Source organism: Gulosibacter chungangensis (assembly GCF_008831155.1).
Taxonomy (GTDB): Bacteria; Actinomycetota; Actinomycetes; order Actinomycetales; family Microbacteriaceae; genus Gulosibacter; species Gulosibacter chungangensis.
In genome coordinates, this window is sequence record NZ_WBKB01000003.1 from 112524 (window position 1) to 168542 (window position 56019).

Below are 56019 nucleotides of genomic sequence, written 5' to 3' on the forward strand. Positions count from 1 at the left end.
AGCCACGCTGTACTACGTCGCGAACAACGAGGAAATTAGCGTGGCGACCATGCTGAGCCGAGCCGAACTCATCGAGAAGCTCGCAGCAGCCGAACGGAAGGTCGTGGCGAGCACAGCACCCTAGCCGCGGGGAGCAATATCGCGGTCGGCGGGATTGCTTCCTCGCCCGCTGGCCGCGAACCCAGCGTCCTGTTCCTCGTCGAAGTACTCGGGATCATCTTCCGGTGCATCGACCTCGAGATCTTCAGGCAGCTCGAAATCGTCGCCGGGTTGCAGGGGACCGGTGGGGTTCGCATCCTCAGTTGGACGCATCAGGCGCTGCTCGGGATGGCGATTCTTCGAACCCGCCTCGGCAAGCAGCTCCTGCACCTCGACGAGGTCAAGGACCGGCAGCGTCTCGTGGCGCAACTCGGTCTGCTCCAGTGCGCGAACTCGGTTCACGAGACTGTCGAGCAGCTGCTCCGCATCCGCAATGATTGCTTCATTACCGGTGTCAACACCGTGAATCAACCAACGCGCCAATTCGAGTTCCGCATAGAGCGTGGAGCGCTGCCGCAGTTGCCGGTCCACCGAGGCACCCCGCGACTCAACATACTCGTCGAACACCGCGCGGGTTACCGCACCATCCACCGAATGCAACCAAGACATGTCTCGAGCCGGGTCGCCAATGCGCAAATCACCCCAACCAAGCACTCCCACCACACCCGCGCCATTGGTAAGGAAAGAGCTGCGCTCCAGTGACCCGTGGATCACGCTCGGAACAAAATTCCAAAGGCTGCTGTCATCCACCGCACCGCCCCAGCGGTCGTCGAGCGGTGCGGGCAGGCGACCGGTGTCGCGAGCCTTAGCCATGAGTTGCTCAACGGCCTCACGAGAATCAATAGCACTTTGGATCGGCAGCCCAGCGGATTCGACGAACTGCTTCGGTAGCGCATGGATCGCGGCGATTGCCCGCCCGATATCGGCCACGAGCATCGAATCATGCTCGAGCGGCAGGCGATCGCAGGTAGTGCCAGGAATGAAGTCGTACACCGCAAGCTGCACCTCGGCGGTGTTCAATCGACCAAGTTCGGTCGGGATGCTGAACGAGAGTCGGCTGCGCAGGCCCGGCGTCAAACACGACAGCGCCCGCGAGATGGCGAGCTGCTCACCGGCAGCGGCGGCTGAAGTTGGGCGTCGGGCAATCAACATGCGGTCATCGTTGCTTCGCAAGACGGCGGAGTCATAGTCACCATTTGCGCCAAATGTCCACTCATTTGCGCCGACGATCACAAGATTATCGATTGCGGCCGTCGCGTAACCCGCCAGATCTAGATACTGCGCACCCATAGGCGCCAGACTACGAGGCAATAGAGAATTCAGCTGACTGCCACACCGCAGACGCTAGCGAACCTATGATGGCTTGGATATGAATGACTTCGTGCAGCGACTCCCGTTCGCCCAGACCCGTATTGATCGCGATGACCTTGGCCGCGAATCGGCAGGCGACTTGCTTGAGAATCCTGCCACGCGCATCCTGCTGCAGCGAGAAGACACGGCGCTTGTCGCACCCCGCGGTGCCGGCCTCGCACTCGATCTGCGCGTGAACGAAAATCTGCCACGGGTTTCCGATCCGATCTACCTCGGCAAACTCATGGCGGAACGGGAGAACCCCGGCGGGCGAATCGACCCGGCCGGGACCCCGATCGTGGCCGTGGCCGTGGATGAATTTGAAGCGAGTGAACTTGAGCCCGCGGCAGATCGCTGGCCGCGACTGAACGAGCGCGGGCTCGAATTTGATGTCACCGACGCGAGTTTGTTCGTGGAAGCCATCGGCATCCGAAACTTCCACCGCAGCCACCAACATTCGCCGCTGACCGGTGAGCGACTCACCCTTGAGCACGGCGGCTGGGTGTCGCGTCCGGAACAGGGCGGGCAGCCGATCTTCCCGCGAGTGGACCCGGCCATCATCATCGGTGTCGTTGACCAGCACGATCGCATCCTGCTCGGCGCGAATGTGAACTGGCAGCCACGGCGATACTCCACCTTCGCCGGATTCGTTGAACCGGGTGAATCCTTCGAACAGGCAGCCACCCGCGAAGTATTCGAAGAGGCCGGTGCCCGGATTGTGAACCACCGATATCTGGGTTCGCAGCCCTGGCCGTTCCCGGCCAGCGTCATGGTCGGTTTTCTCGGCGAACTGGCACCGGATCAGGATCCCGAGACGGTGAAACCGGATAACAACGAAATCGTCGAAGTGCGCTGGTTTACGCGGGCAGAGGTCAAGGCCCACATCGACCTGCTGCCTCCGAAGCTCTCGATCTCGCGTGCGATTATCGAGGAGTGGTATGGCGGACCCCTCGACGAGCAGTAGCGAGGCAGTAAATGCCGGAGGTAGCGAAGGCGTGAGCCTGCTCGCTGACCTGAACCCACAGCAGCGGGAAGCCGCGCTATCAGTCGTTGGCCCCGTATGCATCCTTGCGGGGCCGGGAACGGGTAAGACACACACGATCACCCGGCGTATCGCCTACGGCGTGCGAACCGGTGTCTACACCCCGGAGCGAGTGCTCGCACTGACCTTTACGAACCGGGCGGCAGGCGAGTTGCGGGGAAGACTTGCGAAGCTTGGCGCACACGCCGTGCAAGCGCGTACCTTTCACGCAGCCGCGCTGCGGCAGCTGGGATACTTTTGGCCGCACGTGGTGGGTGGCGAAATGCCGCAGATTTCCGGTTCCAAGTCGAAAGTGGTGGCCGAAGCCGCCGAGCGCCTCAAGCTGCGAGTCGGGCCCACGGAAGTGCGGGATATCGCTGAGGATGTGGAGTGGCGGAAAATCTCCGAACTCACCTACGAGCAATATGCGGCGGCACTCAACGCTGGGGAACGCACGCCTCCGGCACGCCTCAGCCCCGAGCAAGCTGTGGACGTGATTCGCGCCTATGAGCAGGTGAAGGATGATCGTCGAGTGATCGATTTCGAAGACATTCTGCTGGCAACGGCCGGGATGCTCGAATCGGAACCCTGGGTCACCCAGCAGGTGCGGGAACAGTACCGATTCTTTGTCGTGGACGAGTTTCAGGATATTTCGCCGCTGCAGCACAAGTTGCTGTCCCTGTGGCTCGGGCAACGCCGGGATCTTTGCGTGGTCGGCGATCCGGCACAGACGATCTATTCCTTTACCGGCGCCACCAATCGCTACCTCACCGATTTCAGCCACGAGTATCCAGATGCTCGTACCGTCAAAATCGAGGGGTCGTATCGCTCGACCACCTCGATCATCGCGGTCGCAAACTCGCTCGCGAAGCAGATTCCACACGCGCTCCAACTCGAGCGGGCGGCGGAGAACGATGTGAAAACCTCGCTCCCGGAACTCTTTGAATATCCGGATGAGTTCTCTGAGGCGCAGGGAATCGCGCAGCGTGCCGCTGACGCCATCTCGGCGGGGGAGCAACCGGCCGAAATCGCCGTGCTCATCCGCACAAACGCCCAGGCGGCGGCGCTAGAACAGGCCTTCCAGAATGCTCAGGTGCCCTATCGCGTGGCGGGTGGCCAGCCCTTCTTCAAGCGGCCCGAGGTCCGTGCCGCAGTGGCGGGTCTGCGAGCCGCGGTGGTCGCCGAACAGGACTCGGGGCCGCTGTTCAAGACGGTCAGTGATGTGCTGCGCGGTCGAGGCTGGACTGTGTCTCCGCCGCGGGAGGCGGGCCCCGCACGGGATGCCTGGGGAGCGTTGGATGCGATCATGCGGCTTGCGGATGCTGCCGCACCTGGGACGACCCTCGAGCAGTTCACCAACGACCTGGTCAATCGCGCCAAGCACCAGCACGAACCGGAAGTTGCCGCGGTCACAATCTCGACCATGCACGGCGCGAAGGGCCTGGAATGGGATCGCGTCTTCGTCACTGGCCTTGCCGAAGGCAGGATGCCGATTGCCCAGGCCGTCACCGCTGAAAACATTCACGAAGAGCGGCGCTTACTTTATGTCGCGCTCACGCGAGCGCGTCGGCACTTGCAGCTTTCATATCCTCGCGCGATCGGGGCACCGTCTCGGTACTTAGCAGAGCTCGGCAACCGCATTCAGCGTGGAAACTTCGCGGCAACACGCTGATTTCACCACTGCGCGCATCAATCCGACATTGCGCCCAACCCGCGGGTGGCGCCTGAGCGTCCGCTTGCATGTCATCACCAAGATACGAGCCGCCAAGAAGTCCCGTTTGCAGCGCCGCGAGCCACTCAACTTCGGGGCTGATCGCGGCAGGCTGCGCGGACAGCAGTTGCGTAGCAACAATGAGCCAATCTCGCTGCTGTTCGATCCGGAAGAGATCATCGCAACGAAGGCACGGGGTGGCTCCAGGGATGACCAACGGGCCAACCTGCAGGGCTCCCACGTCACGGATCACGGTCAAGTGCGGCACATCCGCAGCAATCATGGGCAGATAGCGTCGGGTAGGAACCACGAATTCCGCGACCTCGATAACGAGATCGGGCGCCGCATCCGCATCGAAATGATCAACACCCGCGATCGAAACCGCGTGATGGCGACGAGAAAATTCTCGCGCCAGTAGCTGGCCGAACGGCACCGCACTTGTCGGCGTGCGAACGAGCACGTGACGCTTGGGAATCTGCTCTCCAGCGACGGGAATCGAGATCTCCAAGAAGCCAGCAATAACGTCCTCGACTCGGGCGCGATCGAGCCCGTGCGACTGCGCGAGCAACCGGAGGAACGCGACGTCCGCCCCGAGCTTCAGGGCCTCGAGCATGGCGTGGATTGCCGGGTGGTCAGGAAAACGGCGACCCGTAAAACTGCCACCCACGCGTACCTCGGCGGCATTTGACCAGGTGATTGGGGTGTCAGGAGCAAGTTGATATCGCACAACCCCATCATGAAATAACTCCGGCACACAGTGCCGGAGTTATCCACAGTGCGCGAGACTGCTTAGCGATCGGGCGAGTAGCCACCCTCGGGGGCGTCGCCAAAGGAATCTGGATCGCCGAGGAGACGAGCGAGCTCATCATCGAGATCATCTGTGGGGGAGTCACTCGTGTCACCGCGCAGGCGCTCAACTAGTGCAAAGGGGTCGTTGATGTCTTCCGCGCCGGGGAGCGCATCGCGGTGATCCCACAGTGCGTCACGAGCTTCTGGGCCGAGTTTTTCAGTGACCAGGCGCCACATGCTCGTGGCTTCACGCAGGCGACGGGGCCGAATTTCGAGGCCCACGAGCGATCCGAACGCACGCTCGGCCGGGCTCCCGGTCGCGCGACGACGGCGCACCATCTCGGCGATCGCATCCGCATTGGGAAGCCGCGAGGTGGCGTCCTGGGTGACCACGTCGACCCAGCCATCGATCAGCGCGAGCATGGTCTCGAGGCGCTCGAGCGCGACCTCCTGCTCGGGGCTGCGTGGCGGGATGAGCTGCCCGGACTGCAAGACCTGCTTGAGCTCTTCCGGGTTGGAGACATCCAGACCGCGGACAGTGTCCTCGATCCGTTCGGTGTCGATACGAATCCCGCGGGCGAACTCGGTAATCGAATTCACCAGGTGCAGTCGCAGCCAACGGGCGTGGATGAACAGGTGGGCGTGTGCGAGCTCCCGGACGGCAAAGTAGAGCAGCAGCTCCGAGGGCTTGATTTCCAGGCCATCCGACCACGCGGCAAGATTTTGCGGCAGGAGAGCAGCCTGACCGTTCGGCAGTACGGGCATCCCAATATCGCCACCGGACAGGACCTCTTTCGCGAGTTGCCCCAGGACCTGGCCCAACTGCATCCCGAACATTGCCTGCCCCATGGACTTCACCATCGGCTTGGACTGATCGATCATGGCGCGGTATTCCTCGGGCGCCTGCTCGTTGAGCATTTCGACGAGGGCACGGGAGATGCTTTCGGCAACGGGCCCGGCGATTTCCGACCAGGTGTCGAGGGTGAGATTCAACCACTCATACCGAGTGATGGAACGAGGCGCATCCAGCAGCCCGGTGGAGCCGACACTCGTGACCTCACTCAGCCACAGCTGGGCGAGAGAAAACGACTGCTCGTATTCCTTCGCGGTGTCTTTTTCGACCTCGCGATTGTCGGTGATGGACTGCCGGGCGGCGTCTCGCACTACCTGCCAGTTCACCCCCTCGGTGGGGTTCATCATTGCCCGCTGCAGCTGCCCGAGCATCTGCGAAAGCGCCTGAGGGTCGGCAGGAAGCCCCGCCACACCGGCGAGTTGATCCGGATTGATCATGCCCCCACCGAGTAGCTGTTCAAGCATGCGGCGAAGTTCATCCTCCGGCTGGTTACCCTCGTTATTCCGGGGCGTATCCTGGTCGCTCATTAGCGCCACTCCTCTCAGGGGTCGGTTCTAGAGTAACTTCGGAGTCCCGTGCATCGGCCGCGAGTCGAAGCCATTTCACTGACAGCGGACTGCCCACACAGTCCCGCTGGGACTGCGTCGAATCCTGAACAGAAGTCAGCCGGTACTCGCACACCGGCACTGACCCCGACACCGACCCGCCTGCGCCGAAAGTCACCACAGTTTTTATGAGCCGATTCTTCTCATCTGACGCGTTACCCGAATCAAAGCGAACCCGCTGGGGTATGTACCTCCTCGCAGTCGGCCTGGTGTTATTGGTCGTGCTGGCCTTCGCTCCCGCGCCGTACGTGATTCGTACGCCCGGGCCGACCTTTGACGCGCTCGGCACCACCGAGGTGACGACGGAAGACGGTGAATCCGAAGAGGTCGATGTCATCTCGATCGACGGGGCGCAGCGAATTAGCCCGGAAGCGGGAAGCCTGTCGGTCATGACCGTGAACGTGACGGGTAACCCGGATTACCAACCGAGCTGGTTCGCGGTGGCGACTGCGTGGTTCCAACCGGACAAGGATGTGCTCCCCATCGAAGCGTATTTTCCAGACGGGGTCACCGCCGAAGAACGCACCGAGGCGAATGCCGCCATGATGACGCAGTCACAGGGGACGGCAATCGCAGCAGCCCTCACAGAGCAGGGATACGAGGTCACGCCAGAACTTCGAGTGATGGATGTGTTTGCGCAGGGCCCGGCGGAGGGCATTTTGCAGGTTGACGACGTGATCATCGAAGCCGATGGCCGCCCGGTGACCGACTTTGCTTCGCTGCAAGCGGAGCCATTTACACAGGAGCCCACCGAGGTGGTCGTGTTGCGGGATGGGGAAGAGGTGACCGTCACCATTACCCCGACCGTCTCGGAAGAGAGCGAGAACCCGATCCTCGGGATCTTGGTGCAGGAGGGTTTCAACTATCCGATTGATGTAGATATTGAGCTCGGCGAAGTGGGCGGGCCGAGTGCCGGGCTGATCTTTACCCTGGCGACCATCGACCTGCTTGAAGCGGGCGACCTCACGGCGGGGGAGCACATCGCCGGGACTGGAACGATGGCTGCCGACGGTACCGTCGGAGCAATCGGTGGGGTTCGACAGAAGGTCCACGCAGCCGTCAGCATTGACGCCGATTACTTCCTGGCACCGGAGGCGAACTGCCAGGAGGCGCTCTCGGCGAGTGTCGCGGATGACATCCCGATCTACGCGATTTCGGACTTAGACGAGGCAATCGAGACCGTGACGGCCGCCGGCCAGGGGGAGACTGGCGAGATTCGCACCTGTGCGGATGCGCTGGCTGCGAACGTGCCACAGGTGTAATAATCCGCTCACCTGGGCACGGGTAGAATTGCGCCAACGCCGCCAGCGTGCGACGAATCAAGCGCTGCGCGGCATCTTCAATCTCGAGTACGACGGGTAATCAGTGAGTTCTACCGCAGCACCACAGCCAAGTTCATCCAGACCGCCATCCGATTCAACTCCCCGCAATGGGCGCAAATTCGGGCCGCTCGCAGCGACCATAGCGATTGTTGTCGCACTGATCTTGGTGTTCTTCTGGTTCACCGGGTTCTATGCCGACGTGCTGTGGTACGACCAACTCGGCTACTCGGCGGTGCTCTACACGCGTTGGATCGCTACGGCGATCATGTTCCTGATCGGTTTTGTGGGGATGGCACTGCCGATCTATTTGATCCTGCACCTCGCATACCGGAACCGGCCGGTGTACGCGAAGCTCTCGCAACAACTCAACGAGTACCAGCGTGCGCTCGAGCCGGTTCGCAAAGTCGTATTCATCATCATTCCTGCCTTCCTCGGATTGCTCGCGGGCCTGAGCACCGCGGGTACCTGGGAAACGGTGATCCAGTTCTTTAATTCGACACCGTTCGGCACCACTGATCCACTTTTCGGCAATGACATTTCCTTCTACGTCTTCCAGCTGCCGTTCTGGCGGGGGATCGTTGCATTCGCATCTGCGGTACTGCTGCTCGGGCTCGTAATTACGGTGGCGGTGAGCTACCTCTACGGTGGCATCCGCGTTACCGGTCGCGAAGTCGTGATCTCGAAGGCTGCTCGCATCCAGACTGCGATCATGGCGGGCCTGTTTGTGCTGAGTCAGGGAGTGAGTTTCTGGTTTGACCGCTATAACTCACTGACCGAATCGAACGGGCGCTGGACCGGTTCGCTCTATGCCGATGTGCACGCTTCGATTCCAGGGCTCGCCATCTTTGCCGGTGCCGCGATGATCGTTGCGCTGCTGTTCTTCTTCGCTGCCATCGCCGGTCGCTGGACGCTGCCGGTTGTTGGTGTCGCGGGTCTGCTCGTCGTCGGCCTCGTTGCCGGTGCGGTGTACCCGTGGGTCGTGCAGCAATTGCAGGTTGGACCGAACGAGCAGTCGCTTGAGACCGAGTACATCCAGAACAATATTGACGCTACGCGTGACGCCTATGGCGTCGCCGACATCAACGTGCAGTCCTACGCCGGTGTCACGACCGCGGAAGCCGGGCAGCTGCGTGAGGACGCCGAAACGACCGCGAATATTCGCATCCTTGACCCCTCGATCGTCGGACCGACCTTCGCCCAGTTTGAACAGGAACGTGCGTACTACCAGTTCCCCACCGAGCTGGACGTCGACCGCTATATAATCGATGACGCCACGCAGGATGCCGTGACCACGGTGCGTGAAATCAACGTGAACGGTTTGGGCGCGGATGCGCAGTCGTGGGTGAACCGCACCATCGTGTACACGCACGGCTACGGCCTGGTGGCGGCTTACGGTAACCAGCGAGGTCCCGACGGCCAGCCACTGTTCTTCGCGTCCGGGATGCCGCAGCAGGCTGAGGCGCTCGACGAAATTGAACCTCGCGTGTACTTCGGTGAGAACTCGCCCGAGTATTCCATCGTGGGTGCGCCGGAAGGTTCCGACCCGGTCGAGTTCGACCACATTTCGGGTGCCGATGGGGTTTCGCAGACCTACAACACCTTCAGCGGCGACGGCGGACCTTCGCTTGGCAACCTCTTTAACCGACTCGTGTACGCGATCAAGTTCCAGTCGGAGCAGATTCTCCTCTCGGATGCCATCAACTCCGAGTCACAGATCCTCTATGACCGCGATCCGATCGAGCGAGTTCAGGCGGCGGCCCCGTATCTGACCCTTGACTCCGACACCTATGCCTCGGTGGTAGATGGTCAGCTTGTGTGGATCGTTGACGGTTACACAACCACGAACGCGTACCCGTATTCGACGCAGGTCTCGATTGAGGAAGAAGCAGCCGACTCGAATACGCCGGCACCGACGCTGCCGACGCAGCCGATCAACTACATCCGAAACTCGGTCAAGGCCACCGTCAATGCCTATGACGGCAGCGTGACGCTCTACGCCTGGGACACGGACGACCCGATTCTGCAGACCTGGCAGAAGATCTTCCCCACCTCACTGCAGTCGGTGGACGAGATGTCGGGTGACCTGCTCAGCCACGTTCGCTACCCGGAAGACATGTTCAAGGTGCAGCGGTCGATCCTCGCGACCTACCACGTGACCGATGCAGCTGAGTACTACAACCAGACCAACGCGTGGGAACTCCCACTAGACCCGACGGCATCCGCGGACGCTCAGCTCCGTCAGCCGCCCTACTACCTGACCATGCAGATGCCCGGCCAGGATCCCGCCTTCTCGCTCTACTCGACCTTCATTCCGATGGTCTCGGGTGATGGCACTCGAAACGTGCTCACGGGATATCTGTCCGCAAATGCGAATGCCGGAAACGTGCCGGGCGAGGTGGCCGAGGACTATGGCACCCTAACCCTGCTGGAAATCGAGAACGACTCGGTCAACGGTCCGGGTCAGGTGCAAAACATCTTCAACTCGAACGAGACGGTTGCGAACCAGCTGAGCCTGCTCGAGCGAGGTGGGCAGACGCAGGTGCTGCGAGGCAACCTGCTGACCCTGCCAGTGGGTGAGGGATTCCTCTACGTGCAGCCCGTGTACGTACAGTCCACCGGTGAGACCAGCTATCCGCTGCTGCGACGCGTGTTGGTCGCCTTCGGTGACAATATTGCCTTCGAAGACACGCTGGATGCAGCGCTCGACAAACTCTTCTTGGGTGACTCGGGAGCGGACGCCGGTGACGGCAATCTCGATGAGGTCCTCGACGACCCGAACGTCGAGGTGCCGGATGCGGAAGACGCTCCGGAAGATGTAGACACCGACACCGGTGAGACTCCGGCGCCAACGACAACGCCGGAGCCGACCACCACGCCAGCACCGACCACGGACACGAGCCCCTCGGGTGACGCGTACGCAGACCTGCAGGATGCCCTGGCTGATGCTTCGCAGGCGCTCGAGGATCGAACCGAGGCATACGCCAATAACGACCTCGTTGGTGCAGCGGAAGCCGATGCGCGGATGACTGAGGCGCTTGAACGCGCGGCAGAAGCCGAGTCACGGTTGAACAACTAAGGACGGCGCTGGACCCCGCGGGGCCGGAGACGCATCGACTAGACAAAACAGTCAAAGTCGGGTAATGTTGTCTCTTGTGCCGCGGGGTGGAGCAGTTCGGTAGCTCGCCGGGCTCATAACCCGGAGGTCGTCAGTTCAAATCTGGCCCCCGCAACGAAACAAGGCCCCTGATCTGGGATTACTCAGATTAGGGGCCTTCTGCATTGCGCCTGTCTGTGGCTCGTGGTGCGTGGCTGGTGGCTCGATTCGACTTTCCGGTGAACTTGGAGTAACGTAATCTCTTGTGCCGCGGGGTGGAGCAGTTCGGTAGCTCGCCGGGCTCATAACCCGGAGGTCGTCAGTTCAAATCTGGCCCCCGCAACGAAAAGGCCCCCGATCTGGGAATCATCACAGATCGGGGGCCTTGCACCTTCTCCAGCGACGGCGTTCTTCTCCGACGGAGTTCTTCTGTCAACAGGCCCCGCTTCTATTCCACGTACGCAACTTCTATTTCAAGTACGCATCGATTTGAGCCTGGTCGCTCGACAAATTCCGAGTAATGGTTACAGTGAAAGCACTGAGATGTTGCTGGGAAGGAGCTGGGGTGTACCGATCTCGTCGACGCATGCGAGTCTTGCTCGCCGTTGGAATGCCCTCACTCGCCGTGGCGGGTGTCGCGGCGTGGGCAGGGATGTCCCTCATCGCACCTGGGACGACCATCGCCGGGCAGGATGTCGGGTTCATGTTGCCCTCGGCCGCAGCGGAGCGGGTGAATGAGCACCTCGCCTCGACCGAAATCTCCGTAACGGTGGATGGCGAGAGCGCGCTTGTCAAGGGATCTGCGCTCGGTGCATCCACGGACGCCGAAGCTTTGGCAGCACAGGCCCTTACCGATCGGCCACTGTGGAATATCGGCGCGTGGTCCGGAGAAGAAATTCGACCCGACATTGCCTACCACGATGCCACGACGAATGAGACCCTGCGCGAGGCGTTCCCCAACCAGTCCAGCGACCCCGAGGATGCCACCATTGAATTCAGTGACGGGGAGTTCCTGGTCATTGAAGCTACCGAAGGTCAGGGCGTAAACCCCGACTCGGTGGAGGCGGCGTTCAACGCGGCGCTCTACGAAGCTACCGAACCTGTGGAGGCTTCCGTAGTGACGCATGAAGCTGATATCAGTACCGCATCCGCGATTGAAACGGCGAACCAGCTCAACACCCTCAAGAGCGAAGCCGGTTTCTATAGTGGCGAAGAGCGCACGCTCGCGATCGAGCCGGAGGTGTTCGCCTCCTGGGTTGAATTCACACCAAATCCGGAAGCCGGGAAGATCGAGTTCACGATTGCGGCCGACGCTGCGGCAATTGACCCGCTGGTGCAACAACTGCCGGACCTGGTGTATCAGGAACCGGTTGACGGCACCGCGATTGTGAATTCCAATGGCGATGTTCTTGATGAGCTAGAGCCGACGATCGATGGCACGTCGCTGGATAGCACCGAGGGTATTGCCGATGCGTTTGTTGCGCAGCTGCTCGAGCAGGATGTCACTTTCACGCTCGAACCGACGGTGGTTGAGGCGCAGACCGCAACGATCGAATACACCCTCGAAGTCGATCTCAGCGAGCAAATGCTGTACGTCAAAGAAAACGGTGTGGTGGTCGATTCCTGGCTGGTTTCCACCGGTACCGACGCCACTCCAACCACTCTGGGGCACTACTCGATTGGCTGGCGCACGCCCATCCAAACGATGTACGGGGACGACTACGTACAGCCGGACGTCAAATGGCCGATGTACTTCAACGGTGACGAGGCCTTCCATGGCGTCTATTGGCACAGCAATTGGGGTACGCCCATGAGCCACGGCTGTGTGGGTATGCCCGATGACCGGGCCAAGCAAATCTACGACTGGGCGCCCGAGGGTACTGACGTCATCATTCGCGCCTAAAGCCCTGGCGGTCTAGCCCGCTGCCACACTCGATGGGCGAGCGACACGCATCTCCATGTAATGAGAATGAGAATCAATAGCGTATTGTGATTCGTGCACTTACTCATTCCAGTTGGAGAGGACTGCTCGAAACAGAGCAACCAGTTATGACCACGAAGAACATTCGCACCGCTTTTGCCGCGGTCGCCTTCACCTCACTCTTAGCACTCACCGGATGCGCAGCAACCGGTGCCGCGTCACCAACCAGCTCCGGAACGGCCGCCAGCGAAGAGCACGATCATGAGCACGATCATGACCACGAAGGCGGCGAAGCCACTGAAGCTGCCGGACCAACCCCGCGGGTAGTGGTGACCTACGACGGCGGACTCATGGTGCTGGATTCGGCAACCCTCGAGGTGGTGGCCGATTACGAGCTTGACGGATTCAACCGAGTGAACGCGGCCGGTGACGGTCGACACGTGCTTGTCTCCACCACCGGCGGTTGGGCCCTCCTCGATACCGGCACCTGGACCGAGCCGCACGGCGACCACACCCACTCGTACACCGCCGAGCCGGCGCTCTACGACGTCGTTGTTGATGCGGAAGCTCCCGGGCACGTGGTCGTGCACGACGGTCTGACCACCCTCTTCGATGATGGCACCGGGGAAGTCACCGTCATTCCGACGGCAGATTGGACCGAGATTGCCGAAACCGGGACGGTGGAGCCGGTTCGCACCTACACCACCGAGAATCCACACCACGGCGTGGCCATGGCCTCGCAAGATGACACGCTTTTTGTGACTGAGGGTAACGAGACCGACCGTGATGGCGCATCCCTCCTCAATGGCGCGGATGAAAAGATCGTCACCAATGACCAGTGCCCCGGTGTGCACGGCGAAACCGTGGTGGGGGAGAGCATTCTCGTCGGCTGCGAAGATGGCGTGCTGCTGCTCCACGGTGACCACTTCCACAAGATCGATGCCGAAGGTGAGTTCGCTCGCATTGGCAACGCGCACGCGGTAGAGGGTTCTGCGATCGTGCTCGGCGACTACAAGACCGATCCGGATGCTGGCAACGGCCTGCAGCAGATCTCGCTCATCGACACCGATGCTGAAGCGATCTCGGTGGTCGAGGTTGGTTCCACTTACACCTGGCGCGGGCTGGACCGCGGTCTTGACGGCTCGGCGCTCGTGCTCGGTGAAGACGGTGGGCTGCGCGTGATCGATGCTGAAAGCGGCGAGATTACCTCCACGATCGAGGTGATCAGCAGCTGGACCGCGCCGGTGGAATGGCAGGAGGCCCATCCTGCCATCGCCCAGGAGCGTGGCTACGTCTACGTGACTGAGCCGGCAACAAGCGAAATTCACAAGGTCGACTATGTCTCGGGAGAAGTGGTGGACTCTGCAGTCCTGCCACACGCCACGAACGAGCTCGTGGTCGTCACCGGCTAGCGAGCACTCGTGCGGGCGGTCATCAGGGCGGATGCGGGTAATCTTCCCTTCAAATCGGAGCGGGATGAGCAGCTCCGCAACCGTGCGGCCGACCAGCTTCGGGTCGGAGACGATGAAGTAGCGAAAGTCAACTACGGAGCGGTCATGGGCGAGGTTTTCTTCTACATGGATGCCCAGCGCCCGTTGGGCTCGAAGAACCGCTTCGGGAGCGCCCACGACGAGGATACGGTCGCCTGCTCGCAGGAGTTCCGAGGGCGAAGCCGCTGAAATGTTGCCGCCGCGCTCGAGGTAGGACACGCGCACCTCGCCCGTGTCGCTCCCGGGGATTTCGGCGATTCCGGGAACTTCGTTGACCCGCATTGAATGCTCGACCGCCACTGTGCAGGCCGCAAGCCCGGCAGTGCCCGGGGGTTGGGGTCTTTCTTTGCGGGGAGCGTGCCGCGGGCAACGAAGGTCACAATGATCATCGCGATGACCACACCGACGGGGTGCGCGATGGAATAACCGACGGCGGGCTCCGGGCTACCACCCGCGGCGGTGGTGGCAGCGGCGAGTGCCGGGGTGGAGGTGAGGGCGCTGGCCATGAGCCCGGCAGTGAGTTCTGCGCCAATGTTGAAGATGCGGTTCGCCAAGATAGCCAAGGCGGAAAACACCACAAGCAGGATGAGCGCACCTACCATCAGCGGTGCCTGCCGTCGAAGATCCTCGAAGAACGACGCCCCTGAGGCGAGGCCGACCGTGTAGACGAACAGGGCGAGACCAATGGACTGCACGATCTCTAATCCGGTGCCGAGATTCGGATCGAGAGCGCCGAGTGCGAGGCCGACAAAGAGGGCTCCGGCGGCACCAAACTTAAGCGGCCCGAACGGTATCGCACCGACCAGTGTGCCGAGGGCGGCAGTGAGAAAGAGCGTCAACAGCGGTGACGCAACCAGAAGTTCGACCACTCTTCAAAGGTAGCTTCAATCCTGGCGACACGCCGATCAGTCGCGACTTGATCCGCGTGAATACGCGGATTGCGGCCAAAATCTAGAAAAATGCAAATGCATGGAATAAGTTAAAGCTGAAACCAATTGCATCTCAGGTCGGCGCGAGTAAAAGCGTCGCATGAGGACTTCAACCGAGTAACTTCAGGAGAAAAATTGACCAAGATCGCAATCATCACCTCGAGCATCCGCCCCAACCGCATCAGCATCCAGGCTGCCGAATGGATCAAGGCGCAGGCTGACCAGCGCGGCGATGCCGAGTACGAGATTGTCGACATCGCGAGCTACAACCTCCCGGTGTGGGATGGTGCTCCGGGCGCCGAAGCTCCGAACGAGCAGGGCAAGGCGTTCTCCGCAAAGATTGCTGAGTTTGACGGCTTCGTCTTCGTGGTGAGCGAATACAACCACGGTATTTCGGGTGCGCTCAAGAACGCCCTCGACTACCTCCAGCCAGAACTGCACAACAAGGCTGCCGGATTCGCTTCCTACGGTTCTGCCATGGGTGTTCGCGCGGTAGAGAACCTCCGCGTCGTGCTCTCGGAGGCGCAGGTCGCGCACGTTCGTAACGCCGCGCAGTTCTCGCTCTTCACCGACATTGAGAACTTCTCGACCTTCAAGCCCTCGGAGATGGGCGCTGCTTCGCTCGCACCGATGCTCGACCAGCTCATCGTCTGGACCAAGGCTATGGAAGCTGTCCGCGCTGGCCAGTTCGCGCTTGAGGGCGCAAACGCCTAATGTAGACGCCTCATTCCCTCGAAGTACGCGACTATCGCAACGTCGAGAATGCTAAGCAAAGGCCTGGACCCAAATTTGGATCCAGGCCTTTGCCGTCCCCGAAGGCATCCACTATCTCGCCCGGCGGCGATGCCGGCGCCGGCCCTAGAGGCGCGCGATCTCTTCGATGTCTTCCTCGAATTCCGCGTTGACTTCGGCGGAGACCGTCGTACGCGTCTGCGCGGTGGCGGTCAAAAAGTCGTCCAGGGTCGGGCCGCTGGAGGTATCCTCAGTTGCTACAGCTCGCTCGAGTGCGGTTTGCGAGGCGCTGCGCGCTGCGAACTCAATATCGGCGGGGGAGAAGCCTTCGGTGGCCTGCACGAGCGCGTCGAAGTCGAGCTCCGGCGCCGACTTTTCCGGCACGAACCCTTCCCAGATCGCCCGTCGCGCTGCGGCGTCGGGCAGACCAATCGGAATCACATAGTCGAAGCGCCCGTGCCGCAGGAACGCGGGATCCAGCGCTCGGATAAAGTTTGTCGCGCAGATCAGCAGCCGTCCCGGCTTTTCGCGGAAGGCCGGGATTAGCTTCAACAACTCATTCGTCACGCCTTGCATGGGTGAGGGCGGCTCGCCGCCTCGCTTTACCGCGATCTCTTCCACTTCGTCAATAAACACCACCGCGTGCTCGAGGTGTTCAATCTTCTCGAATGTCTCGCGGAGCTCACCCGCAAGTCCCTTGGGGGATGCGGCGAGGCGGGATGGGAAAACTTCCACAAACGGCCATTCCAGCCTCGAGGCGATGCCCTTGGCAAAGGTGGTCTTGCCGGTTCCCGGAGGGCCAAAGAGCACGATTGCGCGGGGAGGTACGACGCCAAAATCCTGCGCGAGGTCAGGGTCCGAAAGGGGCAGCACAAGTCGCCGCTCCAGGATCTGCTTTTCCTGCTGCATCCCACCGATGTTGTCCCAACGGTCGCGGGCAAGCATCCGTCCGCCCAGGTCACGCAAGAGCGCGAGTTCCTCCTGGCTCACCGGCACCTGGCGTTCGAAATATCGCAGGTGGCGCTTATCGGCATAGCCCGCGCGAGTGAGGGACTGCACGTGCTCCTCGCCATCGGGGACTAAAATCGACACGCGCTGGATGCCGAGGGCAGCGAGCCGCTGTTCGGCCGCCCCGAGCATTGCCCGGCTAATGCCGCGGCGCTGCCACGCCTTCGCCACGGCAAAAAACACGATCCACGCCTGGTCGTGCGCCGCACGGGCGATCGTTGCGCCGACCACTTCGTCACCGACCACTGCGACTATCGCGGTATCCACACGCGAGGACGCGAGTACCTCACTCAGTGAGTAGACGGGCTCGGTACCCGTGGCTCGGTATTCTTCCCAGAGCTTGAGCAGTCCGTCAACATCGGTCGGTTGGAGATCGCGAATGCGCCAGTTCGTCACGTGTGGCCCCATACTTCTTCGTAGTCTGGTGAGTGGTACTCGCTAGATTACGTGGAAATATGGGGCCACGGTTCGGCTTCGCGCGAAGACGCTTGGCTTATTCCTGCTTAGGGCGTGAGTCCAGAACTTCCTGTTCCTGAGCCTCACCAAAGGTGAGGTTCTCTTGGATGCGGATGGCACCGGTGGTCACCGGAAGGTGCCCGTCCGAGAGTGTGTCCGCCACGACTTCCTCGCGCTCGATCTTCGTGGCCAGTGGCACGACCTTAATGAAAGCAACCATCAGCAAGCTTGCGATCACTAGCGGCACCATGAAGAGGAAGATCGGCATGAGGGCTTCGTTATAGCCATGCACGACGACCGAACGGACTTCATCCGGAAGGGAATTGACGAGGTCCGGGGTAAGTGAACTTACGCCGTCGCTTGGGGCCGCCGCAGCGGGCAGGTTTTCGGTGAGGATCGAACTGAGTCGGCTGACAAAGAGTGAACCCACGATGGCGGAGCCGAGGCTGCCGCCGACCTGGCGGAAGAAGTTGTTTGCGGCGGTTGCGGTACCGACCACGCGGTTTGGGAAGGTGTTTTGCACGACTAGCGTGAGTACCTGCTGCGCGAGGCCCAAGCCGACACCAATGATGCCGAGGTTGACGCAGACCAACCAGGTGGGCGTCTCATACGTGACGAAGGACAGCAATCCAATGCCCATGGCAAGAACAATCGTGCCGAGGATCGGCCAAAGCTTGTATTGCCCGGTGCGCGAGATCAGCATCCCCGTGAGCACCGACACGATCAACATGCAGGCCATCATGGGAATCATCAAGAAACCCGCGTCCTGCGGGGTCGCCCCAACTGCCATCTGGAAGTAGGTCGGCATATAGCCGATCGCGCCAAACATTGGCACGGCGATGAGCAAACCCGCGATGGTCGGCAGCGTGAAATTGCGCTTCTTGAACATTGACATCGGAATGATGGGGGACTGCGCACGGGACTCGGCCCAGATAAAGAGGCCCGCAAAGACAAGGCAGCCGATGCCGAGGCCGATGATCTGCGGGGACAGCCACGCGTAGGTCGCGCCGCCCCAGGTTGCCATCAGGATGAGGCAGCTGGTGGCAATTGCGAGCAGTGCCATGCCGAGGTAATCGAGTTTGGGTCGTTCCGCAACGCCACGCTTCGGAAGGCGCAGCAGCACAATGGTCGCGATGAGTGCGATGGCGCCGAGGGGTACGTTCATCCAGAATGCCCAGCGCCATCCCGGGCCCTGGGTGAGCCAGCCACCGATGAGCGGACCGGCCACGGAAGAGAACGCGAACACGCCGCCCATGATGCCCATGTACTTGCCTCGCTCGCGCGCGGGCACCACGTCGGCGATGGCAGCCTGCGACAGAATCATGAGGCCACCACCACCGAGGCCCTGAATCAGCCTGGCCACGATGAGGATTTCCATGGTTTGCGCGAGGCCACCGATAACCGAGCCTACGAGGAATACCGAGATTGCCCCGAGCAGCACCGGCTTTCGTCCGAGCAGGTCGCTGATATTGCCGTAGATCGGCATCATGATGGTGGCGGAGAGTAAGTAGGCCGTGGTCACCCACATCATGTGCTCAACGCCGTGCAATTCGCCGACGATCGTCGGCAGCGCGCTCGACAGCACCATTTGGCTCAGGGATGCGAGCAGCATGATCACCATTAGGGTGACAAACAGCGGGAGAATGCGTCGCGGGGTCAGCGTGGTGGCGGACTCCGCAGGTTTCTTTAGGTCAGCCATATTGAAGTCTGAATTACCTCTCGAAAAGTAGTGATTGCCGAGGCGACGGCCTCCGTGCCCTGTTCTGGAATCGCGTCTGGGTTCTTGGTGAAGGCGAATCGAAGAATGGTGTGGGCATAGAGCGTGAGGGCGCGGGCCGCGTCCTCGGCGGATTGGTTGAATTGCTTTGGTGACTCTTCCGCAATGCGAAGCATTTCCTTGAGCACGACGGGTTCGACCAGCTGCTCAACTCCGACTGAGAGGTGCTTTACTCGCGAACCTAATTCGGGGAGCGTTTTCATCAGCTTTCGCCGGCGAGCGCGCCCCTCTTCGTAGGGGTAGCTCGCGCGGATCACTGCCAAGGTGAGATCAACGGTGCGGTGGGCGAGATCTTCGTCACTGTGCTCGAACGCCTCGAGTGCGGCGTCTGGAATAGACGGCTCTAAGGCACCGAGAATGGCGTCTTCTTTGCTTGGGAAGTAGTTAAAGAAGGTGCGTTTGGAGACGCCGGCCTGCGAGGAGATTTTTTCGATCGTGGTTTGCGTCCACCCGTGTGCCAACGCGAGTTCTGCCGCCGCATTGTGAATCGCCGTCCACGTATCGATGCGATTGCGCTCGCGGAGACTCATATCGGAAGTTTGCATAAGTAAATAATATGCAGGAGTGCAAACTTGCACAAGTGCAATACGTGCATCGCTGCAATTGTCACGAGGTTGCGGAGGTAATCGAGCCTTGGTGGGATGCGCAGGGTGGCAATCTCGCACGTCTCACTCGCTGCGAGGCGCCTAGACTCGAGCGCATGATTGATGATGGCGCGCGCTGCCCCTGCGGAACCGGCTTGGTCTACGGAGAGTGCTGCGGACGCTGGCATCGCGGGGAGGCGGCCCCCACGGCCGAGGCGCTCATGCGCTCGCGCTACTGTGCCTTTGCGCTCGGGCTCGTGGACTACCTATTGGCGTCCTGGCACCCGCAGGCTAGGCCCCAGCAGCTGGAACTCGATGCGAGCATCCAATGGCGAAGGCTCGACATTCTGCGCACCGAGGCCGGTGGACCTTTTGATTGTGAAGGCGTTGTCGAGTTCGAGGCTCGCTATCGGAGCCTCGAGGGGCGCGGTGCCCAGCACGAAGTGAGTCGATTCACCCGCGAAGGCGGCCGCTGGTTCTATCTCGGCGAGGCCTGAGTTTAATATCGCCGGGGCCTAAGTGATGTCGCCCGCCGAGGTGCGGCCTTCCTGCGTTTCCTCACCGAGGTGAGTGTGGATGCGCGCACCCGAAGCGTTGAAAATGCTGATGATGTGCGCGGGGGTGGTTCCGTGGGCCGACATAGCGTGGGGAACCTGCGTGTCGAATTCCGCAGCTTCGCCAGGGTTCAGCAGGAGATCCTGCTCGCCCAGCCGCAGGCGGAGCGTCCCGTCAAGCACGTAGAGCCACTCGTATCCGTCGTGCACTCGCAGTTCCGGAGGCACTGCGGTCGGTGGGTAAGAGACTCGGTAGGTGTCGATTGCTGAGCCTCTTGGCGATAGCGGTGTGATGGTCAGGCCGTCTCGCGTCACGGATGCTCGGCGGACTCGAGGGTCGGGCGTGGCGTGGTCAATGAGATCGTCAATCCGAATGTCTAGCACTCGGGTAATCGGTAGGAGCAGCTCCAGGGTTGCCTGCCGCTTTCCGGCTTCAAGTCGGGACAGCGTGCTTGCCGAAATGCTCGCTCGCTCCGAGAGTTCGGCCAGCGTCAGCTCGCGAGACTGTCGGGCGGCGCGCAGGCGCCGGCCCAAATTCTGAAGCGCGGAGTCGCTCATACTGCACCTTCTTGCTGCATTGGCAATAACACTTGCTATTAAAGCATGCGCTGACTCAGCATTGAATCATGACAACTTTGCAATGGGACGCCATCATTATCGGAGGCGGCTTCGCGGGCCTCAGTGCAGCACAAACGCTCGGCCGCTCCCGACGGCGGACGCTGGTGCTCGACTCCGGGCGGCCCCGGAACCGGTTTTCCGAACACGCGCACAACATTCTGGGTCTGGACGGCACGCCGCCGGCCGACCTGCTGGCGAGCGCTCGACAGCAAGCCGCCGAATACGGGATTGAGTTCGTAGCGGCGGAAGTGAGCGAGGTCACTGTGCTCGACCAAGGCATCCGAATCCTCGCTACCGATGGTCGAGCCTTCGAGGCCCGCACGCTGCTGGTGGCCACGGGGCTCACCGATGTGTTGCCGGAGATCCCGGGCCTCGCAGCGCGGTGGGGCAAGAGTGTGCTGCACTGCCCGTATTGTCACGGTTGGGAAGTCGCCGACCAGCGCCTCGGCGTGCTGGTGCTCTCTGAGATCGGATTTCACCAGGCCCAGCTGATTCGCCAGTGGAGCGAAGACCTTACGGTGTTCCTCGGTGAGGGGATGCACATCCCGGCAGACATTAGGTCTCGGCTCGAGGTACGCGGAGTTCGAATCATCCCGTCGCCCATTACCGAATTGCTCGGCGAGGGGACTCAATTGAACGCCGTGCGCACAGCCGACGGTACGCAAATTCCACTCGACGCACTCTTCCTGCTCGGGAAGATTCAGCCAAACGACGGCTTCCTAGGCGCACTGCAGTTGGCTCGCACGGAGACACCAATGGGATCATTCATCAGCATCGACGAGACGGGAAGAACGAGTGTGGAACGAATCTGGGCGACCGGTAACGCGGTGAACCCGGGCGCGGCAATCCCACAGGCTGCTGGTGATGCGGCCTTCGCGGCGGCGCAAATGAACCTGTGGCTCGTCAACGACGATACTGATCGCGCTCTTGCGGATGCGGATGCATCCTGGCCCGAAATCGCGCCGGCGGAGTACTGGGATGACCGATATTCCCAACAGGCGGCGATGTGGTCGGGTCGCCCCAACGCCGCGCTCGTCAGCGTTGTCGGCGATCTCACGCCCGGCACGGCACTTGATTTGGGATGTGGTGAAGGCGCGGATGTGCTCTGGCTTGCGCAGCAGGGGTGGGATGCGCTGGGGCTCGATATTTCGACCGTCGCGGTTGAGCGTGCCACGGCGGCTGCGGATGCGCTGGTTGAAATTTCTGGCCGAGCACAGTTTCGGCAGGCGGATCTTTCTGAGCTGGTCGCCTTCGAGGGGCTGGCCACCTTCGAGGGGTCGGCACGCTTCGATCTGGTAACCGCGAGCTTCCTCCACTCAACGGTGGAGTTGCCTCGCGCCGAGATACTGCGGCGTGCAAGCGGACTCGTGGACGAGGGAGGACACCTATTGATCATCACGCACGCGGCGCCGCCACCGTGGTTTGCCGGCGGTGAGCAGCGCGAAAACTATCACTCGGGTGAAGGGCATCATCATAGTTTCCTGACCCCACAGGAGGAGATTGAGGCACTGGCTCTCGATTGTGCCGCCTGGCGGGTGGTTCTCGCCGAGACCCGTACTCGCGCGGCAAAGGACCCGGACGGGAACAGCGCTGTCCTTGAAGATGGCGTGGTGTTACTGCAGCGAAAGTCTCAGTAACTCTCATGGAGTGCGCACCGCACGCCAAGTAACGGCTGACAGAGTAATGCGTGCTTGTGGCGCAAACGCGTCAACACGAAACGGAGAGGAGCTCAATGGGTTTCGAAGATCGACTAGGTAATAAGGGCGAAGAGCTCGCTGGCAAAGCCAAGGAAGCACTTGGCAACGCATCCGACAACGACGAACTCCGTAATGAAGGGAAGGCAGACCAGGCGTCTGCCGGACTGAAAGACAAGATTGAGGACGTCAAAGACACGGTGACGGACGCCATCGACAATCTTCGCGGGAAGAACAACTAATTTATCCGGTTTTGACGCGGCCCCTGCAGAGATGCAGGGGCCGCTTACTGTGTGAAGATGGTTGAGTCTGCCCCAGCTCGGGTTCTCCGACGAGTTGTTAAGGAAGCACTCGTCATACTGTGGGCTGCGACAAAAATAAAGGAGCAAGGATGCAGCAGGTCAAAGGTGTAATCTCGCGGGCCAAGGGAGCCCCGGTCGAACTCGTCAACATCAATGTTCCCGACGCCGGTCCCGGTGAAGCGGTGGTCCGCATCCAGGCCTGCGGCGTTTGCCACACCGATTACCACTATGTTCAGGGCGGGATCGGTGACGACTACCCGTACCTGCTCGGTCACGAGGCCGCGGGCATCGTTGAGCAGGTGGGCGAGGGCGTTACCAATGTTGCGGTTGGCGACTATGTCGTGCTCAACTGGCGCGCGGTGTGTGGCGACTGCCGCGCCTGCAAGCGCGGTGAGCCTTGGTACTGCTTTGCCACCAAGAATGCCGAACAGATGATGACCCTTGAGGACGGCACCGAACTGTCGCCTGCCCTTGGCATCGGTGCCTTTATTGAGAAGACTCTCGTGGCCGCAGGTCAGTGCACCAAGGTCGACGAAGGTGCCGAGCCCGCCGCCGCGGGCCTCCTGGGTTGCGGCATCATGGCCGGTGTCGGCGCAGCCATCAACACCGGCGGCGTTCGTCGTGGCGAATCGGTGGCCGTGATCGGTTGCGGTGGCGCCGGTACGGCAGCGATTGCCGGTGCCGCACTAGCCGGTGCCAGCACGATCATTGCCGTGGACATTGACGACCGCAAGCTCGAACAGGCGCGTGAATTCGGCGCCACGCACACCGTGAATTCCAAGCAGGAAGACGTCGTGGAGACGATTCGCGAGCTTACCGGCGGAAACGGTGCGGACGTCGTGATCGAAGCCGTCGGCCGCCCGGAGACCTATGAGCAGGCGTTCTACGCACGCGACCTTGCCGGCCGCGTGGTACTCGTCGGTGTGCCTACCCCGGACATGGAAATCACCTTGCCACTGCTGGAGATCTTCGGTCGTGGCGGGTCGCTGAAGTCGAGCTGGTACGGGGACTGCCTGCCCGAACGAGACTTCCCAATGCTTACCGATCTGTACCTGCAGGGCCGTTTCCCTCTCGACAAGTTCGTCTCGGAAACTATCGGCATCAATGACATTGACGAGGCTTTCGAGAAGATGGGCCGCGGCGAAGTGCTTCGCTCGGTTGTGCTCCTCGAGGATGCAAAGGAGGCAAAGTAAGTGACCGCGCGAATCGATCACATTGTCACCAACGGCACGTTCTCGCTCGACGGCCAGACCTTCGACGTGGACAACAACGTTTGGGTAGTGGGGGACGACTCTGAGTGCATCGTCATCGATGCCCCACACGACCCCGCAGCGATCCTGAACCTGGTTGGTGATCGCAAGCTCAAGGCGATCGTGTGCACGCACGCTCACGATGACCACGTTCGCTACGCGCCCGAAGTGGCCGAAGCATCGGGCGCACCAATCCTGCTGAACCCGGAAGACCGGGTGCTGTGGGACATGACGCACCCAGACCGCCAGCCTGACGGTGACCTCGCCGACGGCCAGGTCATCGAGGTTGCCGGTACGCGTCTCGAGGTTATTGCGACCCCGGGCCACGCTCCCGGCGCGGTGTGCCTCTACGCTCCCGAGCTCGGGGTGCTCTTCAGCGGTGACACGCTCTTCCAGGGCGGACCGGGTGCCACCGGCCGCAGCTACAGCGATCGCCCCACGATCGAAACCTCGATCCGCGAGAAGCTGTTTTCGCTCGGGGATGATGTCGTCGTGAAGACCGGTCACGGCCCGGACACCACAATTGGCGCTGAGAAGCAGGGCGAGTGGGTCTAAGCCTCCGAACCTAATTCAGTACGAAACCGCGGTCCGGGTGAAAGAGTTCACTCGGACCGCGGTTTTTGGGTTTCGATACGCGACCTACGGTCGCTACTCAACCAGCGGGGTGGCACGCTGCCAGCGGTGGCTTAGAGCGTGAGTTCCGGCGGGAGCTTGCCGGGACCAACCTGTCCGCTTGTTTCAGCCTCGCGCGCAAGTTCGTTTTCACGCGAACGTTCGATGTACGGGGTCGCGCGTTCCAGCTGCTGGCTGAGCGATTCAATCGAGGTCGCAAAGTTCTGGTTCGCGGTGCTCCGGAACTGCTCGACCTGGTCGATTGCCGTGAAGACATTGTCATAGGCCTTCTGCAGGGTCTCCATTGTGACGCCCGAAGTGACCGCCTGCTCCTGGATGCGAGCCGAATTGTCACGCAGCATCGCGGAGGTCTGTTCGATCATCGCGTTCGTGGTGGAGTTCACCGCGTCGATCTGGTCGAGGACAATGCGCTGGTTTTCGAGGGCCTGAGCGACAACTACCGCGGTGCGCAGGGCGGTCATGGTGGTCGTCTTGGCGCGCTCGACACCATCCACCAGCTTGAGGTTATTGTCCTGGATGAGATCCATCGACAGGTAGGACTGCACGCTCACCGCGAGCTGTGTCTGCACATCCATGTGTCGCTGACGGATCGCGAAGAGCACATCCTGTTCGAGTGCCTTCGCCGCCTCAACCTCACCCTGGCCGCTGAGCTGCTCCATCTTCCGCAGTACGGACTGGTCAAGTTCGGTCAGCAGTGCGCTGAGCTTATTCAGCTCACCCATGGCGTCCCAGAGGGTGCGTCGCTCGAGGGCGAGCGCGGCGTTGTCCTTACGGAGATTGTCCTGGCCACGTTCGAGTGCGTGCAGCACCGCGTTCAGCTGCTCCTGATTCGACTCGTACTGGCGGAAATACCGCTTGGCTCCCCGCGAACCGGGCAGCTTGCTGAGGAAGCGTCCAAAAGCGCCCTGATCATTCGGCTGTAGGTCTTCGACGACATTGCGCAGGTCAACCAGCGACTTCGACACCTCGATAGCCTGACCGCCGTCGCCTTCCTGACGGGACTGCGCCAGGGAACGTTCAAAGAAGCGGCCGGTGGCGTTCGTGGTCTGCTGGATCTCCTGGCGGGCGACCTGCGAAATTGCTCGCACCTGCTCGGTGTATTCGGGAGTCTTCGGGGTCAGCGTCGCGAGGTGACCGACCCAAGTGTCGGCTCGGTGTTGCAGATCGAGCGCGGTTGCCGGGTCCATATCGGGAAGCATCGAGTGCGCCTTGGCGGGCTCCACTGCGCTGACCGGCGGTGTGGCTTCGATTGGTTCGAGCTCTTCAGGTGTCGGTGGCTGCAGCTTCTGGTTCATACATCACTCACTTCTGAGGTTTGTTAGGGCGGTCTGTTGATTCAAGCGGCTGGCTCAGATCAAGCACGGATTGCGTGCCGGACTGTTCGAAACGCATCTTCAAGAATGCCGTGTGTTCCTGGATGCTTTGCGTCTTGCCGCGCACAACGTCATTTTCGATCCGGTCAAGGACTTCCGAGAGCACCCCGAGCTGCTCATCCAGCGAAGCAACATTCTCTTCCACCTGTGCCTTCGAACCGGAGCCCGAAAACGAGGAATGCATCCGATCGTTTTCGATCGCGTGATTCACGATAGTCGGCAGATAGTCGGTGCCAAGCACGTGCAGCATGTGGATATCGCCATCGATCTGCTTACGCTGCTGGATTTCTTCCAAAGCACCGAGCGTGCGCAGTCGACCGAGGACCTGACCGATTCGCTCATCCACCCCGGTACTTGCCCACAGTGGTCGGCTCTGCAGCCTTCGCATCGCACTGTCCATCGCCGTGACTCGGGTTGCGACGGCAGTGAGGGCGTCTTCGACCGTCACCGGTACCACCGAAAGAATCTCGAGCTTTGGTGGCGCGGTGGGAGCAAGGAGAAGCCCGGTGCCGATGCCCACGGCGATTCCAATCCCGAGCCCCAGCGGCCACATCACGCCGAGGAAGAAAATGCTCGCCGCGGCGGCGGCAACCCCAGTGATGATGCCGAAGAAGCATCCTGCAATCAGGCGATTTGCCGGGCTCATAGATAGCCCCGAATCTCGCGGAAGGCGGCCGCGAGTGAGTCGCTCGTCGCGTCGAAGAGGCGGCCACCGGTGAGCTCGGCGATGGCCTCCATCTCTTCGCGGTTCGAGTCGCCGAACTGGACGGTGTACACAGGGATGGTTGCCGCTTCGGGATGCGTCCGTAGGTAATTCTCGTGCCAGGCTTCAAACTCAGCCAGGTCCATGCCCTCATTACTCTGCCCGTCGGTGAAGAGCACGATGGATGAAATCGAGCCGTCGCCTGCCCCTTCGGCAGCAAGCTCGTAGGCCTCCGCAAGCGTCGTGTACACCGAGGTACCGCCGACGGGTTCAAAGCCATCGATATGCTGGCCGATTTCGGCCATCGTGCTCTCATAGGCGGACTGGTCCGATGGCAGATCAAAGGTTTCGGTGGATTTGATCGAACTGGCGAACTCGAGGAAGGTGATTTGCTCTCTGGGCTGCAGTTTCAAGAAGGCATTTGTGCCTTCGGCTTCCACACCGGCAAGGACCCCGAGGGCCTCGTTGAGGTCCTCCATCCGATCGCCATCCATTGAACCGGACGTGTCGATCGCGAAAACCATATTCGAGGGTTTCTTTGCCTCGGCGAGCCAGGTCTCAAGGAGCGACTGCACGGTCTCAAGTTGGTTCGGGAAGGGCAGCTCAAAGACATTCGCATCCGCAGCTGGGGGAGTTGCGCTGGTGCGACGGTGCGTGTCCTGCGCGATCTGCTCCTGCACCTCGGCCGACAGCAAATAGTCGGTCATCAGGCCGAAATCCTCGGTGGTCTTTTCATCCGCACCGCGCAGCAACGCGAGCGGGTAGTCACTCGTGATCACACCATCCGAGGGGATCACGATCGTCAGCGGCTCACCGTCAACGGTCACATCCTGCAGCACCGATTCGTAGTTGAAGATGCCGTCTACCACGGTCGGGTCCGCAACAAACTTATCGAGTAGCCAGCCGGAGGAACCGGATGCGAGCTGTTGCCCCTTCGCAAACTGCTGCAGCGGTTGGGTGGTCGCCGCGATATCCGTCGGTTCGAGCACGGTACCGGTACCAGAGAGCGCGGTTGCGAGCTGTACGAGGGTGGTGAATCCCGAGTTCGATGAGATGGGACTTGTCATCCCGTAACTCAGCTCGCCGGCGTTTACCGCGTCGATGATTTCCTGCCAGGTGGGTGGTGCATCCGTCGACCAGCCGAGCGCACTCGCAACCTCGGGACGCAAGCCCAGCACCACTGGTGAGCGCATGATGGATTCGCTCGAAGTAATGAGATCGGCACCTCCCGGGAAGAGCGAGAGGTATCGGTTCGAGGGGAACCAGATGGCATCCCAGGCTAGATCCGCTTCGGCTTCGAGGAGTGCCTCGGTGCCGTCGAGCGTGCCAATGTACTCGAATTCGATCTCGATACCCGTGACTCGGGTCATCTCTTCCAGGATGGGTTCGAGGTCACGAACCTCCGAACCGGCGAGGATGCGGATCGGGTCACCCGAGCCGCCCACCATGCCGCAGCCGGCGAGCGCGAAGGGAAGCACAATGGCGAGCGCCAACGCCTTCACCAGTGCCTTCAACAGGGTCTTCATTGGGGAGTACCATCCTCGTTCGTGGTGACGCTGTCATCTGCCGGATCGACTTCTTCCGGGCGCGCGGGTGGCGCCCCGGAGAGGTCGTAGGCCGAACTGATTTGCGCGAGCAGCGCATCCAACACCTCATAGCTCGGCTCAACGGCGAGATTCACGAATTCTGAGGTGGTCGGATAATCCGTGAGCTGCTGCTTGTCCAGGAAGGTCTGGAAGGCTGCGGCGTTTTGTCCCTGTGGGCGGAAACCGTGTTCGGCCAGCAGTGTCGCGAGTTCCGGATCGGTCTCGAGCAGTTCCATGACCTCCTGCCCGGCTTCCGAGAAGGTGACACCGGTGTGGACCGAGAAAATCGACGGGGTCGGGTAGGCGAGCACCATGCCGTCTTGGATGCGCGAATTCTCGCCCAGCTGCTCCTCGAGGAACTGGCCCTCATAAATCATGACCATCGGCACGGCGCCCATGCCCTGCGAGAGATAGTCGTCGAAGGGAGCCGTCGAACTCGCTCCCGAATAGCCCTGCGAGATAAAGAGCTTGGTGAGTAGGTCCATGTGCGCATTCGCTTCGCTCGCACTTGAGACCACCGCATTGTTATTAAGCACATATGCGGCGAGAGAGAGGTACATTCCGGCGGAGTTGGACGTTCGCACATCGGTGGATGTAATGAGCACGCTGCGGGGTGAGTTATACGCGGTCGCAGCACCTTCGAGCTCATTCCACCGAATATCTTCTTCGACCAACTCGAGATAGGCGGCCATATCAAGATTCCACCGGCCGGATGCATCCTTCGACGCTGCGCCATTGGTCTCCAACAGCGTCATGATCGGTTCGAAGGTGGCGATCGCAAGGGGCGAGAAGAACGGTTTGTGGGTCGAGCGGACCGCGCTGCCGTGAGTGTTCGCGATATTTTCGGCGGCGATTTCGGATGCGGGGAAAGCGAAATCGTTTTCGGTCACGCCGTCGAGTGAAGCCATTCGCCAGGAGCCGGATTTTGTGACGCGCACGTCATAACCGTGGCTTTCAAAGACCTCTTGGACGGCCGGATCTTCAAAGAACGCGGCCTTTTCAGAGCTGACGACCCCCTCAACCACGGTGAGATTGAACTTAGGGCTGCCACCACGACCGATGCCGGTGAGTTGGATGACGAGGACTGCGATAATCCCCACCACAAGGAGGCCAATGCCAATGAAATGCGGTGTTCTGAGTTTCAACGAGGTGCTGCCTTCCCCAAGCCGGTGCCCGGCATTGCAGCAGTCGCGGGTGAACGTTAGGGAACCCGGAGGGAAACGAACGAGGGCTCAGCACGGTGTGCTGAGCCCTCGTTCGGTAGTTTTCAGTCTTAGAATGCCTTGATTCGCTGCTCGACGATCAAGTGAATGAGCGCGAACTTCTTGTCCTCAGTCACCGTGGCAAGTGCCTTTTCGACAGCCGCGGGAACATCAGCATCCTTTTCCACCCGGATACCGACACCACCGAATGCCTCTGCGAACTTCGCAAAGTCGGGGTTCTTCAGCTGGGTACCCGAGACGCGTCCGGGGTAGTCGCTTTCCTGGTGGGTGCGGATGGTTCCGTACTCCTGGTTGTCCATCACGATAACCAGTGGAGTTGCACCGTACTGTGCGGCCGTGGCAAGTTCCTGGCCGTTCATGAGAAATTCACCGTCTCCGGCGATGGACACTACAACCCGGCCCGGGTAGTTGAGCGAGGCAGCAACCGCCGAGGGGATGGAATAACCCATGGATCCGTTACGAGCGGAGATCATCGAAGCGTACTGACGGGTGGGGAAGTAGCGGTGCGCCCAGTTGGTGTGCTCGCCCGCACCGAAGGTGATCATCGCATCCTCGGGGAGGCGCTCCACAAGGTTTGCCATCAGCGTGGCCATCTTGGCTTGACCCTCCGAAGGCTCGGCCGGTGGCAGTGCCGACCACTCTTCCTGCGACTTGCGCAGGCCTTCAGTCCAGTCACGCCAGGAGTCACGCATCGGCAGGTCCATGCGCACGAGGTCGCGCACGAAGCTGACCGGCTTCGCGGTGATCTGGTGCGAGATGGGGCCCGAGCGACCGCGCAAGGAGGTGTCAATCGTCACAATGAAGTTGCGCTGGTTCCAGTTCTGGCGACCGGTAAAGCCCGAGGTGATGACGTCACCGGGGACCGTTCCCACGAAGACGATCAAGTCGGTGTCTTCCATCAGGCCGTTGGAGAAGTTCGGTCGCCCGTAGCCGAGGGGGCCAACGTAGGAAGGCGAATCAAACGGCACGATGCCCTCACAGCGCCATTCAACCGCGGCTGGAAGTGAGTGTTCCTCGAGCCACTTGGTGAGCTCTCGCGCGGCCTCGTCCGTCCAGTCGTTACCACCGGTTACGAACAGCGGACGCTCCGATTCCAGGAGCGAATCACGCAGCGATTTCCAGTCCGTCACCGTCATACCGCCGGTAGCCACGGGGATTTGCGGGTGAATCGGGGTGTCGACGATTTCCTTAATGACGTCCTCAGGCAAACCGACGACCACCGGTCCCGGGCGGCCGGCCGAAGCGGCGAACATTGCTTCGGCGACGATTTCACTGGCACGGTTCGGGTGGTCGAGGACCATCACACGCTTGGCACCGGACTCAAACCACTGCTTGGGGTCGAACTCCTGGAAGGCTTCCTTTTCGCGGTGCTCGAAGGGGATCAAGCCCACAAAGAGGACCATCGCGGTGGAGTCCTGCCACGCGGTGTGCAAACCGACGTGCGCGTTCGCTGCTCCCGGCCCACGCGTAACCATCGCGACACCTGGAACATCCAGCAGCTTGCCATCTGCCTCGGCCATGTACGCCGCGCCACCCTCGTGTCGGCAGACGACCGTCTCTATAGAGGAGTCGTGGAGGCCGTCGAGTACATCGAGATAACTCTCGCCCGGAATCACATACACGCGCTTAACCCCGTGGGATTCGAGCGTTTCAACAATGGCGTGACCAGCCGACTTGTGCTGGATGGGCTGATTCATTTTTTCGGTGACTACGTCAACCGTCGGAATGACTCCGGTTGCAGGCGCTTGCATATCTCACTTAATCCTAGGTACATCGTTGTAGGTACTGGAACATTGTGACACCAGATGTCAAATCTAGTAAATCCAAACGTTCCAACTATGCAGATGACCAAGCCATAGCGTTCGCAAGTGTGCTATGAGCAGGATTCTTTGTCTGGCCACGCCTCAGCGCTGCGAACCATTTTTCGCTCGGGATCTAAGACGTCGAGCCAGGCATCGGAGAGCCGAATGAGGCCATCAATCTGTTTTTCGGTGAGCGGGTCGAATACCAGTTCTCGAACCTTGGTGACGTGGCCGGGAGCAGCCGCAACAAGGGCCGCCATGCCAGCGTCGTTCAGCACCACATCGGTTGCACGAGCATCATGTTCATTGGGTTCACGAGCGACAAAACCGGCCTTCTCGAGCCCCGAGATCACGCGTGAAAGGCGAGGTAGCGTGGTATTGGTGAGGGTTGCCAGGCGCTTCATCTGCACGCGTCGTTGCGGGGTTTCAGAAATCATTGCCAGGGCGTAGTACTCGGTGTAGGTGAGACCCGAATCGTGGCGGAGTTGCGCATCAATGGTGGAGGGCAGGAGCTCGAGTACCGCGACTAAGCGCATCCATGCGCCGCGTTCTCGATCATTCAGCCAACGCGGTTCTTCCTCGTGAATCATGGAGCTTACTTTAGTCATCTCGATCGGCTGCGGTTGCCTCATCCATGAGGGGGAGTAGCCGATTCCGCGCGACATCACGCAGAACGATGGAGGTGGAAGTTCGTGAGACCGCGTGGAGCCGGGCGATTTTGTCGATCACCCGCTGCAGATCTGAGTTGGATCGAGCGACGATCCGCAGCAGTACATCCCAGGGGCCTGCCATGGTGGAGAAGTCAATGACTTCCGGAATGTCAAGTAGGTCGTCGTGCAACCCACTATGCCCGACTCGCTGATCAATTTGTAACATTGTCATCGCTTGCACCGGAAAGCCCATGGGCTCAGGAGCCAACTTCGGCACGATATCAACGAGAATACCCCGATCACGCATGCGATTCAGTCTCGCCTGTATGGTCGGTCGGGCAACTCCGAGTTCCCGCGCTGCCGACAGCACACTCACGCCCGGTTGCTCGGTAAAGAGCTCAATGATCGAATAGTCGAGACGGTCCATGTTCCTAGTACTCCGTTGTACTTCAATTTGGCAACAGTGTTGTAAGAATGTACAACCCATTATGAGTATTGGCCAACTCACTGATAGTTTCATTCGATAACAACAAACTTGAGAAGCATCTCATTCTGACAAAGGAGTCCCAATGAAGCGCACTTCGAAGTTCCTAGGCGGTATCGCCTTAATGGCTGCCGCGTCACTCACCCTTGCCGGGTGTGCTGGCGGCGGTACCCCTGCTGGCACTGAGGATGCCTCGGGCGGCGAAGGCGAGAGCTACACGATCGGAATTTCGCAGCTCGTGCAGCACGCGGCACTTGACGCTGCGGCGGAAGGCTTCGAGCAGGCCTTCGTTGACGCTGGAATTGATGCCACGTTCGATGTGCAGAACGCGAACGGTGAGCAGGCCACCGCGGTGACGATTGCCAACACCTTCGCCTCGGATGCCAATATCGATCTCGTGCTCGCAATCGCCACCCCAGCGGCCCAGGCTGCGGCCCAGGCAATTACGGACAAGCCGGTGCTGTTCACTGCGGTAACTGACCCGGTGTCGGCCGAACTCGTGGCCTCAAATGAGGAGCCGGGCGGCAATGTCACCGGCACGAACGACATGAACCCCGTGGCTGACCAGATCAAGCTCATCCAGGAAGTCCTGCCGGACGCTTCCAGCATCGGCGTGGTCTATTCCTCCGGCGAGGTCAACTCGCAGATCCAGGTTGATATCGCCAAGGAAACGGCGGAAGAGCTCGGTATCGAGGTCAAGGAGGCCACGATCACCGCGGTTGGTGAGATTCCCACGGCGCTGCAATCGCTCGGTGATGTGGATGCAATCTACGTTCCTACCGACAACATGGTTGTCTCCGGCTTTGAGACGGTTGTGCAGCACGCGGAACAGAACCAGATCGCGCTGTTCGCCGGTGACACCGCCACAGTTGAGCGCGGGGCGATTGGCACGCTCGGCCTGAACTACGAGAAGCTCGGTTACCAGACGGGTGAAATGGCGATCAAGATCCTCACTGAGGGTGCTGACCCCGCCACCATGCCGGTTGAATCGCAGACTGAATTCGAACTGTACCTCTCGCCCTCTGCAGCGGAAGCGCAGGGTGTAGAAATTCCGCAGGCGGTACTCGACCGCGCGGATACGGTCGTCGAGTAGTTGACTGGATCGGCGCCCGGAAACAGTGATCCTGTTACCGGGCGCCGGTGTTGTCAGAAAGGACAATCGTCATGATTGGCGCATTTGAACTCGGCATCATCTATGCCGTTGTCGCACTCGGCGTGTATCTCACGTTCCGCGTTCTCAATTTTCCAGACCTTACGGTGGACGGTAGCTTCACGACGGGCGGGGCTACCGGAGCGACCCTCATCACCCTCGGTCTCGACCCAGTCACGTCCACGCTGATCGCTTTTGTTGTCGGTGCTCTCGCGGGCTGCATCACCGGGCTACTACATACCAAAGGCAAGATTGACGGTCTGCTCGCGGGAATCCTCACCATGATCGGACTGTGGTCGATCAACCTTCGAATCATGGGGGTTTCGACGTTCGACCCGGAAACCGGTGGCGGTATCAGCTCCGGTTTGGCGAACGTGTCACTGCTGCGTTCGGACACGGTATTCACCCCGCTTCGCGAAGCAGGTCTGCTCGGTACCTGGTTTGGGCCGCTCATGCTGTTCGTGGGTGTAATCCTGCTGAAACTCATCATTGACTGGTTCCTCGCGACGGACCGCGGCCTTGCGCTGCAGGCCACCGGTAACAACGAACAAATGATCCGTTCTCTGGGTGCCAATACCGATAACCAAAAAATCCTCGGGCTCGCGCTCTCAAACGGACTGGTTGCCGCCGGCGGATCCCTCGTCGCGCAGTACCAGGGCTTCGCAGATATCTCGATGGGTATCGGTTTGATCCTGATCGGGCTCGCCTCGGTCATCATCGGTCAGGCGTTGTTTGGCAATAACCGCGTATGGCTTGCCACGCTCGGTGTCGTCATCGGTGCACTGCTGTACCGCCTGATCATCTTCGTTGCGCTCACCTACGGTGGCCTGAACCCGAACGACATGAAGCTGATCACCGCAATCATCGTGATCATCGCGCTGCTGTTGCCACGCTTCGGATTGGGTGGCCGACTTTCCGGTCTCTTCCGTACCGCGAGTACCGGTGGTACCACGCATCCGCCCTCGCCGGATGCCGAACCGGTCGCCGCTGGCGCCGCCGCTGACGCATCCACCGCATCCGCGCCCGAAGGAGGGCAGCGATAATGCTCGAACTGCAAAACATCTCGAAGACCTTCTTCCCCGGAACCGTGAATGAACGCCGGGCGCTCGTGAACCTCAGCCTGCGCCTCGAAAAAGGTGACTTTGTTACCGTGATCGGCTCGAACGGTGCCGGTAAGTCCACGGTGCTGAACGCGATCACGGGTCGGCTCAAGATCGACTCGGGCGATATCCTCATCGACAACGTGTCTGTGCGCCGATGGCCGGACTACAAGCGGGCCCGGTTCTACGGCAGGGTCTTCCAGGACCCAATGGCCGGCACCGCACCGGATCTGACGATTGAGCAGAATCTCGCGCTCGCCCTGCAACGAGGCAAGGGCCGGGGGCTAGCACTAGGGCTCAATTCGAAACGTCGTGCCTTCTTCAAAGAAGAACTCGAGGCACTCGGTCTGGGACTGGAAAACCGACTCTCTGCCCGCGTTGGACTGCTGTCTGGTGGGCAGCGACAGGCTCTGTCACTGCTGATGGCAGGTTTCACCCAGCCGAGCATCCTGCTGCTGGATGAACACACCGCGGCGCTTGACCCGCAGCGTGCCGCGCACGTGACGCAGCTGACCGAACGGATTGTTGGTGAGTCTGGCCTGACCACACTGATGGTGACCCACAACATGGAGCAGGCGATCGCGCTTGGTAATCGACTGATCATGTTGCATGAGGGGCAGATCATCCACCAGCTCGAGGCGGAAGAAAAGAAGAAGGCGACGGTCGAGGACCTCCTCGAACGCTTTGCCAATATCAAGGGCGCAGTGCTTTCCGACAAGCAGATGCTCGGATAGCAACCGCAAATAACGGCGAAGGGCCGTGACTCCACTCACGTGGGGTCACGGCCCTTCGCCGTTGCGTTAGTGCGAAGTTTGAGTCCGCACGGTACTGCTACTTCGAGTCGTCCTCGTCCTCGTCGAGGTCTTCCTCGAACTCATCGTCCGACTCGAGCTCGTCGATCCACTCATCGATCAGGTCTTCGGCATCGTCTTCATCCACGGCGACTTCGATATCGACAGTGCCGCCACCCCAAATGCGCGCCGACATCTTGACCGCGTCGGTGTCAACCGCAGCGTCATGAACCTGCTCTTCGAATTGCTGAGCAATTTCGTTGGCTTCGTCTTCACTATTGGCTTCGATGACCAAACCGGTTGTGACTTCATAGCGCATGAGTACGGCATATTTCGCCATGGCAGCATCCTCTCGATCGCGACGCCTCGTGCACCGCTGACTCTGACGCTAGCGCGCAAATTGACCTGCGACAAGCATTCGGGCGCGGCTAGTCTTGGGTGCGTATCCTGGCGGCATGTCCGATGTAATTGCCAGTGCAGTCAGCCAATTCTCTCCGACGCTCGATCGCGAGGAGAATCTCGCTACGCTTCGTGCCCATGCCGCCATGGCGGTCGAGCGGGGCGCGAAGCTTCTTGTGGCGCCCGAATACGCTTCGGCGTTTGCCAAAGAGCAGGGTGATTGGATGCACGAGCACGCTGAGCCACTCGATGGGCCATTCCTCAGCGGGGTCGCGCAAATCGCTCGGGACTTGGGCATCGCGATCATTGCCAGCCTGCTCGAAACGGCGGAAGACGGGACGACCAAGCCCTTCAATACGGTCTTTGCGGTATCGGTGGCTGGTGAGCTGCTCGGCAGTTACCGCAAGGTGCATCTCTATGACGCCTTTGGTGCGGGGGAGAGCCAGTGGCTTTCCGCGGGGGATGCAGCTGCTGCGCCGGTCGTGGTCGAGATCGAAGGATTTCAAGTGGGCCTGCAGACGTGCTATGACCTTCGGTTCCCGGAGGTGAGCCGCCGGCTGATCGACGCCGGCGCGGAGATTCTCGCGATTCCGGCTGAGTGGGTGCGAGGTCCGCTAAAGGAATTTCACTGGCTCACGCTGCTGCAGGCACGCGCGATTGAGAACACGGTATACGTGATTGGCGCGGATCAGGCTCCACCGGTGGCGGTTGGCCGCTCGGCGATCATCGACCCTCGCGGTGTGGCGCTGGCGCAACTCGGCAGCGAGGCTGGCATCGCCGTAGCGTGGCTCGAGCGAGACACCCTCGAGCAGACCCGAAAGCAGAACCCGGCGCTTGCGCTTCGACGCTACGGCGGGGCAGAAGTCATCCCTGCGAGTGAGTGAGATCCACGGCCAGGCGAGAGGAAACGTCGTGAGTCCTTGCTAGCGTATTCGGAATGAGTACTGAGGCTGAGTGGAAGCACGAGCAAGACACTGACACGACCTCGCAGGAGAGCGCGATGACCTCGAAGCACGATGAAACGGTCTCACCTGCCGTTGACGCGGAGGAACAAGGGGACGACGTTGCGCTGCGCTTGAACGGCCTCACGAAGCGCTTTGGCCGCACGACGGCCGTGGAGGACATCAGCTACACGGTGCAGCGGGGCTCTTTTTCAAGCATCGTTGGCCCAAACGGCGCCGGAAAGACGACGACACTGTCGATGATTTCGGGGCTGCTCCCGCCCTCTTCGGGAAGTGTGGAGGTACTCGGTGATGATGTCTGGCGTGACCGGCAGGCCGCTCAGCAGCGCATCGGTACCCTGCCGGACCGGTTGCGGATGTTCGAGCAGCTCACCGGGGCCCAATACCTTTCCTATGTGGGCTCGATTCGCGGTCTCAAGAAGCAGGAAGTACTCGAACGTACCGAGAACCTGATTGACGCTTTCGACCTGCGTGACAATGTGAACCGTTTGGTGGTCGACTACTCCTCGGGCCTGCGGAAGAAGCTAGGGCTCGCGGCCACCCTCATCCACAACCCCGAGTTGCTGGTTCTCGATGAGCCGCTGGATGCGATTGACCCGGTTTCGGCGAACACGATCGTTGAGGTGCTGGAGACCTTCACCGAACGCGGCGGCACAGTGCTGCTGTCCAGCCACTCGATGGATTTCGTGCAGCGTGTGTGCGATCACATCGCGGTGATCGTCGACGGTCAGCTGATCGCCGAAGGTGACATGGATGAGGTCCGCGGTGAGCTGACCCTGGAGGAACGGTTTCGCCACATCGTGCGCGGGCCGGAAGAGTCGGAGGGCTTGGATTGGCTCGACATCTCGTTTCGCTGAGTTGGCGGAGTATCGCCCAGTCGTTTTCTCGGCGCGGACAGGTGCGCAGCAGTGCCTGGTTAGCGTTGATTCTGCTCGCCGTTGGCGTGGCAATCGTGGTGGCGACGCTGGTGCTGCTCGACGAAGTGCCGTTAGCCACCGACCAATTGCTTCGGGGCCTCCTGGTGGGTGCGTTGGGCATCGGATGCTTTGCGACCGGCGCGATTACGCACGCCGGTGATCCCCTCGATGAGCGCGCGGTTGCGCTGACGGGGAAGTCTGCGGCCTCCGCGACGGTGGGCACGCTGCTGGCGAGTGCTTTTACCCCGGCACCCCTGGTGATTCTTGCGCTGGCGGCGGTGGTTGTCACCATGTCGGTAGAGTCGGCAGTCTCCTGGCTGTCCCTGGTCGCAACCGTATTGATTTGGTTAACCTGGCTGTTCCTTGCGCGGCTCGGGGTACGAGCGGGACGGGGACTGAGCGGCCATCGTTGGGGTCGAGAAGTAGGTCGTCTTGCGGGCTATTGCGTGCTGCTCGTATTTGCACCGCTCGTATACGCGCTCATTTTCTTACCCTGGCGAGAGGCCCTCGAGGTGGGTGGCCAAGCCGTCACCGGTGCGATGGAATGGCTGCCGCCCGCAAGCATGCTGATGATCGGCGCCGCCGAGGATCCGCTCACGCCGGTACTCTCCTCGTTGGCGCTGGTGCTCGTGTTGTTCATCCTCGAGGTGAGCTTCGGGGTGTATGCCGCGCGCCGTGCCATGCGGGACGTCACCCCCGGTGGCAGCACGCGACTTGGGGTATTCCGAAGTGCGGCCGGGTCGGGAACTAGGGCTGTTGCCGCGCGCATCGGCCTGGCCTGGTTACGCGACGGCCGATACGGGGTCGTGCTGTCAACGGTGATTTTGCTGCCCATGTTGTTCGTTATTCCAATTGCGATTGGCGGCCTGCCTCTCGAATGGCTATCGCTATTGCCGGTGCCCGTGTTCGCATTCCTGCTCGGCTGGGCTCTGCACAACGACACCGCCTACGATTCGACCGCGCTCTGGTTGCATGTGACCAGTGGGATGCGCGGCATTGTTGACCGTTTGGGTCGCTCGATCCCGGTGCTGATTTTCGGCACGGTAGTGCTCGTTATCGGCGCGGGGGTAACGACCTGGTTCTCGGGCAGTGGCATTGGCGGCCTGGTGGTCCTCGGTACCGGCCTTGCGTTGCTTGGCAGTTCTGTTGGTGGTTCCGCGATCATGTCAGCTTGGCGACCCTATCCGGTAGCGAGGCCCGGTGATTCTCCCTTCTCGCAGCCGCTGCGCAGTTGGGGAGATGCACTGGTGATGCATCCGCTTGCGGGGTTCATTGAAATCGTCCTCTGCGGCCACGTGATATGGCTTGCCATTACGACAATCACTGCGGGCAGCTGGGCGTTCGCCTGGGCAACTCTGAGCATCGGGGTCGCCACGGGTGCGCTCCTGTGCCTGGTCGGGATGTTCCTCGGTGGCGCGGTCTTCGGGAAGCGGAGTTGGAAACTGTTGGAGTTCGCGCAGAGCTACTAAGCATGCTCACGGCGCAGCGCTACTCGTTTTTCCGTGATGCCTCGTAGACTGGTGGGTATGGCTTCCGACAACCCGACCTTCAGTCCAGACTCGCCCGCGGGTGGCACCGACGTGCTCGATCGCGAGCTCGAGAAGCTCCTCGAAGACGAGCAAATCGATGAGGGCGACCACGATAAGTTCGCCCACTACGTCCGCAAGGAAAAGATCACCGAGTCCGCGATCACCGGCAAACCGGTCCGCGCACTGTGCGGCAAGAAATGGCTCCCGAACTCGAACCCGGACCGCTTTCCGATCTGCCCCGACTGCAAGCGCATTTACGAACGGATGCGCGGCTAGGCGTGAGCGATCTTCTGACGGGCAACGACGACCGATCACCGCGCGAACGCGTACAGCATCAGATCGACCACGACGCCGCGGTGCAGTGGCTTGGCATCGAGTTTCTCGAGGTCACTGAAACCGGCGTCACGGTGCGGATGCCGGTGCGAGATGAAATGCGTAATGGCTTCGGCATCGTGCACGGTGGATTTCCGTATCTGCTTGCCGATACCGCCTTCGCGTTCAGCGGGACCGCATCGGGCACACCGATGGTGACCCATCAGTCCAACACCACATATACCGCTCCCGCCCGAGGTGAATTCCTTGAGGCGACCTCGAGCATCCAACACCGCTACGGTCGCAACGTGATCTGCGAGGTGACCGTGCGAGACGAAGACGGCACTGTCGTGGCGTACTTGTCCATGCACGGTGTCATTTCGAAGAAGGTCGCGAGCACCGATAATTCGAAGCTCGCGAAGTAACCGACCCTGCTAGGCCAGCGAGGTGTTCCCGTGTTCGTCGATGTAGTACGTCGCGAGGGCGGGTTCACCGCGGCCGAGGCGCAGCGCCGTGCGGGGGAGCTCTGCGATCGCTTTGGCGTTGTGCTCCCGGGCGAGCTGCACGCCCTCGGGGCCGATCCACTGGCGGTCCAAGACACCGTCGACGACAAAGTCCACGTAGAGCGGTCGGTCATCCTCGTCACCGACGGGCATGCCACCGACTGAAAGCAGCTCGGCGGAAGCCACGCCATTGTCGCGGCGGCGCACCGGGTACTTCAGCCCGCCCACCGAGTGCTTGCCGGGGGAGGCCTTAGCCACCGGCACCCAGTTCCCTGAGTCATCCTTGCGGGCCACAAGCTTGTAGACCATGCCGGATGCGACGGCGCCAGATCCCGTCACCACGCTGGTACCAACACCGTAGGAATCTACGGGGGAGGCGGCAAGCGCGGCAATCGCGTATTCATCGAGGTCATTGGTGACGGTGATCTTCGTGTTCACGGCGCCGAGGTCGTCAAGCTGATCGCGGACCTCGCGCACCTGCACGGGGAGGTCACCGGAGTCGATGCGTACGCCACCGAGTTCGGTGCCGCCGGCAGCAATCGCATTCCGTACACCCTGCTCAACGTCGTAGGTGTCGACGAGCAGGGTTGTGTCGGTGCCGAGCGCGGCGACCTGCGCCTTGAAGGCTTCCGGTTCGGATTCGTGCAGTAGCGTCCAGGAGTGTGCCGCGGTGCCCATTGTCGGCACTCCCCAGGTCCGGCCCGCCTCAAGGTTCGAGGTTGCCGAGAAACCAGCAATGTACGCGGCGCGGGCGGCGGCTACGGCACTGCGCTCACCGGTGCGGCGCGAGCCCATTTCTGCGAGCGGTCGACCGCCGGCAGCCGAGACCATCCGTGCCGCGGCGGATGCGACAGCCGAGTCGTAGTTGTAGACACTCAGGAAGAGCGTTTCGAGAATGACTCCCTCGGCGAAGGAGGAACGAATCTCGAGCAGCGGTGACTGCGGGAAATACACCTCACCCTCGCGGTAACCGCGGATCGAACCGGAGAATTTGTAGTTCGCGAGCCACTCGATGGTGTTGGGGCTGACGACCTTGTTGTCGCTGAGGAACTGGAGCTCTGCATCCGAGAATCGGAAGTGCTGCAGCAGCTCGAGCGCGCGGCCAATACCGGCGTTCACGCCGTAGCGGCGATCATTTGGCAGTTTCCGGGCAAAGAGCTCGAAGACGCATTCGCGGTCCGCGGTGCCATCGTGCATTGCCGCATCAACCATGGTGAGTTCGTAGTGGTCCGTCAGTAGGGCCGTGGATTCGGTGGTGGCCGGACGGACATTGCTGGTGCGCTTCGCGGGATCCTGCGTCATGGCCACAAGCATAACCAGGCAGGCGGCGTAGGATCTCTAAGCGTGAGTAGTGCACCAATCGGAATTTTTGACTCGGGCGTCGGCGGCCTGACTGTGGCTCGGGAAATCCGTGCCCAGCTGCCGCGCGAATCGATCTCCTATGTTGGCGACACCGCCCATTCTCCCTACGGCCCCAAATCCATCGCGCAGGTGCGGGAATACTCGCTCGAGATCCTCGATGAGCTCGTGGATGAGGGCGTGAAGATGCTCGTGATCGCGTGCAACACCGCTTCGGCGGCCATGCTGCGGGATGCGCGGGAGCGATATAGCGTGCCCGTGGTCGAAGTGATCGTCCCCGCCGTGCGGGCGGCAATGCATTCGACGCAGTCCGGCCGGGTCGGGGTAATCGCGACCGAAGCAACCATCGGCTCGCGCGCCTATCAGGATGCGTTTGCCGCGGCGGTAAACCTCGAACTCACCGCGCAAGCGTGCCCGGCATTTGTGGACTATGTCGAGCGCGGTGACACCACCAGTCCCGAGCTTGTCGCACTCGCGCAGCAGTATCTCGCGCCGTTACAGGAGGCGCAGGTCGATACGGTAGTACTCGGATGCACGCACTACCCCTTTCTTAAGGGTGTGATCGGCTACGTGATGGGCCCGGATGTCACGCTGGTATCCAGTGACGTGGAAACCGCGCAGGACGTGTACCGAACACTGGCAACTGAAGGACTCCTCAACCCCGGGGACACCCCACCCACCTATAGTTATCGGGCCACAGGAGCCAATACCGATGCCTTTGTGACCCTGGCGAACCGATTCCTCGGTTCGGATATTCGCCATGTCGAGCGACTCGTGACCGGTCGCATCCCGCAAATCCGCGGCTAACCGCATCCCTCAACGACCAACCCTCAAACTGCAAGGAGCATTAATGACCAACCGTGCCGATGGACGTGCACTTGATGAACTTCGTCCCGTCACAATCGAACGTGGCTGGAGTGCGCAGGCCGAAGGTTCGGCGCTGATTTCCTTCGGGAACACCAAGGTGTTGTGCACGGCATCCTTCACCCCGGGGGTGCCGCGCTGGCTGACCGGTAAGGGCACCGGTTGGGTCACGGCGGAATACGCCATGCTGCCGCGCGCGACGAATGAGCGCTCGCAGCGCGAAGCCGTCAAAGGCAAAGTGGGTGGCCGCACGCACGAGATTTCTCGGCTGATTGGCCGCTCGCTGCGTGCCGCGATCGACATGAAGGCGCTCGGGGAAAACACGATCGTGCTCGACTGTGACGTGCTGCAGGCCGACGGTGGCACCCGCACGGCGGCGATTACCGGTGCGTTTGTGGCACTTGCTGACTCGATCGAGTGGGCGCGCGGGCAGAAGCACATTACTCGCAAGGCGGAAGTGCTCAAGCACTCGGTGTCTGCGGTTTCGGTGGGCATCATTGATGGTGTGCCGATGCTCGATCTGCCCTATGAAGAAGACGTGCGGGCGGACACCGATATGAACGTCGTGATGACCGGCAACGGGAAGTTCGTTGAGGTGCAGGGCACCGCCGAGCAAGAGCCGTTTGATGGGGCGGAACTCAACGAACTGTTGGCGCTGGCGATCAAGGGCAATGCTGACCTCGCGCGCATCCAGGCGGGGGTGCTGTCCCAGTGAGCCCAGCCAAACGCCGCGTCGTGCTTGCGACCAAAAACGAGCACAAGATTGAAGAGCTCCGGCGCATCCTGAGCCAAAGCCTGCCAACGCTGGAACTGATTGGCTATGACGGTCCCGCGCCGATTGAATCGGGCCTGAGCTTTGCCGAGAACGCGCTGATCAAGGCGCGGGCTGCTGCGATCTACACGGGACTACCGTCGATTGCCGATGACTCGGGAATCTCAGTCAACGTCCTCGGTGGGATGCCCGGAATTTTCTCGGCACGGTGGTCCGGGCCGGATCGCAGCGACGTCGACAACTGGAAGCTGCTGCTGTGGCAGTTGCAGGACGTGCCCGACTATGCTCGCGGTGCGAAGTTCGTCGCCGCCGCGGCTCTCGTCGTGCCGGGGCGGATGGAGGACTCGGTGCTCGGGGAGTGGCCCGGCACGATTCTGCGCGATGCCCGCGGAGAAGGTGGCTTCGGGTATGATCCGATCTTCTGCCCCGACGGTTCGACTCGTTCGGCCGCGGAGATGCTTCCCGAGCAGAAGGATGCGCTAAGTCACCGCCGCCGAGCCTTCGATGCATTGGTTCCCGTCCTAAAATCTTCGCTCGTACTGTAGATGTGCGGGGTTTGACCGCCGTTCTGTTGCGTTTTGCTGCAGAGCGGCGGTTTTCGTAATGGGTCATGCTGAGCGTATTGCCGGGCTTCGTGGCCTACTGTTGGGCCAAGATATCGCTCATTGCAGAGAGGATTCACGGTGACGAACCGCGAACAGCCTTCACAGATTAATCCCATGCTCCAGCGAAACGGTGAATCCGTCACGCTCAATTAGCATCGCCTTGCCGATACCGGGCTCGGTCCCATCACTGCCCGCGATGCGGTCCGGGATGAAACCATGCTCGACGGCAATGCGCGTCTGAACCTCGCAACGTTTGTCACCACCTGGATGGACGACGAGGCCCGCGAGCTTTACACCGACTCCTTCGATAAGAACATGATCGATAAGGACGAGTACCCGCAGACCGCTGCAATCGAGCAGAACTGCCAGCGCATCCTCGCCGATCTCTGGCACGCGCCGGACCCGGACAGTTCTCCCGCGACCTCGACCGTCGGCTCGAGCGAGGCCTGCATGCTCGGCGGGCTCGCGCTCAAACGCCGCTGGCAGCATGCCCGCGAGGCTGCGGGGAAGGACACCGGCCGACCGAACCTTGTGATGTCGAGTGCCGTGCAGGTGTGCTGGGAGAAGTTCTGTAACTACTTTGAGGTCGAACCGCGCTTCGTGCCGGTAAGTGACGAGCATCCCTTCCTGGACGGCTCGCAGCTCGACGAGTTTGTCGATGAAAACACGATCGGTGTCGTCGCGATCATGGGCGTGACCTACACGGGCGCGTATGAGCCGGTGGCTGAGATCTCGGCGGCGCTGGATGCGATCGAAAAGGAACGGGGCTTGGATGTGCCGATTCACGTGGACGGTGCCTCGGGCGGCATGATCGCGCCATTTCTGCAGCCCGAACTGGAATGGGACTTCCGGATTCCGCGGGTCGCGTCGATCAACACTTCAGGGCACAAGTATGGCCTCGTCTACCCGGGCCTGGGTTGGATCGTATGGCGCGATGAGGATGCGCTGCCGGAGTCGATGGTCTTCCGCGTCAGCTACCTCGGTGGTGATATGCCGACGCTCGCGCTGAACTTCTCGCGTCCCGGGGCGCAGGTGCTGCTGCAGTTCTACCTGTTTGTGCGCCTGGGTCGGGAGGGCTACACCCAGGTGCAGCAGGTGAGCCAGGATGTGGCGCTGCACCTGTCGAGCGGGATGGGCGCGATGGATGCGTTTGAACTCGTCAGCGATGGCAGCACGATTCCGGTATTCGCGTGGCGGTTGAAGGGGGATAAGGAGCGGAATTGGACGCTCTACGATCTCTCCGATCGATTGCGGATGCGCGGCTGGCTGGTGCCGGCATATCCGCTGCCGGATAACCTCACCGACCGCACCGTGCAGCGCATCGTGGTGCGTAACGGCCTCTCGATGGACCTCGCAGAGTCGCTGCTGGAAACCATCCGTGAGGAGACGAAGTACCTCGAGTCGCTCACGACACCGTTGCCGGATTCCACCCAGCACGGGTCGTTCAATCACTAGGTGTTCTTCCCAAGGAGGTTGTGTGCAGCGTGGGCAGGTGAAATGAGGTGAGGACCTCCGGTATCGATATGGGTAACCACACCTACTCGATTCCACGGAGGTCCTCGTGTCCCACATTACCCATGCCAACGCCAAGCTCACCCCTGCGGGCAGGCTTGCAATGGTCCAAGCGGTTGTCATTGACGGATGGACCCAAGCACGCGTCGCCGAACGGTTCCAAGTCGCTCGCGGCACGGTCTCGAAATGGGTAGCCCGGTACCGCACCGGCGGTGAGACTGCGCTGCAGGATCACTCTTCACGCCCGCATCGGTCACCAAACCAGACGCCGGTACGCACCGAACGGCGGATCATCGGGCTCCGGGTGAACCGTCGATGGGGGCCGCACCGGATCGCGTACCACCTGCACTTGCCACAATCGACCGTCTCGAAAGTGCTGGCTCGCTATCACGTGCCGCTGCTGGCACATATCGATCTGAACACCGGAGTGCGTGTACGCAAGCCCAAACCGGTGCGGTACGAACACGAGCATCCGGGCGATCTGGTGCATGTCGATGTGAAGAAACTGGGCCGGATCCCCGATGGTGGCGGCTGGCGTACCCTGGGCCGGGAACAGGGCAACAAGAAGCGCAGCGGTGCCGGCTATTCGTATCTGCATTCCGCGATCGATGACCACTCCAGAGTGGCTTACTCCGAGATCCTTGACGATAAGCGCAAACACACCGCTGCCGGGTTCTGGAAACGCGCGAACGCCTACTTCAACAGCCTCGGGATCAGCGTGAAACGAGTGCTGACCGACAACGGTTCCTGCTACCGGTCACACGTGTTCAACAACGCGCTCGGTGAACGGGTGAAACACAAGTACACCCGCCCGTATCGACCGCAAACTAACGGGAAGATCGAACGGTTCCACCGCACCCTCGCGTTCGAATGGGCCTACACCCGTCACTACGATTCCGACGCGGCCAGAGCTGCTACCTATCAGGCATGGATCCACAACTATAATCACCACCGACCCCATACCGCTCTCGGAGGTAAATCACCCATCGACCGTGTCCACAACGTCAATGGGAAGAACAGCTAGGCGACCGCACCACGCGGACCTTTCGCACCCACCCTTGTCGCGGCCACATCCCGTTCCAGCAACTCGATGACCTCCTGGATTGCGGCATGGTGTGCCTGCGCGATCAGCGCTTGGGTTCCTCCGTCGGCGACGGCCCACAGGGTTGAGACGGATTTCGGGACGGAGAACGTGAGATCGAAACCAGCGACAGGCGCACCAGTCGGCTTCGCCGCTTCCTCGCCCTCGATCAACCCGACCTGCGTCGCGCGCTCGTCAGCAGAGAGAGCATCGGGGAGGTTCTCGACGCGACGCTGCACGCGCTCCGTAGCGGTGGCGAACTTCCGGTAGGGGCGACCAAGCTGCTCGCCCGTGGTCGGGTCCTGCCCGTGACCCATAAGGCGCCGCAGCTGCTCCTCAGACACAGAATCCCCGCTAGAGAGATCGCCGGAGATCCCTGAAGGCCCGACCCGATCCATGTGCCGGGTGGGGTTCCAGACTCGAGGTATTACCTCGTCAGGGCTGCGGCAGCGTCACGGTCACCATCCCCGGTGACGACAGAGTTCAAAAGATACCGGTACCCGTTACCGGCAGTCATCACCCTGATCGACACAGTCACACTGAGAAGGTGCGCGACGGAATTTTACGGGCCCCTCCTGCACACATTTTGAGTTATTTCAGTCCCGGTGTTGTAGTACTTATATCACGACAAGCGGCTCCGTCGGCGTTGGCGAAAAACGAGGGTAAATACTTGGACAGCTCGTTCGGCATCATCAACAGGATCAGTCAGATGTCTTTCCCTGCTGCGTAAAGATGATTTGTGGAAACACAAAACTGGAACCGGAACAGAAGAGTGCCATAAGCCGCTATCTCTCACTGCCAGTTACTCTTTAAGACTTTACTAAAGTACCGGTCTCCAGATATTTCATACTCACGGAGAGTGATGATTTGAGAACTCTTGACCCGCGCTATGGTTTCCCCTTCAAACCTTGTCCGGCTTCCTTCCCAGCCAACTCATGGAAAGTAACTTCGGTTCGTGGTCGAGCGGACATGCACCAATAGCATTGGGATCCTCACCGAGATCGATGCTTGCATCGCGCTTCTGGATATGCTCGGGCAGCGGGGCAATGTGATCATGCACTCACCTCGGTACCGTTGGGATACTTCGCCGGGCGGCAACACCGATTCCTTGTTTTTTGACAAATTGCAGCGGCAGATCCGAGGGCCCATCGGTAAGGGCAAGTCACTAGTGATCACAATGTGCTCTTTGAACGCGCTAACTATACGAAATGCCAGCGCCCACTTTCGCCAGCACAGGCCCAATGGGGCTTCTGGGTGCTCGCGCATCTTGCGGAGTGACGCGCCAATCTCGGATATTGCAGGGGCAGCGCCCCGCCCTTCAGGGCGCGGGGCGCTGCCCCTGCAGGTGAGTTAAGAGCCCTTGATGGCGATGCGCTTCGGCTTTGCCGTCTCGATTTTTGGAACCGTGACAGTCAGCACTCCGTCGCTCAGTGCAGCCTCCACCTTGTCGGCGTCCACTGCGTCGGGAAGCTGCACCCGGTAACGGAACTGGCCGACTCGACGGGTGCGATGGCGCATCAGACCTTCCCGTTCCTTCTCCTTGAGTTCGCCAGAGACGCTGAGAAGGTTGCCATGCAGTTCGATATCGATATCCTTCTGCTTCACCCCGGGAAGATCAACCTCCACCAGGTAAGCGTCTTCCGTTTCCGAAAGGTCAGCCAGCGGCGACCACCCAGCAGCGGTCTCGTCGAGTTGCCCGAAGGTCGAGTTCATCAACTGCCCCATTTGTGAGTACAGGTTCTCGAACTCCCGAAACGGGTTCCAACGGTCTACAGCGTCACTTGTTCGAAGTACGGGCAGTGCCATGTGTTTTTCCTCCGTTCTTGTCGTTGGTGTCAGTTCTACTGGCTATGAGGCGATAGCCTTGCGCGATCCATCCTTGCCAACCTCGATCTTGCGAGGCTTCGCGGCTTCGGCGACCGGGATTTCGAGCGTCAGTACACCTTCATCGAGGTTGGCCTCGATGCGCTCGGTATCGAGATTGTCCCCAAGCACGAGCTGCCGGGTAAAGAACCCTCGCGGGCGCTCGGAAGAGAGACGCTCGACATCCTCATCCAACGCCGGTCGCTCCGCCTTGATAGTGACGACGTTGCGTTCGACATCTAGCTCGATGCTGTCCTGTTTGACGCCGGGAAGATCGAACTCGACATAAAATTTGTCACCCTTCCGCCACGCATCCATCGGCATTACTGTCGGCTGCTCCGGCGTGCCTGGCCCATTAAAGACTCGCTGGGCCAGCCGATCAAACTCACGGAACGGATCGGTACGCAGGTACATGGTTCTCTCCTTTCACATTCGTCACGATCGCTTGAAGATCTATATCAAACGATGTAGATTTCTTATATCATAATTAGCAAATCAACGCAAACAAATGGAGAATGATGAGTGAATCAACGAGCACCCACTACGGCAAGCCCGTATACACGATCTCTGTCGCGGCAGAGATGCTGGGTATCGGCGCGCAGACGCTTCGCATGTATGAGAGCCGTGGTCTGATCGAGCCAGCCCGAACCTCGGGCGGAACTCGCCGGTACAGCGACGGAGACCTCGAGCGAGTGGGCAGGGTGATGGCATTGCTCAACGCTGGCCTGAATCTTGCCGGTACTGCGATGGTGCTTGAGCTTCAAGATGAGAACGAACGATTGAAAGTCCAAAGGAGGAGATAAGGATGCCAACCGAAAGGCGCAGTGTGAGCAGTGAGATACCGGAAAGTGATCTGGCTGATCAGTCAACTCCGATAGACCCGATTGACACGGATCAGTCGTTTGAAGGTAGCCAAGTCGTTCCAGCCTTGGTCAACGAGGCCGACTGGGTTGACCAGCAGATACCGGTGCCGATCGATGATGCTGAACGGGTGGAGCTATGACGAATTTCCGAATCGAGGAACTTTCCCCCAAGACAATCCTCGCGGTCAATAAAATGTCGCTGAAGCCGGGCCAGGAGGAGTTTCTTGCCCCGGTGAGCTACGGGCTTGCCAGCGCCGTTGTTGATCCGAGAACGTTCTGGCAGCGCGCCGTCCTTGAAGGGGACAGAGTCGTGGCCTTTATTAGCGCCAACTTTGATCCCGAAGCAGTGCGAGAAGAGTTCCGCTCTGTACTGTGGCGAATCAACGTCGAGGCTGACGAGCAAGATCGTGGGATCGGACGGTTCGCAATCGAGCAAATGCTTGATGAGGCCCACCGCCGCGGCTTCGACTACGTGAATGTCATGTATGAACCTGGAGAAACCGGGCCAGAGCCCTTCTTCCAGGCAATGGGCTTCGAACCCATCGGTGAAACGGAATACGGCGAGGTCATCGCTCAAGCCCGACTCACCCCATACCAGCCCCAGCGCATTCTATGAAAGGAGACACCATGACAAACCTGCCCACCTTCAACACCCGCACGCGAACTCCTCGCACGCTATGACACCTATGCTGACGCGCAGGCGGCGGTCGATCAGCTCTCCGACGCAGAGTTCCCCGTAGAAGAGATCTCGATCATCGGCTGGAACGTGCGCATTGAGGAGCAGGTGACTGGGCGTATCACGCTGGCCCGCGCAGCCGGCTTCGGCGCAGCCTCGGGTGCATGGTTCGGTTTACTCATCGGCCTTGTCAAGCCCCGGGTTTGGTAGAGGGTTGTTTTGTTGGTTTTCTAGGCGGCTAGGGCCATTGGTTGGTGGAGGTCGTGGGCCTCGGCCGGGGTCAAGTAATCGATCCCGGAGTGCAGGCGCCGCTGGTTGTACCAGCCCACCCATTCCGATGTCGCGGCCATGACCTCGATCAGCCCGCCCCAGTCGTTGCGATCGATTAGCTCGGCTTTGAACACGGAATTCAGGGCCTCGGCCATCGCGTTATCGTAGGAATCACCCTTCGACCCGACTGACGCGACGACCTCGTTCTGCTCAAGCGCTTCGGCATAGCGAACAGCACGATACTGTACCCCGCGGTCTGAGTGATGTACGAGCCCGGTGACGGACTCTCCCGCGCGCAGACGGGCCGCTAAGGCCATGTTCAACGCGTCACCCGCGAGAGACGCTCGCAGATGGTTCGTGACTTGCCAACCCACGATCTCCCGCGTGCAGGTATCCAGAATAAACGCGGCATACACCCAGCCGACGACGGTCCGAATATAGGTGATATCCGCGACCCAGAGCTGGTTCGACGCTTCTGCCTGGAAGTCGCGATCGACCAAGTCAGAAGGGCACTCCTCAGCAGCGGCAGACTTCGTCGAAGGCCGCTTCCCTTTGCCTCGAACCCCGTGAATCCCGAGTTCGCCCATGAGGCGTTCCACGGTGCAGCGCGCGACGTGCTCGATTCCGGGTTCCCGGTTCACGGCCCGCCACAATTTGCGTACTCCGTAGCAGGAATAGTTCTCTTCCCAGACCCGTAGCAGCAGCACTTTCAGTTTGGCGTCGCGCTGTTTCCGGGCGCTATCGGGGCGTTTTTTGAATGCGTAATACGAGCTGACAGCAATGCGTGCGGGCGTGCCATGTAATGCGCGCACGATTGGCTCGACGCCATACTCGTCACGGTAGTCGTCAATGAACTGGACGACTACCTCGATGGGCGGTCGAGCTCCGCGATGCTCCTATGTCAAGCTGCGATCACGAGATCGTGGTCGGCCAGCTCTGCCCGTAGTCGTCGGTTCTCGGCCTCGAGGTCCACAGGCTTGACAGGGGTGTTGGCGGCTTTGGATCGTTTATATGCCGCGACCCAGCCACGCAGGGTTTCGCTGTTCAGTCCGAGTTCTTCCGCGATGCGCTGGTTCGCGCCATGCGCGGTTTCCGGGTCGGATTGGGCGTGGAGCACGAGCTCTACGGCTCTGGATTTCAACTCTTTCGAGTACTTCGCTGGCATGAGTAGGAATCTCCTTCACTGTGGTTCCTACCCTCTATCAAACACGGGACATCCCATCTCGTCGATGCCCTCAGCCTGGATCAGTTGAAGAAGTTCCAGACCAGACTGCGGGCAGAACTTGACGGGATCGAAGCCCAAATCGCTGAACACCACAACGACTATCAAGGAGCCCGCGCCCTCATCGACGGAGCCCTCGACCTCGCACGCGACTTCGCTGCCGTGTATTAACGCTGTGACGAGCAGAACAAGCGCCTCGCCGACCAGACGTTCTTCACCCGCATCTACTTGAACGAGGACGACACCCTCACCGCCGACACTGCAGTACCGTTTGAGAGCATCCTCGATGAGGCCACCAAGCAGCAGGCCATCGCCTGGGCCGACCAGCACACCAACAGCAACAAGAATAGCGATGCTGTAACCCAGAACCTGTTTCCTCAGGCGTGGGTTACAACATCGCTCATTGAGTGCGGGCGGGGGGACTTGAACCCCCACGCCGTGAAGCACAGGAACCTAAATCCTGCGTGTCTACCAATTCCACCACGCCCGCGCAGCGATCAGTCTAATCGCATTTGCGAAGGCTCGTGACCACCCGAGCGAGGCACAGCGAATTTGACGTGAAATCGCGCCCAAGAATTCGTGCTGTGGATAACTTCGACCTGATTTTTGGAAATCGGTCATCATTCGTTGTGTGAGCCAAGCAGTAGCGAGTATTACGGCGCGAGTACGCGAGCGTGTGCAGCGTGATCGAATCGAACTTTCGGCGGGTGCCGAGGCCAACGCGATCGTGGAATCCGAGGTGCGCTCCTATGCGGAGCGAGCTCTCGTGAGTGACCTTCCGCTGGTGCTTGATGAAGCCCAAACCACCGCTGAGGTGCTCGCGCAGGTTACCGGCTTTGGTGCGCTACAGCCGTTCCTCGATGACCCGGAAATCGAGGAGATCTGGGTCAACGCCCCGAGCCGGGTGTTTGTCGCTCGCAACGGTGTGCCGGAGCTCACCTCCACAGTGATCCCCGAGGCCGAACTGCGAGACCTGGTCGAGCGGATGTTGCTCTCCACCGGTCGGCGGCTCGATGTGAGTTCTCCCTTTGTGGACGCATCCCTACCGGATGGTTCCCGCTTGCACGTCGTAATTCCGGATATTTCGCGCCGCTACCCGGCGATCAATATTCGTAAGTTCATGCGACGGATCCGGGACCTGACTGCGCTGGTAGAACGTGAGTCACTGACCTCGCAGGCAGCGAATTTTCTGCGCTGTGCCGTGCAGGCGGGCGCCAATGTGCTCGTCTCTGGCGCCACCCACACCGGCAAGACCACGATGGTGGGGGCGCTGCTCGGTTCGGCACCGGTGAGTGAACGAATCGTGACCGTGGAGGAGACGTTTGAGATCGACTTGGTGGCCCGCGATGTGGTCGCGATGCAATGCCGCCAGACCTCGCTGGAAGGTACTGGTGAGATCACCCTGCGGCGACTTGTCAAAGAGGCTCTTCGAATGCGTCCCGACCGGCTTGTGGTCGGCGAAGTTCGGGAAGCCGAGGCGCTCGAGCTGCTGATCGCGCTGAACTCCGGTCTTCCCGGGATGTGCACGATCCATGCGAACTCCGCGCGGGATGCACTCGTCAAGCTAGCGACGCTGCCGCTACTTGCGGGGCGCAACATTGACTCGAGCTTCGTGGTTCCCACAATCGCTTCCACGATCGATCTCGTCGTCCACCTCGAACTGCTTCCGAACGGGCAGCGGCAGCTTCGCGAAATCCTTGCTCCCACGGGTGCGGTGCACGCCGGGGTGATCGAAGCATCCACCCTCTTCGAGCGGGAGCGAGGCCTGCTGGTCGCCACGGGTGTGAAGCCGCCTAGGTTGGATAAATTCGAACGTCGCGGGATTGACCCGATGCCGCACTTGGTGCCCGAATGGTAGCGGCAATCGCGCTGGGACTCCTCGCGGGTGGCGGCCTCACGCTCATCCTCACCGCCATCCTGCGACCTACGAGCAACCAACCCGAGCGAACCCCTCGAGAACCGGCAATGCTTCGCCGACTTCGCGAAGACCTCATACGTGCCGGTCTCGAACGAATCCCGGTGGGCGGGTTCCTCTTCCTCGCATTCGTGATTGCGCTCGTGGCTGGCGCTGCGGCCCTCCTCTTCACCGGCATCTTGGTGCTCGGGCTGATCGGTCTTGGCCTCGGATTCTGGGGTGTGCTTGGGCTGGTGCGTTGGCGCTCGCAACAGCGACGCAATGCGAATCGGGCGCATTGGCCGGATGTGGTTGACCACCTGATTGCCTCGGTGAGGTCAGGGCTTGGGTTGCCGGATGCGATCGAGCAGCTGGCGAAGAGCGGACCGGAACCGCTTCGGCAGGATTTCGCCCAATTTTCTCGGCAGTATCGCGCGACCGGTGCGTTCAATCTTGCCGTGGATGAAGCCAAAGAACGCATCGCCGATCCGGTGGCAGACCGACTCTTTGAGACGCTCAGGATGGCGCGCGAGGTGGGCGGCACCGAACTAGTGCGCGTGCTGCGAGACTTCTCGACCTTCCTTCGCGAAGAGCAGGCAGTCCGTCACGAGGCAGAAGCCCGACAGGGATGGGTGCTCAATGCGGCGAGGCTCGGGGTAGTCGCACCGTGGGTGGTGCTGGTCATGCTTGCCACCCGGCCTGAGGCAGCCGCCGCATACAACACCGCCGGTGGCGTCACGGTGATCTTGATCGGGCTCGTCGTCTCGGTGATCGCCTATCGCCTCATGCTGGTGCTCGGGAAGCTGCGCGAAGAAGGACGGTGGTTCGCATGAGCGCATCGCTCGGTATCGCAGCCCTCCTCGGTGTCACCCTCGGGATCGGGCTGTGGACGCTTGTCGGCAGGATCCCCAGGCTCTCGCGCCTTCGCGTGATTGACCGGGTGGCTCCGCACGTTGCGGACATTTCCGAGGATGCCCGCATCCACTTGCACCGCGGCACCATTGACCCACTGCCCGTGCTCGGCACCCTCGTGTCCCCAATCCTCTCGTGGCTGCGGACACTGCTGAGCGAAGTAGTCGGCGGTAACGAACTGGTCCGCGTGCGCCTACGCCAGTCCGGCAACCGCATGACGCTCGAACGCTTCCGTACCGAACAAGCCCTCTGGGCGCTACTCGGAGCACTCCTTGGAGTGGTCGGTGCCGTGGGGCTCATGCGAGTGTCGGCACAGTATCTCCTCGCCGCCATCCTGCTCCCCGTGCTGTGTGCGGGAGCGGCCGTAGCCCTCCGGGACTTCGTACTGCGTCGGGCTGCTGAACGAAGAATCCGTCGAATCGCCAGCGAATACCCGACGGTCCTCGAGTTCTTGTCGCTTTCGCTTGCCGCGGGTGAGGGAATTGTGGATGCGCTGATTCGGCTCAGCAAGATGGGCCACAGCGAACTCTCCCAAGAGTTCGGCGGAGTCATCGTTCAAGTCCGTGCCGGGGTGCCCGTCGCCACCGCACTGCATGCCCTCGGCCGTGATCTCGCCTACACACCGTTGACGCGGACACTCGACCACATCGTCACATCCATGGAACGCGGAGCCCCACTGGTTGAGGTACTCCGGGCTCAGGCACAGGACGCGCGGGACCTCGCTAAGCGGGAGCTTCTTGAGGAGTCTGGAAAGTCCGAGATCCGCATGATGATCCCGCTCGTGATGCTTCTGTTGCCAATCACAGTGCTCTTCGCCGTGTACCCCTCCTATTTCGTGCTCACCTCAACGTTCTAGCCGGAATGAGCCGATCCCTCAGCACACCATCGCCCAAGCAATCGTGACACCACCTCAAACACACCTCGAACACCTGACACCTCGAACGACCGACACCTCGAAGACCAACACCTCGAACAATCGACATCGAACTGAAAGAGCCACTATGCGCATCCTGCTGAACTGCCAAGACCGAATCGCCCGCCTCTACGAGCGCTTCCGCAAGGAGGAGCGAGGGGACGTGCCAGGTTGGGTTTTGGTGGCCTTAATGTCCGCTGGAATTGTGATCCTGCTGTGGACCGTTGCCGGGCCGCTGCTATCGCAGGTCTTCGAAGACGCAATTAACCGAGTTACCGCGAACTTCTAGACCGTGCGGCACTGGAGGAATCGCCTCGCCGAAGAACGAGGCTCGGCCACGGTTGAGTGGACCCTCGTTGCTGGCCTGTTGACCCTCGTGTTCCTCTCGGTGCTGCAGGTTGGCTTCGCCATGCATATCCGCACCACGCTCATTGACGCGGCAGCCGAAGGCGCCCGTCACGCCGGACTCGAAGGGGCTACGGCCATGGATGGGTACCTCCGCACCGAGGCACTCATCGCAACCGCAGTATCAGCCGATTACGTCGAAGACATCACCGTGGAACGCGGCGAAACCCTCGTAACGGTGACAGTGCGCGCGCCCCTACCGCTCATCGGTCTGATCGGCTTCCCCGATGGGGTGGAGGTGACCGCACATGCGCCGGTGGAATGACACGTGCCAGCGACTCCTGCACCGCCTACTGCGCCAAATACTGCGCCACCTGCAGCAGGAGCGCGGATCCGCCAGTCTCGAATTTCTCGGCATTGGCATTCTGCTCCTCATCCCGATCGCTTACGGGATGCTCACGCTCCTGCAGCTCGAGCAGGCCATGTTCGCGGTGGAACTTGCGGCCAGAAACGGCGCCCGATCCCTCGTCGCGGATGCACTACCAAACCTCCAGGGGTCGCTCGCGGCAGAGCAGATCGCCTGGGCACTGAAAGACCAGGGCCTCGACCCCAATGCGGCGAGCATCACGATGACCTGCGCACCCACTCCTGA

Annotated in this window: 56 protein-coding genes, 3 tRNA genes and 2 pseudogenes (2 of these 61 running past the window's edge); 37 read left to right on the forward strand and 24 right to left on the reverse strand. The window is 60.9% G+C overall.

Going from position 1 to position 56019, the window contains the following annotated elements; genetic code table 11:
* Positions 1–124, forward strand: partial view of an ATP-dependent helicase gene (locus tag F8O05_RS06105; RefSeq protein ID WP_158051876.1) — the final stretch only. The gene continues 3227 nt to the left of window position 1, outside the view; only the last 124 of its 3351 coding nucleotides appear in the window; the start codon falls outside the window, past its left edge; the stop codon is at positions 122–124.
* Here F8O05_RS06105 and F8O05_RS06110 read toward each other — a convergent pair.
* On the reverse strand, positions 121–1329 hold the full coding sequence (locus tag F8O05_RS06110; RefSeq protein WP_158051877.1) for a phosphotransferase: 1209 nt from the start codon (positions 1327–1329) through the stop codon (positions 121–123). The two genes, F8O05_RS06105 and F8O05_RS06110, sit on opposite strands and share 4 nt — an antisense overlap.
* Positions 1330–1408: 79 nt before the next feature.
* Here F8O05_RS06110 and nudC point away from each other — a divergent pair, with 79 nt between their 5' ends.
* Positions 1409–2353, forward strand: a complete 945-nt coding sequence (gene nudC / locus F8O05_RS06115; protein ID WP_158051878.1) for an NAD(+) diphosphatase — start codon at positions 1409–1411, stop codon at positions 2351–2353.
* Positions 2328–4082 carry an ATP-dependent helicase gene (locus F8O05_RS06120; RefSeq protein ID WP_158051879.1) on the forward strand — a complete coding sequence of 585 codons (1755 nt, stop codon included), beginning with the start codon at positions 2328–2330 and terminating at the stop codon, positions 4080–4082. The genes nudC and F8O05_RS06120 overlap by 26 nt, the downstream gene beginning before the upstream one ends.
* On the opposite strand, the gene F8O05_RS06125 is transcribed toward F8O05_RS06120, so the two are convergent.
* A complete protein-coding gene (locus F8O05_RS06125) occupies positions 3964–4848 on the reverse strand; it encodes a hypothetical protein (RefSeq protein ID WP_158051880.1) in 885 nt (294 codons plus the stop codon). The genes F8O05_RS06120 and F8O05_RS06125 overlap by 119 nt on opposite strands.
* Positions 4849–4910: 62 nt before the next feature.
* Positions 4911–6290, reverse strand: a complete 1380-nt coding sequence (locus F8O05_RS06130; RefSeq protein ID WP_158051881.1) for a zinc-dependent metalloprotease — start codon at positions 6288–6290, stop codon at positions 4911–4913.
* Between the two features lie 206 nt (positions 6291–6496).
* Here F8O05_RS06130 and F8O05_RS06135 point away from each other — a divergent pair, with 206 nt between their 5' ends.
* The 6 genes from F8O05_RS06135 to F8O05_RS06160 all read left to right on the forward strand — a co-directional run bounded on the left by F8O05_RS06135 (position 6497) and on the right by F8O05_RS06160 (position 14117).
* Complete coding sequence (locus tag F8O05_RS06135) at positions 6497–7630, forward strand: YlbL family protein (RefSeq protein ID WP_158051882.1); 1134 nt, start codon at positions 6497–6499, stop codon at positions 7628–7630.
* A 103-nt stretch (positions 7631–7733) separates the two neighbouring features.
* Positions 7734–10766 carry a UPF0182 family membrane protein gene (locus F8O05_RS06140; RefSeq protein WP_158051883.1) on the forward strand — a complete coding sequence of 1011 codons (3033 nt, stop codon included), beginning with the start codon at positions 7734–7736 and terminating at the stop codon, positions 10764–10766.
* Between the two features lie 80 nt (positions 10767–10846).
* A tRNA-Met gene (locus tag F8O05_RS06145) sits at positions 10847–10920 on the forward strand.
* A gap of 133 nt (positions 10921–11053) precedes the next feature.
* Positions 11054–11127, forward strand: a tRNA-Met gene (locus F8O05_RS06150).
* Between the two features lie 222 nt (positions 11128–11349).
* Complete coding sequence (locus F8O05_RS06155; protein WP_192497055.1) at positions 11350–12687, forward strand: L,D-transpeptidase family protein; 1338 nt, start codon at positions 11350–11352, stop codon at positions 12685–12687.
* A gap of 146 nt (positions 12688–12833) precedes the next feature.
* Positions 12834–14117, forward strand: a complete 1284-nt coding sequence (locus tag F8O05_RS06160; RefSeq protein ID WP_158051885.1) for a hypothetical protein — start codon at positions 12834–12836, stop codon at positions 14115–14117.
* Between the two features lie 161 nt (positions 14118–14278).
* On the opposite strand, the gene F8O05_RS06165 is transcribed toward F8O05_RS06160, so the two are convergent.
* Complete coding sequence (locus F8O05_RS06165; RefSeq protein ID WP_158051886.1) at positions 14279–15064, reverse strand: aspartate-alanine antiporter-like transporter; 786 nt, start codon at positions 15062–15064, stop codon at positions 14279–14281.
* A gap of 195 nt (positions 15065–15259) precedes the next feature.
* Between F8O05_RS06165 and F8O05_RS06170 the strand changes: the two genes are divergently transcribed.
* Positions 15260–15838, forward strand: coding sequence for an NADPH-dependent FMN reductase (locus F8O05_RS06170; RefSeq protein ID WP_158051887.1), 579 nt, complete (start codon positions 15260–15262; stop codon positions 15836–15838).
* 144 nt (positions 15839–15982) lie between these two features.
* Here the strand turns inward: F8O05_RS06170 and F8O05_RS06175 are convergent, their stop codons facing one another.
* From F8O05_RS06175 to F8O05_RS06185, 3 genes are all read right to left on the reverse strand, one after another.
* Positions 15983–17260: an ATP-binding protein gene (locus F8O05_RS06175; protein ID WP_158051888.1), complete on the reverse strand. Its 1278-nt coding sequence runs from the start codon at positions 17258–17260 to the stop codon at positions 15983–15985.
* A 97-nt stretch (positions 17261–17357) separates the two neighbouring features.
* The gene (locus F8O05_RS06180) at positions 17358–19019 is read right to left on the reverse strand and encodes an MDR family MFS transporter (protein ID WP_158051889.1); all 1662 of its coding nucleotides are present in this window, start codon (positions 19017–19019) and stop codon (positions 17358–17360) included.
* Positions 19007–19627 carry a TetR/AcrR family transcriptional regulator gene (locus F8O05_RS06185; RefSeq protein WP_192497056.1) on the reverse strand — a complete coding sequence of 207 codons (621 nt, stop codon included), beginning with the start codon at positions 19625–19627 and terminating at the stop codon, positions 19007–19009. The genes F8O05_RS06180 and F8O05_RS06185 overlap by 13 nt, the downstream gene beginning before the upstream one ends.
* Before the next feature lie 170 nt (positions 19628–19797).
* Here F8O05_RS06185 and F8O05_RS06190 point away from each other — a divergent pair, with 170 nt between their 5' ends.
* Positions 19798–20178, forward strand: coding sequence for a YchJ family protein (locus F8O05_RS06190; protein ID WP_158051891.1), 381 nt, complete (start codon positions 19798–19800; stop codon positions 20176–20178).
* Positions 20179–20196: 18 nt separating this feature from the next.
* Here the strand turns inward: F8O05_RS06190 and F8O05_RS06195 are convergent, their stop codons facing one another.
* Positions 20197–20793, reverse strand: a complete 597-nt coding sequence (locus tag F8O05_RS06195) for a helix-turn-helix domain-containing protein (RefSeq protein ID WP_158051892.1) — start codon at positions 20791–20793, stop codon at positions 20197–20199.
* Between the two features lie 68 nt (positions 20794–20861).
* On the opposite strand from F8O05_RS06195, the gene F8O05_RS06200 reads away from it, so the two are divergent.
* From F8O05_RS06200 to F8O05_RS06215, 4 genes are all read left to right on the forward strand, one after another.
* The gene (locus F8O05_RS06200) at positions 20862–22490 is read left to right on the forward strand and encodes an FAD-dependent oxidoreductase (protein ID WP_158051893.1); all 1629 of its coding nucleotides are present in this window, start codon (positions 20862–20864) and stop codon (positions 22488–22490) included.
* A 95-nt stretch (positions 22491–22585) separates the two neighbouring features.
* The gene (locus tag F8O05_RS06205) at positions 22586–22789 is read left to right on the forward strand and encodes a CsbD family protein (RefSeq protein ID WP_158051894.1); all 204 of its coding nucleotides are present in this window, start codon (positions 22586–22588) and stop codon (positions 22787–22789) included.
* Positions 22790–22938: 149 nt separating this feature from the next.
* Positions 22939–24042 carry an S-(hydroxymethyl)mycothiol dehydrogenase gene (locus F8O05_RS06210; RefSeq protein ID WP_158051895.1) on the forward strand — a complete coding sequence of 368 codons (1104 nt, stop codon included), beginning with the start codon at positions 22939–22941 and terminating at the stop codon, positions 24040–24042.
* Complete coding sequence (locus tag F8O05_RS06215) at positions 24043–24654, forward strand: MBL fold metallo-hydrolase (RefSeq protein WP_158051896.1); 612 nt, start codon at positions 24043–24045, stop codon at positions 24652–24654. It abuts the gene before it with no gap.
* Between the two features lie 131 nt (positions 24655–24785).
* On the opposite strand, the gene F8O05_RS06220 is transcribed toward F8O05_RS06215, so the two are convergent.
* The 7 genes from F8O05_RS06220 to F8O05_RS06250 all read right to left on the reverse strand — a co-directional run bounded on the left by F8O05_RS06220 (position 24786) and on the right by F8O05_RS06250 (position 32496).
* Positions 24786–26027, reverse strand: a complete 1242-nt coding sequence (locus F8O05_RS06220; RefSeq protein ID WP_158051897.1) for a toxic anion resistance protein — start codon at positions 26025–26027, stop codon at positions 24786–24788.
* Positions 26028–26034: 7 nt separating this feature from the next.
* Positions 26035–26751 (reverse strand): hypothetical protein, encoded by a 717-nt coding sequence (locus tag F8O05_RS06225; protein WP_158051898.1) that lies wholly within the window; start codon positions 26749–26751, stop codon positions 26035–26037.
* Positions 26748–28334: a VWA domain-containing protein gene (locus tag F8O05_RS06230; RefSeq protein WP_158051899.1), complete on the reverse strand. Its 1587-nt coding sequence runs from the start codon at positions 28332–28334 to the stop codon at positions 26748–26750. Before F8O05_RS06230 ends, F8O05_RS06225 begins: the two co-directional genes overlap by 4 nt.
* Entirely contained in the window at positions 28331–29539 is a 1209-nt protein-coding gene (locus F8O05_RS06235; protein ID WP_158051900.1) for a hypothetical protein, read from the reverse strand. The genes F8O05_RS06230 and F8O05_RS06235 overlap by 4 nt, the downstream gene beginning before the upstream one ends.
* Before the next feature lie 128 nt (positions 29540–29667).
* The gene (locus tag F8O05_RS06240; protein WP_158052089.1) at positions 29668–31314 is read right to left on the reverse strand and encodes a thiamine pyrophosphate-dependent enzyme; all 1647 of its coding nucleotides are present in this window, start codon (positions 31312–31314) and stop codon (positions 29668–29670) included.
* Between the two features lie 176 nt (positions 31315–31490).
* Positions 31491–32009, reverse strand: a complete 519-nt coding sequence (locus tag F8O05_RS06245) for a MarR family winged helix-turn-helix transcriptional regulator (RefSeq protein WP_158051901.1) — start codon at positions 32007–32009, stop codon at positions 31491–31493.
* A 10-nt stretch (positions 32010–32019) separates the two neighbouring features.
* A complete protein-coding gene (locus F8O05_RS06250) occupies positions 32020–32496 on the reverse strand; it encodes an Lrp/AsnC family transcriptional regulator (RefSeq protein WP_158051902.1) in 477 nt (158 codons plus the stop codon).
* A gap of 142 nt (positions 32497–32638) precedes the next feature.
* On the opposite strand from F8O05_RS06250, the gene F8O05_RS06255 reads away from it, so the two are divergent.
* From F8O05_RS06255 to F8O05_RS06265, 3 genes are all read left to right on the forward strand, one after another.
* On the forward strand, positions 32639–33646 hold the full coding sequence (locus F8O05_RS06255; RefSeq protein ID WP_158051903.1) for an ABC transporter substrate-binding protein: 1008 nt from the start codon (positions 32639–32641) through the stop codon (positions 33644–33646).
* Between the two features lie 71 nt (positions 33647–33717).
* Positions 33718–34746: an ABC transporter permease gene (locus tag F8O05_RS06260; RefSeq protein WP_158051904.1), complete on the forward strand. Its 1029-nt coding sequence runs from the start codon at positions 33718–33720 to the stop codon at positions 34744–34746.
* The gene (locus tag F8O05_RS06265; protein ID WP_158051905.1) at positions 34746–35537 is read left to right on the forward strand and encodes an ABC transporter ATP-binding protein; all 792 of its coding nucleotides are present in this window, start codon (positions 34746–34748) and stop codon (positions 35535–35537) included. The genes F8O05_RS06260 and F8O05_RS06265 overlap by 1 nt, the downstream gene beginning before the upstream one ends.
* 97 nt (positions 35538–35634) lie before the next feature.
* Here F8O05_RS06265 and F8O05_RS06270 read toward each other — a convergent pair whose 3' ends face one another.
* Positions 35635–35934, reverse strand: a complete 300-nt coding sequence (locus F8O05_RS06270) for a hypothetical protein (protein WP_158051906.1) — start codon at positions 35932–35934, stop codon at positions 35635–35637.
* 115 nt (positions 35935–36049) lie between these two features.
* Between F8O05_RS06270 and F8O05_RS06275 the strand changes: the two genes are divergently transcribed.
* From F8O05_RS06275 to F8O05_RS06295, 5 genes are read left to right on the forward strand one after another with little or no spacing between them, the layout of a single operon-like run.
* A complete protein-coding gene (locus F8O05_RS06275; RefSeq protein ID WP_158051907.1) occupies positions 36050–36877 on the forward strand; it encodes a carbon-nitrogen hydrolase family protein in 828 nt (275 codons plus the stop codon).
* Positions 36878–36930: 53 nt separating this feature from the next.
* The gene (locus F8O05_RS06280) at positions 36931–37812 is read left to right on the forward strand and encodes an ABC transporter ATP-binding protein (RefSeq protein ID WP_158051908.1); all 882 of its coding nucleotides are present in this window, start codon (positions 36931–36933) and stop codon (positions 37810–37812) included.
* Positions 37788–39341, forward strand: coding sequence for a hypothetical protein (locus F8O05_RS06285; protein ID WP_158051909.1), 1554 nt, complete (start codon positions 37788–37790; stop codon positions 39339–39341). The genes F8O05_RS06280 and F8O05_RS06285 overlap by 25 nt, the downstream gene beginning before the upstream one ends.
* Positions 39342–39398: 57 nt before the next feature.
* The gene (locus F8O05_RS06290; RefSeq protein WP_158051910.1) at positions 39399–39677 is read left to right on the forward strand and encodes a DUF3039 domain-containing protein; all 279 of its coding nucleotides are present in this window, start codon (positions 39399–39401) and stop codon (positions 39675–39677) included.
* 2 nt (positions 39678–39679) lie between these two features.
* Positions 39680–40138 carry a PaaI family thioesterase gene (locus F8O05_RS06295; RefSeq protein ID WP_192497058.1) on the forward strand — a complete coding sequence of 153 codons (459 nt, stop codon included), beginning with the start codon at positions 39680–39682 and terminating at the stop codon, positions 40136–40138.
* A 9-nt stretch (positions 40139–40147) separates the two neighbouring features.
* On the opposite strand, the gene F8O05_RS06300 is transcribed toward F8O05_RS06295, so the two are convergent.
* Positions 40148–41518, reverse strand: coding sequence for a nicotinate phosphoribosyltransferase (locus tag F8O05_RS06300; RefSeq protein WP_158051912.1), 1371 nt, complete (start codon positions 41516–41518; stop codon positions 40148–40150).
* Positions 41519–41560: 42 nt separating this feature from the next.
* Between F8O05_RS06300 and murI the strand changes: the two genes are divergently transcribed.
* The 5 genes and pseudogenes from murI to F8O05_RS06325 all read left to right on the forward strand — a co-directional run bounded on the left by murI (position 41561) and on the right by F8O05_RS06325 (position 46352).
* The gene (gene murI, locus F8O05_RS06305) at positions 41561–42382 is read left to right on the forward strand and encodes a glutamate racemase (RefSeq protein WP_158051913.1); all 822 of its coding nucleotides are present in this window, start codon (positions 41561–41563) and stop codon (positions 42380–42382) included.
* A 43-nt stretch (positions 42383–42425) separates the two neighbouring features.
* Positions 42426–43154, forward strand: a complete 729-nt coding sequence (gene rph / locus F8O05_RS06310; RefSeq protein WP_158051914.1) for a ribonuclease PH — start codon at positions 42426–42428, stop codon at positions 43152–43154.
* The gene (locus tag F8O05_RS06315) at positions 43151–43756 is read left to right on the forward strand and encodes a non-canonical purine NTP pyrophosphatase (protein ID WP_158051915.1); all 606 of its coding nucleotides are present in this window, start codon (positions 43151–43153) and stop codon (positions 43754–43756) included. Before rph ends, F8O05_RS06315 begins: the two co-directional genes overlap by 4 nt.
* A gap of 174 nt (positions 43757–43930) precedes the next feature.
* Positions 43931–45271 (forward strand): annotated as a pseudogene (locus F8O05_RS06320) (glutamate decarboxylase).
* Between the two features lie 115 nt (positions 45272–45386).
* Complete coding sequence (locus F8O05_RS06325; protein ID WP_158052090.1) at positions 45387–46352, forward strand: IS481 family transposase; 966 nt, start codon at positions 45387–45389, stop codon at positions 46350–46352.
* Here the strand turns inward: F8O05_RS06325 and F8O05_RS06330 are convergent.
* The 3 genes from F8O05_RS06330 to F8O05_RS06340 form a co-directional block, all read right to left on the reverse strand.
* A complete protein-coding gene (locus tag F8O05_RS06330; RefSeq protein ID WP_263970271.1) occupies positions 46349–46753 on the reverse strand; it encodes a relaxase domain-containing protein in 405 nt (134 codons plus the stop codon). The two genes, F8O05_RS06325 and F8O05_RS06330, sit on opposite strands and share 4 nt — an antisense overlap.
* A gap of 1006 nt (positions 46754–47759) precedes the next feature.
* Positions 47760–48215, reverse strand: a complete 456-nt coding sequence (locus F8O05_RS06335) for an Hsp20/alpha crystallin family protein (protein ID WP_158051917.1) — start codon at positions 48213–48215, stop codon at positions 47760–47762.
* 42 nt (positions 48216–48257) lie between these two features.
* On the reverse strand, positions 48258–48686 hold the full coding sequence (locus tag F8O05_RS06340) for an Hsp20/alpha crystallin family protein (RefSeq protein ID WP_158051918.1): 429 nt from the start codon (positions 48684–48686) through the stop codon (positions 48258–48260).
* Positions 48687–48790: 104 nt separating this feature from the next.
* On the opposite strand from F8O05_RS06340, the gene F8O05_RS06345 reads away from it, so the two are divergent.
* The 3 genes and pseudogenes from F8O05_RS06345 to F8O05_RS15220 form a co-directional block, all read left to right on the forward strand.
* On the forward strand, positions 48791–49075 hold the full coding sequence (locus F8O05_RS06345) for a MerR family transcriptional regulator (protein ID WP_158051919.1): 285 nt from the start codon (positions 48791–48793) through the stop codon (positions 49073–49075).
* A gap of 196 nt (positions 49076–49271) precedes the next feature.
* The gene (locus F8O05_RS06350; RefSeq protein ID WP_158051920.1) at positions 49272–49751 is read left to right on the forward strand and encodes a GNAT family N-acetyltransferase; all 480 of its coding nucleotides are present in this window, start codon (positions 49272–49274) and stop codon (positions 49749–49751) included.
* A 60-nt stretch (positions 49752–49811) separates the two neighbouring features.
* Positions 49812–50021, forward strand: a pseudogene (locus tag F8O05_RS15220) (general stress protein); the annotation flags it as partial.
* Positions 50022–50041: 20 nt separating this feature from the next.
* Here F8O05_RS15220 and F8O05_RS06355 read toward each other — a convergent pair.
* The 4 genes from F8O05_RS06355 to F8O05_RS06370 form a co-directional block, all read right to left on the reverse strand.
* Positions 50042–50953, reverse strand: coding sequence for an IS3 family transposase (locus tag F8O05_RS06355; RefSeq protein ID WP_158051921.1), 912 nt, complete (start codon positions 50951–50953; stop codon positions 50042–50044).
* 29 nt (positions 50954–50982) lie between these two features.
* Complete coding sequence (locus F8O05_RS06360; protein ID WP_158051922.1) at positions 50983–51246, reverse strand: transposase; 264 nt, start codon at positions 51244–51246, stop codon at positions 50983–50985.
* A 27-nt stretch (positions 51247–51273) separates the two neighbouring features.
* Positions 51274–51750, reverse strand: a complete 477-nt coding sequence (locus F8O05_RS06365; RefSeq protein ID WP_158051923.1) for a hypothetical protein — start codon at positions 51748–51750, stop codon at positions 51274–51276.
* Positions 51712–51793 (reverse strand) — tRNA-Leu (locus F8O05_RS06370). Before F8O05_RS06370 ends, F8O05_RS06365 begins: the two co-directional genes overlap by 39 nt.
* Positions 51794–51934: 141 nt before the next feature.
* Here F8O05_RS06370 and F8O05_RS06375 point away from each other — a divergent pair.
* The 6 genes from F8O05_RS06375 to F8O05_RS06400 all read left to right on the forward strand — a co-directional run.
* Entirely contained in the window at positions 51935–53161 is a 1227-nt protein-coding gene (locus F8O05_RS06375) for a CpaF family protein (protein ID WP_404811358.1), read from the forward strand.
* Positions 53155–54030: a type II secretion system F family protein gene (locus F8O05_RS06380; RefSeq protein WP_158051925.1), complete on the forward strand. Its 876-nt coding sequence runs from the start codon at positions 53155–53157 to the stop codon at positions 54028–54030. The genes F8O05_RS06375 and F8O05_RS06380 overlap by 7 nt, the downstream gene beginning before the upstream one ends.
* A complete protein-coding gene (locus tag F8O05_RS06385; protein WP_158051926.1) occupies positions 54027–54965 on the forward strand; it encodes a type II secretion system F family protein in 939 nt (312 codons plus the stop codon). Before F8O05_RS06380 ends, F8O05_RS06385 begins: the two co-directional genes overlap by 4 nt.
* 145 nt (positions 54966–55110) lie before the next feature.
* On the forward strand, positions 55111–55311 hold the full coding sequence (locus F8O05_RS06390; protein WP_158051927.1) for a hypothetical protein: 201 nt from the start codon (positions 55111–55113) through the stop codon (positions 55309–55311).
* A 3-nt stretch (positions 55312–55314) separates the two neighbouring features.
* Positions 55315–55692, forward strand: a complete 378-nt coding sequence (locus F8O05_RS06395; RefSeq protein ID WP_158051928.1) for a TadE/TadG family type IV pilus assembly protein — start codon at positions 55315–55317, stop codon at positions 55690–55692.
* On the forward strand, positions 55676–56019 hold the 5' portion of the coding sequence (locus F8O05_RS06400) for a TadE/TadG family type IV pilus assembly protein (RefSeq protein ID WP_158051929.1). The gene runs 139 nt beyond the window's last position; only the first 344 of its 483 coding nucleotides appear in the window; the start codon lies at positions 55676–55678; its stop codon lies off the right edge, out of view. The genes F8O05_RS06395 and F8O05_RS06400 overlap by 17 nt, the downstream gene beginning before the upstream one ends.

What these genes read in the sequence shown, in the direction of transcription:
- F8O05_RS06245 (WP_158051901.1), bottom strand. Translation starts at nt 32,009, where the DNA reads ATGATTCACGAGGAAGAACCGCGTTGGCTGAATGATCGAGAACGCGGC.
- F8O05_RS06160 (WP_158051885.1), top strand. Translation starts at nt 12,834, where the DNA reads ATGACCACGAAGAACATTCGCACCGCTTTTGCCGCGGTCGCCTTCACC.
- F8O05_RS06200 (WP_158051893.1), top strand. Translation starts at nt 20,862, where the DNA reads ATGACAACTTTGCAATGGGACGCCATCATTATCGGAGGCGGCTTCGCG.
- F8O05_RS06250 (WP_158051902.1), bottom strand. Translation starts at nt 32,496, where the DNA reads ATGGACCGTCTCGACTATTCGATCATTGAGCTCTTTACCGAGCAACCG.
- F8O05_RS06190 (WP_158051891.1), top strand. Translation starts at nt 19,798, where the DNA reads ATGATTGATGATGGCGCGCGCTGCCCCTGCGGAACCGGCTTGGTCTAC.
- F8O05_RS06180 (WP_158051889.1), bottom strand. Translation starts at nt 19,019, where the DNA reads ATGGCTGACCTAAAGAAACCTGCGGAGTCCGCCACCACGCTGACCCCG.
- F8O05_RS06130 (WP_158051881.1), bottom strand. Translation starts at nt 6,290, where the DNA reads ATGAGCGACCAGGATACGCCCCGGAATAACGAGGGTAACCAGCCGGAG.
- F8O05_RS06340 (WP_158051918.1), bottom strand. Translation starts at nt 48,686, where the DNA reads ATGTACCTGCGTACCGATCCGTTCCGTGAGTTTGATCGGCTGGCCCAG.
- F8O05_RS06220 (WP_158051897.1), bottom strand. Translation starts at nt 26,027, where the DNA reads ATGAACCAGAAGCTGCAGCCACCGACACCTGAAGAGCTCGAACCAATC.
- rph (WP_158051914.1), top strand. Translation starts at nt 42,426, where the DNA reads ATGACCAACCGTGCCGATGGACGTGCACTTGATGAACTTCGTCCCGTC.
- F8O05_RS06390 (WP_158051927.1), top strand. Translation starts at nt 55,111, where the DNA reads ATGCGCATCCTGCTGAACTGCCAAGACCGAATCGCCCGCCTCTACGAG.
- F8O05_RS06335 (WP_158051917.1), bottom strand. Translation starts at nt 48,215, where the DNA reads ATGGCACTGCCCGTACTTCGAACAAGTGACGCTGTAGACCGTTGGAAC.
- F8O05_RS06385 (WP_158051926.1), top strand. Translation starts at nt 54,027, where the DNA reads ATGAGCGCATCGCTCGGTATCGCAGCCCTCCTCGGTGTCACCCTCGGG.
- F8O05_RS06360 (WP_158051922.1), bottom strand. Translation starts at nt 51,246, where the DNA reads ATGCCAGCGAAGTACTCGAAAGAGTTGAAATCCAGAGCCGTAGAGCTC.
- F8O05_RS06265 (WP_158051905.1), top strand. Translation starts at nt 34,746, where the DNA reads ATGCTCGAACTGCAAAACATCTCGAAGACCTTCTTCCCCGGAACCGTG.
- F8O05_RS06205 (WP_158051894.1), top strand. Translation starts at nt 22,586, where the DNA reads ATGGGTTTCGAAGATCGACTAGGTAATAAGGGCGAAGAGCTCGCTGGC.
- F8O05_RS06210 (WP_158051895.1), top strand. Translation starts at nt 22,939, where the DNA reads ATGCAGCAGGTCAAAGGTGTAATCTCGCGGGCCAAGGGAGCCCCGGTC.
- F8O05_RS06275 (WP_158051907.1), top strand. Translation starts at nt 36,050, where the DNA reads ATGTCCGATGTAATTGCCAGTGCAGTCAGCCAATTCTCTCCGACGCTC.
- F8O05_RS06255 (WP_158051903.1), top strand. Translation starts at nt 32,639, where the DNA reads ATGAAGCGCACTTCGAAGTTCCTAGGCGGTATCGCCTTAATGGCTGCC.
- F8O05_RS06260 (WP_158051904.1), top strand. Translation starts at nt 33,718, where the DNA reads ATGATTGGCGCATTTGAACTCGGCATCATCTATGCCGTTGTCGCACTC.
- F8O05_RS06195 (WP_158051892.1), bottom strand. Translation starts at nt 20,793, where the DNA reads ATGAGCGACTCCGCGCTTCAGAATTTGGGCCGGCGCCTGCGCGCCGCC.
- F8O05_RS06345 (WP_158051919.1), top strand. Translation starts at nt 48,791, where the DNA reads ATGAGTGAATCAACGAGCACCCACTACGGCAAGCCCGTATACACGATC.
- F8O05_RS06290 (WP_158051910.1), top strand. Translation starts at nt 39,399, where the DNA reads ATGGCTTCCGACAACCCGACCTTCAGTCCAGACTCGCCCGCGGGTGGC.
- F8O05_RS06185 (WP_192497056.1), bottom strand. Translation starts at nt 19,627, where the DNA reads ATGAGTCTCCGCGAGCGCAATCGCATCGATACGTGGACGGCGATTCAC.
- F8O05_RS06380 (WP_158051925.1), top strand. Translation starts at nt 53,155, where the DNA reads ATGGTAGCGGCAATCGCGCTGGGACTCCTCGCGGGTGGCGGCCTCACG.
- F8O05_RS06350 (WP_158051920.1), top strand. Translation starts at nt 49,272, where the DNA reads ATGACGAATTTCCGAATCGAGGAACTTTCCCCCAAGACAATCCTCGCG.
- F8O05_RS06225 (WP_158051898.1), bottom strand. Translation starts at nt 26,751, where the DNA reads ATGAGCCCGGCAAATCGCCTGATTGCAGGATGCTTCTTCGGCATCATC.
- F8O05_RS06135 (WP_158051882.1), top strand. Translation starts at nt 6,497, where the DNA reads ATGAGCCGATTCTTCTCATCTGACGCGTTACCCGAATCAAAGCGAACC.
- F8O05_RS06120 (WP_158051879.1), top strand. Translation starts at nt 2,328, where the DNA reads ATGGCGGACCCCTCGACGAGCAGTAGCGAGGCAGTAAATGCCGGAGGT.
- F8O05_RS06240 (WP_158052089.1), bottom strand. Translation starts at nt 31,314, where the DNA reads ATGAATCAGCCCATCCAGCACAAGTCGGCTGGTCACGCCATTGTTGAA.
- F8O05_RS06300 (WP_158051912.1), bottom strand. Translation starts at nt 41,518, where the DNA reads ATGACGCAGGATCCCGCGAAGCGCACCAGCAATGTCCGTCCGGCCACC.
- F8O05_RS06280 (WP_158051908.1), top strand. Translation starts at nt 36,931, where the DNA reads ATGAGTACTGAGGCTGAGTGGAAGCACGAGCAAGACACTGACACGACC.
- F8O05_RS06110 (WP_158051877.1), bottom strand. Translation starts at nt 1,329, where the DNA reads ATGGGTGCGCAGTATCTAGATCTGGCGGGTTACGCGACGGCCGCAATC.
- F8O05_RS06270 (WP_158051906.1), bottom strand. Translation starts at nt 35,934, where the DNA reads ATGGCGAAATATGCCGTACTCATGCGCTATGAAGTCACAACCGGTTTG.
- F8O05_RS06230 (WP_158051899.1), bottom strand. Translation starts at nt 28,334, where the DNA reads ATGAAGACCCTGTTGAAGGCACTGGTGAAGGCGTTGGCGCTCGCCATT.
- nudC (WP_158051878.1), top strand. Translation starts at nt 1,409, where the DNA reads ATGAATGACTTCGTGCAGCGACTCCCGTTCGCCCAGACCCGTATTGAT.